The following is a 56,946-nucleotide window of genomic DNA, read 5'->3' as shown; positions in this document are numbered from 1 at the left end:
ATCGGCATCGGATTTGGCGTCGGCGCTGGCGTCGCTCTTGGCGTCGGCGCTGGCGTCGCTCTTGGCGTCGCCATCTCCGATATCGATTATGGTGTCGTCATCGGAGACATCGCCGATGAACTGCCAACCGGTGTTGGAGTTATTGCTGTTGCGAGTAGTCATTGTCGTTCCCTCGGTCAGGGGCCGCGACAACCGAACCACATTCATTCTGACGTGGTCTTGGGCTGCTCGCGGCCGTTAAGTTTTCATGTGGTTGGTTTTGGATCGCCTGCGCCTAGGGGACTAAGGCCGGAGATCCGGTCATCGTCTGTTTGTACGGCGTCACCTCCCTTTGACGGGGAGCGAGGCAGCCAGATTGCGCACGAGCTACCGCCTGCGCCGCCCAACGGTGCGGTCGCTCGCTGCTCTCGTGAATCTCTGGATGTTCCCCAAACTCCCAATACGGAACATTGGAAGTCTGTGGCCGTCAGCCGTAAATTGTAAGCTGATAGTTGGAGCTAGCCCGTTTGGGACGATCTGCTCGCCATGAAAGGTTAAATCCTGGGCGGAAGACCAGGTCGGTAGCAATCGTGAATGGCGGAGTTGCGCGCCGCGCCGCTGCCAGCACAGGGTTGCCCTAGCAATTGCCTAGCTCGTCAGGACTATATTTTTTCGCCTATTTTTGAGTTAGGAAGTCGTTAACGTGTGTCGTCCGGGTTGAGGGTTCCCGGCCTTTAGTGAGTGTTAGTAGATCAGGTGGGCCATGAATGGGGTGGATGGGGTGGAGGCGAGCGGACGAGGTCGAGCTGATACAGCCGATAGAGAATCCTGGGCACGACGAACCTTGCTGTTCATCGCCCCTGACGACACGATCTCCGATAGCCTGGTGCATGCCGTCGAAAGGGAATTCCCGTGGATCGGGGCTGAGCGGGTTCGCGACCTGTCCGCCACCTGGACTGCGTTCGATCCTTCGGTTTCCCTCATTCTGATCGATGCCGTGTTTCTAAGCGAAATCGATTCCTGTTCGGCCCAGCTGGCCCGCTTCCACCCCGCGGCCATGACCGCTGTGATGCAGGACGATGGCAGGAGGCCGCTTTTCCCCGACGAGGTCTTTGCGTCGCGAGTGGTGCGCGGCGTGCTTCCCATGAACCTGAAGCTGGATGTGTGGCTTTCCGTGATCAGGCTCATGCTGCGCGGAGGCGAATATTTCCCCTTGGCCATGTTTCAGTCCTACCTGAACAACGGCATGCCCCATAGCGACGCGAAGGAGTCGAAGCCCGCCATCAAACGGCAAGCTGCACTTGAGGAGTCAGGCCAACTGACATGTCGGGAGAGTCAAATCCTGGAGATGGCGTCGCAGGGACTGCAGAACAAAACCATAGCCGCCGCACTTCGCCTTTCCGAACACACCGTCAAAATTCACATGCACAACATCATCAACAAGTTGGGCGCCCACAACCGGACTGAAGCCGCAGCCCTTTTTCATGCCCGACGGGTTGCGGCCGCTAGAATGGTTCCCGGTGCGGATCGCCCGGTGATCTCAACTCTCACGTGAGCAGGTCGATGCCACGCTTCCAGGAGATCTTACTGCTTGTTGGTCAATTGAACTACACATGGACCAACACAGAAAGCTTGCTAATTTACCTGATTGCCGGTCTGGCGAAAGTAGACAAGGAGACTGCGATCGTCATTTTCCTGACGCTGAACACCACGCGTGCACGGATCGAGTTGGTCGAGCGGTTGGCGAAGATGGCGGGAACACCGGTTGAATGCCGACGCCAGGTTCTGGAGATTGCCAGTCAGCTTACCCGGCAGGGAAAGCTACGCAACAAATACAGCCACTGCATCTATTCGTTCGACGAAACGGGAACGCACGCGAGCACGCAACTCATGCGCATCTTCGACAGCAAGGATGCAATCAAATATGGGAAGATTGAGGAGCTCGACGATTCCGAGATGAAGAGGATCAGCGCCTCCATCCAAGCGATCCACGCAATCAACAAGGATATTTGGCGAGTCGTCGAAAGCAACTCCTTCCCGCATTGAACGCTTGTCCTGTGACGCCACGCATCGAGGTCGACGTAGGCCGTGATCGGGTCCGGGCCGCTGTGACGTCTGCCTGCACGCAGTATCGCGCGGAGCTGGTGATGGTGACGGTCGCGGCCAACCGTCGGGCTGAAGACGCCAGATCGAAGATAGATCCGGTTTGCGCCGCCGCGAAATCGGCGCGGGGCGATCAAGGCACGGCTGTCAGGTTCTTATCCGCGTCCACTTGCCGTTTTCGGACTGGGACTGCCGAGCAAAATAACGGTAAGACGTCCGTGACCAATTCCTGATCGCGCCCGTCCTGTTGTCCAGCACCAGGTCGCCCTTGCTGGTCCGCACCGTCAGGACCGTATGACCTGCGCCGCCAAGCGTCGCAACGGTCAGCAACAGGGCGGATGCGGGCCAACCGCGTTTCAACAACTCGGCTTTCTTGAGGATGGCGAAATCCTCGCAATCGCCTTCGGCGGTCGGCAAGCCCCAAACGTCGGCTCGGCCTGCGGAGTCTCTGTCGCCTCTCTCCCTGATGCGGCGATTAACCGACTGGTTCACGCTCGCAAGTTCCGCTTCCAGGCTCGGCGTGAGTTCGACCGCTTTGACCTTGCCGCGGGTGCTGCAGAGCGCCGGATCGCTGGCGCAGAATTTGTAGAAGGCGGCCGGCGCAAAGGCGTAGCCTTGCGTGGCCATCATCGTTGCTGTTCCGGTGGTTTGGTTGCTGCAGCCAGCCAGCAAAATGGCCGCCGCGAGAAGCGCCGCTGAACGAGTCACTTAGTGTCCCCTTTTGGTGGGTGGTCATAATGTTGAAGGGGCTTGGTAAATCAACCCTGACAATCGCGATTGCACAGGAACAAATTGTTTGTCATACTTAATAAAGTGTTACCGATGGTCGGTAACATTGACCCTTCGCGCAACCAAAGGGGACGGGAGCGCCTTTTTTCCCTCAAAAGGAGGAAGAAATGCACCTGTACCCTCACGTCTCGAACACGATTCGAAATATACTGCTCCTTTCATCCGCTGCCTTCACGGTGGCAATGATCACACCGGCAACCGCACAGCAGAGTCAACGTCCGCGGCTTGCGGCTGCACAGTGCCAACCTCTCACTGAAGCCAATTTCGCGCTTTGCTGTATTGCAGCCAACCGCACCAGCATTCTTTCCGCCGAGCAACTCGACATGTGCCCGCCGGTTACCACGGCCCTTATTGCCGCCGCCTTGAACGATGGCGGTGACGGCGATGGTGACGGCGACGGCGATGGTGACGGCGATGGTGACGGCGATGGTGACGGCGACGGCGATGGTGACGGCGATGGTGACGGCGACGGCGACGGCGACGGCGATGGCGATGGCGACGGCGGCAATGGCGGCGGCGGCGGCGGCGGCAATGGCGGCGGCGGCGGCGGCAATGGCGGCGGCGGCGGCACCGGCGGCAGTGGCGGCGGCGGCGGCACCGGCGGCAGTGGTGGCAGCGGCGGCAGTGGTGGCACCGGCGGCAGTGGCGGCGGCGGCGGCAGTGGCGGCAGCGGCGGCGGCGGCAGTGGCGGCGGCGGTGGCAGTGGCGGCAGCGGCGGTGGTGGCGGCAGCGGCGGCTAACGACCCAGCAGATATTCGCTCGATAATCTCGAAGGGTGAGCGTCTAAAGACGCTCACCTTCCGTTTGGGATACTGAACAGGAGGGCCGGCGCGAGGGTGACTATCGGCCGCGAAGCTATCGTCTTCACGGCGCCGGGGCTTTCGTCGCAGACCGGCCCTTCAATTGCACCGACAAGCCGGGATCTTCATCGGCTCTTGTACGCTCATTTGGAGCCCGGCCCTACAGCCGAGGCCGTTGCCACCGCATAGACCGTGCCGTTACAGTCGACAGTTGAAGAGCAGCCAAGAACTCGATCACTCTCGGCGAAACCATGTCCGCCCACCGAATGCAAACCTCCAAACGCCTCATGCCGAAGACGAACTTTCATCGGGCCGAACGGTCTCCCGAGCGACGGACAATCGTGTCGCTGCCGGAGGAGGTGGTAAGGATCCAAGACTTGGCGGAAGCTTGGATGATCCGCAATATTGGAAAAAGATGCCTGTTTATCTACAGTATTAATCCGTACACGGGCGAGAAATCTGAAAAAAATAATGAACTAAGACAGCTTATGTCGTCGCGCACATTAGCGGAAATGAGTGTAAGAAACCTCTCGCTTCGCCCTGTTCACCGCCGGAATTTGTCGTTCATCATGAATACGTGGTATAGGGAGGGGGGTGGTATTGGTTATATTGAATATGATGGCAAGTCAAAGCTCGGGGCGAATGCGATGCTGCTTCGCACATTCGCGGCAAGCCCTCACTTTGAACAGTTCCAGTTAAAGGCGAGTGCAGCCGCGGATGGTATCCTTGCGCTCCAGAATGCAGACGGGTCCTTTCGCCCTTGGCTAAAAGAGCCGAATTATTCCTTCGACGCAAAATACCTCTTAACATTTTACTCAGGGGAAGCATTAGTAGCTTTGCTTGAATATTATTTCCGGACTGGATTAACCCGTTATTTCGACGAAGCGGCGCGCAGTGCAGAATTCTATTTAGAGGAATATGTCCGCAATATCGCAAATAACTTTTACCCGGCATACGTCCCTTGGCACACCATCGCTTATCGGCATCTATATGAGCTAACGAAAGCCGGTAAATTCGCCGAGGCGGTGTTTACTCTGAACGACAAATTGCTTGAACTTCAGGACCGGTCGCACAGGATTGGGCGATTCTTCAATCCAGCAACCCCTCAATACGGCCTGCCGCACGCTTCCTCGGACGGTGTTTATACCGAGGGGCTGGCTTATGCATTCGAGATGGCGCTGCGGACCGGGGACGAGGTGAGAGCAGGGCGATACCTCGACGCTATTATGATCTCGTTGAAAAACATCGCATCCTTGCAATATAGAGAAAAACTGGATGAGTCTTCTCTTCCTGTTTATGCGTACCGAGGAGCGATCAGGACAAATGCAGAGAAAAATAGGTGGGCTCGCATAGACAATGCCCAGCATACGATAGACGCTATCCGAGCCTTGGGGAACTTTCTCGGAAGCAAGCAGGCTTCTACATTAGAGCCGGGGCTTTGACTCCCGTCAAAGGACAGCCGTGGGCCCCGAACTGCTCCTGCGTTTCTTTGCCTGGCAGTGCGACCAGCATTCCAGTCTGGATCTGTACCATTTCGACCTTCAACGCCACCCAGGATATTGCTCGTGGTTCTGCTTGACCGGCTCGAGCCATGATGCAAGCATGGGAGACCGTTCTGAACACATCAGGCTCATAAATGCCGACGTTGGAATATTTGTTGACCCCATCGCCGGAAGAGCTGGCGCAAACCCATGTGCTGTTTTTGGCGCGTCATGCCCTCGACTCCAGCCCGGAGCGTAGGGCCAAGTACGGCTACCACGTAGTCTACCATGCCATCATGCTCGAAACGCTGCGGGGGCTGGGTTTCAGGGTCACGCCGGCAAGCGAGCACGAGGTGCTGTTCGGGCCTCTCGACTTCGATTTTCTCTATGCCATTCACTCGCATGCGATATTCGATGGTCACGAGCTCCTGGCGCCGGCAATCGCGGCCTATCGTGGCGTCCCGTGTCTCGGCGCATCGGCGTCAAGTCGGGCGGTCTCGGAAGACAAGGTGTTGGCCAAGCAGTTGGCTGCTTCCTTGGGACTCGATGTCGCGAAGCACAGGATCATGCAGCCCGGTGAGGTCAACAATGATCGGTTCAGCCTGCCCGGTTCGTGGATTGTCAAGCCGCGAGGGGGTATCGCTTCCGACGCAATTGTAAAGGTGGAGAATGAAGCGGATTGGCGGGATGCGCTGGCAACCATCTCGGATCCGCGTCACGGCGGCCGTGAATTCATTGCAGAAGAGTTTGTGCCGGGCCTCAATCTGACGGTTCCAATTGTCGAGGGCTTCCCCCCAGGTTCACTGGCGGTCTTCGAGGAGCGCGGCCGCCCTGGCGACAATGTTCTGACTAATGAAGCAAAGCGAGGGCTCAACAGTTCCTACAAGTCCGCTCCTTACGACGGACCGGGAGCCGAGGAGGTTTCGGAGGCAACCGCGCGAATGGTGGCCGAGATGTCGCCATTCGACTATGCCCGCTTCGACTTCCGTTATGATCCCGACACTCGCCGGACCGTTTTCATCGAAGTGAACATCGCCTGCAACATGGCGCCGGCCTCGGCGGTCTATCGTTCGGCCGCCCTGCATGGGATCAAGTATGAAGAACTGGTGGGACATGTTTTGACGCACAGTCTCAGGCGGCAGAGAAAGCGGCAAAAATAACCGCAAAACGCTCGGTAAGGCACTTCAGTGATGGTCAGCGCATGCAAATTGATATGGTTGACAAATTCGAAGCGTTGGAGCCGCTGAGAGAGAATTGGGACCGGATATATGACTCCGATCCGGAGGCGAACTTTTTCCTGTCGTGGCCATGGATGTCGAATTGGCTGCGACGCCCAGGTTGGATGATCTTGGCTGCGCGGCCGTCTCCCGCAACAAACGAGTATGTCGCCTTCTTCCCTTTGCAACTCGTCACCGGGCTTGATGAGCAGACGGGATTTTATAGCAGCATAAGGATGGCCGGCTCGTATTTTGCTACCTATACGGGCTTCATCTGCGTTCCCGAATTCGAAGAGCAAGTCATTTCGTCGTTCGCCGATCGCCTGCAGGCGCGGAATTGGAGAGCACTGCACTTCGACGACATTTCGATATCGGCCAAGCGCCGTCAAATGCTGCTTGGAAGCTTTTCTGACAACGATTTTGTGAAAGAAAAAATTGAACGACGTCGCCATACAACCCGAACAGGCGAAAATATAAATCATGACATCTATATGTATGTCGATCTGCCAGCCGATTGGGACGAATTCCTGGATGGCAACCTTGGCCCGAAAACCCGCCGTGATGTCCGTCATTTTCTTCGCCAGGTCGAGAATAGCGGAGAATACAGGATAACTGTCGCGGATTTCGAGACAATCCAAAATGACCTCGAGGTTTTCTTTCAACTTTGGCTTACGCAGTGGGAGGCCAAAAGCCGTGTCTATGCTCAGGGTATTATTGCCAACTGCCGCTATATGTTACTTGAATGCCACAAGGCGGGTGTACTGTTCGCGCCCGTATTGTGGAAAGGCGATACTCCATTAGGAGTACACATTGCGTTTATCGACAAGTCAAAGCGTTCACTCGTCTGTTTCCTCGTCAGCCGCAATCTCGCAATTCGGAAGCCTTCACCGGGCTTGGTGCTTCACGCCTACAGCATCCGTTGGGCAATTCAAAACGGCCTCAGGACTTACGACCTTGGCACTGGAGATTTTTCGTACAAGTACAGTTTCGGATCGAAGGAGCGGCTTGTAGAGGGTGTCCGGATCGACTCCACCAACATTCGCGCAAACAAGCTGGATCGAAGAAGCCTTGCCTCGGTGATTTCGTCGGTGCGAAAGCTGCGTCAGGAGGGGAAGTTCCATCTGGTGGAGCGCGGTTGCAGGCAGGTGCTCGAAACCGAACCGAGCAATCTGGAGGCGCGCCGGCTTCTGAACGAGGTGTTGGCGGCTAGGCGTATTGAGGAGCAATTTTCGAGTGCGTTGCAACGCCATCGGAGCAGGCGATTTTTGGATGCCCGGAGGATCTATCTCGAGGTGCTGGCTGAAAATCCCCGGCATTACGGCGCTAATTATCTGTTGGGCGTTCTTTGTCTTCAGGCCGGTCAGTATCAGGCAGCGGACACCTACCTGGCTCGCGCCACCGAGATCAATCCGAAAGCCGCAGCTGCTTACAACAACAGGGGGCATGCCTTGCGCGGCCTGAAACGGTATGATGAGGCTCTCGCGTGCTACGAGAAAGCCATCGCGGTGAAACCCGATTTTGTGCAAGCTATGAACAATCGGGGGGTTACGCTGCGGGCGTTGGGGCGCATTGATGAAGCACTCGCCAGCTTTGACGAGGCGCTCACGCTCAAACCGGACTTTGCCAAGGCCTTATCCAATCGCAACCAGTTGCGTGCGCCTCTGCCGCGCTAGCCTTTCCACTCCATCGATAGCCCATGCGGATCGCAGACCGCGAGCGTTTTGACCCTGCGCTCGCCATTGAAGTATCTGCTGACCTTGAGAGGATTGAACGTCTCAGTGGGATTCGGGTGTGCGACCTCGCCTTCCACGGTGACGCGCCAGACCGGCGCCGTCTTGCTCGCCTCCAACAGGATATCGTTTATGCGTCGGTGTTGATCGCCAGAAAGCTGATAGCCCATTATCGTGTGATACACGCACCGGGCTTGATAAGGCCGAATCTCGGCCAGCGCAGAGCTCAGATTCAACACGGCGTCGCCGCCTCTGATCCGGGGCGGATGCGCGGCGGCGACCTTCAAGGCGCCATCCAGTTTTGTAAGCCGGTCGATGCGCTCGGGCCAGACAAGCGCCTTGAGCCACCGGCGTTCATTTTCATCCCGAACATCGGTCGGATAAAGTTCGAGGCCGATCCTCGATGAAACGGGGGGCGGGAACGTCCCCAATACAGGCACGCCGGGCCCTTCAAGGATGCAGGAAAGGACGAAATCCGCATCGGTCCACCGCTCCAGCTTCGGAGCGCCTTTCCCGTCCGTATACCGATATCCATACATGTCGAAGTTCAGGTTCAGGCCGGCGCTGGATCCGATCTCGACGAGGCCAAGCGGAGCGGCGGCTTCGCGCGCAACCAGATCGAATGCGGGCAGCAGCAGCGCGCTGCGGCCGGCCTCGTTGGTGTTGGTGGCGCGCTTCGCGATGATGTCGACGAGTTCAGCTTCGTGGGCACCGCAAAAAGCGGCGAAAAGTTCGAATGCGCGATCGTCGGCCGGCCGCGTTCCGCCCAGACTCGGATAATAATCCTTGAGAGGGTGGTCGACGCCCCCAAGCAGGAGATACTGTACCGCGCCGAAGACAAGGTTCGCCGCCGGCTGACCCTTCCTGCGCCCTGCCGCCAGGCGCTGCAGCGCGACATTGTCCGCAATCCCGAGCGACAGCTTTTCATAGAGGGGAGAGCCGCCACGACGAGACTCGTTGGCAAAGAAGCGGTAATAGTGAGCGCTTGTTTCAAACACCACCATAGCACGAACCTAGCGGGCAATAGATGTCTTTGGATGTGGCTTCTACCTGTAATTGCCTTAATGCTTTCGGCCCAGTGGGTCAAGGAACAGGGCGAACAATAGATGCTTTCGAGCATACATTCCTGAGGGGCTGGCGGATGAACGAAACCGTGGACGATTCACCTTCGGGATATACTGTCATTGATGGCGCCTTTCGCGATGAATCGCGCAGCCGTTCGGTGCCGTACCGGCTTTATGCCCCCGCTCCCCTCTCTGGCGCTTACCCGGTGATCCTTGTGTCGCATGGCATTGGCGGATCGCGCGAGGCGATGCCTTACCTCGGGCGGCGCCTGGCGGAAAGCGGTTACGTGGCGGTGCACCTGCAGCATAGCGGGACGGACAGTTCGATCTGGCAACACGCAAACTCTCTTGGGGAAGTCTACCGCATTCTTCGTGAAGCCATGTGGGACGCCAATGCTGCGCGCGCGCGATTTCAGGACGTGCCGTTTGCCCTGCGCGAGCTTGCGCGCTTGAACGGCGAGGGGCGGCTCGCCGGCCGCCTGGATTTGACACGCATCGGCATGGCCGGACACTCTTATGGAGGCGTCTCAACGATGGTTGCCGCAGCGCAGAGAATGGGTCCGGGCGGGCAGTGGTCCTTCAAGGACCCAAGAATTCGCGCTGGCTTGGTCATGAGCCCCAACATTCCCATCCAGGGCGGCGAGTTGGCCGCCCTTTACCGCGATATCAGTATCCCGCTCTTTCACATCACGGGCACGAAGGACGGCAATGCGGTGCCCGGCAACAAGGAATTCGATCCGATACAGCGGACCCTCCCTTACGAAGCGCTGACGATCCCTCATCAATATCTGCTCGTTCTCGACGGTGCTGGCCACAATGCGTTTTCCGGCCTGAAGCACGGACCACACGCCCACGGCCCCGAGGAGGAGACCCGCTACACTCGGGTTGTACAAGACGGAGCAGTGTCGTTCTTCGATGCCTACCTGAATGGGAAAACGGCGGCTCTGGCGGCCCTTCGCCAGGAGTTTCAATCCAGCCTTGAGCCGACCGATAGGTTCGAATGGAAATAGCTGGAAGTCCGCCAGCGTTCACCGACAGTTATTCGACCTGGATTCGACGTGGCAGGTAGGGGAAGTCGCTAAGCGCTTGAATTTGCTGGTACGCCCAAGGGGAATCGAACCCCTGTTACCGCCGTGAAAGGGCGGTGTCCTGACCGCTAGACGATGGGCGCGCTCAGATGTGAGCGCTTATAGTTGCGTTGCACCAAACCGGCAACCCGTCTGCCGCTCCCTGCGACAACTTTTTTCAGTGACCGCAAAACCGCCCATTTTCAGCGCTTTCCCCGGTTCGACGCGGCATCGCATGCCGACCTGCACACTGCGGGCGTTGCATAGACGAGAGGGAGAACCAGCCGTTACCGCCGCCGACGGCAGCGCCAGTTCCAGTCGCGCTCGGGACCGACGTCGATGTGCACGGATTCGGTATGGCAGTAGGTGCCGACGCCGCCGCGCCCGGGCATGCTGCGGATGTAGCTTGCCAGTTGCGCTTTCGAGACGCCTGGAACCTGGATGTCGGCGGCGGCGCAATACATGTGCAGCGAATTCTTGGCGCCGTTGGCGCGACGGTTGCGGGCCGGATCACGATAGCCGGAGGTGACGATCATCTTCTTGCCGTAGTGGCCTTCGATCGTCTTCAGCACGCGGACCAGCGAAGGTTTTAGGCAGGCAACGTCGACATTCTCGGTCTGCTTCAAAAGACCGTTGGGCGCCAGCCTGGCAAGCCCGGGAGCGTATGCCACCTGATAGGCGCCGCCTTCATCCTCGTTCAGATCGACGTCGCTATCGTCGTCGAGGCCGGATTTGCGCTTGATCTCGAAAAGCGCGGTCTTGCGCACGCCGGGCAGCGCGTCATCGGTGAAATGGCTGGTATCGCCGAGCGAAGCCAGTTGCACCGGCTTTTCAGCCGATTTAGCCGAGGCCAAGGTGATGGCGGGTTTTGCCACCAGCTTGGGCTGCGCCGCCGGCGGTTGCTCGCCCGACCTGTTGTTGGCCTGCGGGGCAGGTGCTGCCGAGGCGGGCGTGGCGCTGAACAAGGAGGCGAGGAACCCCTTCTTCTTTGGCGCATAGGCCTGCGGCTCCGCGGCGGTCACATAGACCGGATTGTTCGTCGCCGGCGCGGCGGCCTCGGCCTTTGACTTCTGCGCGGCCGTGCCGGCATCGGCGGTTTCAGTCTTCTGCGTAGCAGCGTCGGCCTGTTCAACCGTCTGCGCCGCCTGTGGCTGCGGCGTCTGGCCCGCAGCCATCTCTGCGCCCGCTTTGGCCGGGACGGGGAAGCCGGCATCCGACTTGGCGCCTCCTTGGGGAGCCTGCGCTCCTGGCTTGGCCACTGGGACGTAAGCGACCTGCTCGGGAAGGCTTGTGTCGCCCTTGGCGGTCATCGTCATTTGTGAAGTCGTCATCTGCGACGACGAGTCAGTGGTGACCTGTTGGGTGCCGGAGGCGGTGCTGATGTCCGTAGCCGAGGCATTGTAGCCAGGCATGCCGACGGACAGGGACGGGTCGCCGGCCGAGGTGCAGGACGCCAGGAGCACGGAGAAAAGCGCGGCCGCAATGGCGCGGCTTTCTCCCTTCGCGAGGCGCGATCCTGCTGATTTCAAAACCAAATTCCCCCTCGATGCCCGGTCGGTACGTCATTGGCGGCGTCGAAACGTCTCGCCGCAATAAAACCTTGTCCCCGAACGGAAACGAGACCTGTGTCAAATCCGCAAGCCCCAGAGTAATTCGACGGTTAGAAAAGAATCGGGAGTGCTTAAGGGTTGACGACACCATTTCGCCCTCTTTTACCGGCGCGTCAACTCACCACACATTACAGAAGGTTACACACGCACCTTGACATAGGTGCCTGGCGCATCGCCCAGGGTTTTCATGTGCTTGCCGGGTTTGCGGGCCGGCACGCGGCTGTCGTCCTTGGCCTCGATCCAGCGTTGCCAGTGCGACCACCAGGAGCCGGGATGGTTCGTGGCCTTGGCGAGCCACTCGTCGAAGTCGCCCGTTGGCTTGCCGCCGGTCCAGTAGTGATATTTCTGCGCCGCCGGCGGATTGACGACGCCGGCGATGTGGCCGGAGCCGGCCAGGACGTAGTCGACCTCGCCTCCGAAATATTTCGAACCGAGGAACACCGAAAGCGCCGGCGCGATGTGGTCTTCCTTGGAGGCGAGGTTGTAGACCGGGATGGTGACATCCTTCAGCGATACCACGCGGCCCGCGAGTTCCATCTCGCCTTGCGAAAGTCTGTTCTCGAGATAGCAATTGCGCAGGTAGAAGGAATGGTTGGCTGCGGCCATGCGGGTCGAATCGGCGTTCCAGTAGAGCAGGTCGAAGGGCAGGGGATCCTTGCCGCGCATGTAGTTGTTGACGACATAGGGCCAGATCAGGTCGCCCGAGCGCAGCATGTTGAAGGCGGTCGCCATCTTGGTGCCGTCGAGATAGCCTTTCTCGTTCATCGCCTTTTCGACGGCCGCGACCTGCTCCTCGTCGACGAACACTTTCAGGTCGCCGGCATGGGTGAAATCGACCTGCGTGGTGAAGAAGGTGGCCGATTTGATGCGGTGGTCGCCTTCCTGCGCCAAAAGCGCCAGGGCGGCCGCCAGAAGCGTGCCGCCGACGCAATAGCCGACGGCGTTGACGTCCTGTTCGCCGGTGGCCTTTTCGATCGTGTCCAGGCCGTATTGCAGGCCCTCTCTGATATAGGCCTCCCAGCTCTTGGTGCCGTGCCGCTCGTCTGGGTTGATCCAGGAAATGACGAAGACGGTGTGGCCCTGCTCGACGGCCCAGCGGATGAAGGATTTTTGCGGGTTGAGATCGAGAATGTAGAATTTGTTGATCCATGGCGGGCAGATCAGCAGCGGCCGCTTGAGCACGGTCTCGGTCGCCGGATCATATTGCAATATCTCGGCGACGTCGCTGCGGCCCACCACCTTGCCGGGTGTCGTGGCCAGGTTCTTGCCGATCTCGAAGGACGAATAATCGGCCTGCCTCAGTTTCAGGTCGCCCTTGCCGGCGGCGATGTCCTCGGCCAGCATCTTCATGCCGCGCACCAGGTTTTCGCCATTCGAAGCGATGGTCTCGCGAAACAGTTCCGGGTTGGTCAGGATGAAATTCGACGGCGAGATGGCGTTGGACACCTGCTTGACGTAAAAACCGGCCTTGTGGCGGGTGTGCTCGTCCAGGCCGTCGGCGTGCTCGACCAGTTCGTTCGCCCAGCGCGAGGTGACGAGATAGGCCTGCTTGAGGAAATCGAAGAAAGCGTTGCGGCCCCATTCCGGGTCCTGGAAACGCTTGTCGCCTGGCTCGGGCTTGACCGCGTCTTCGGCGTCTTCGCCGCCGTCGCTGAGGCGCTGGATGGAGTTGGCCCAGACGGTCATGTAGCCGGAAAACAGCCGCGTCTGCGCCTCCAGCGCGCGCTGCGGATCGGAAAGCCAGTATTCGCTCAGCTTGGAGAAGGTTTTCACCATGTCGACGACCGGCTCGGCGACATGATCGCGCACGTCGCCTTTTTCGCGCGGCTCGGCCCATGCGGAAGCCGCCTTGCCGGCCTGCTCGATCATGCGCGCCATGTTCAAGGCGAAGCGTTCCGGGTCTTTAACCAGATATTGCTCGACGGTCGAAGGCCGGTCATCTTCCGATTTGCCCGAATCGGGTGTTTTGGACATGGTTCGCGGGGTTCCTCCCGAAGCGTTTTCTTGACATATTATCATGACACATCAGACCGGGTCCAACGCGCTCTACCTCGGCTGCCAGGGAAACATTATGACGATTGATATTGGCGAAGCTGTTTTTTCTGGCACGGGTCGTTTTTGCCGCATGGGCGCGGCGGTCGTCTTGCTGGCGATATCAGGCTGTTCGAGCACCAACATCGAGGGCGCCACGCCTGTCGCTTCTACCGATGGGCCGAAGAACACCGGCACCTATCCGAACCTGAATGTCCCGCCGCAGGCGGCGGCGGAGCAATTCACCGAGACGGAAAGAAACGCCAAGCTCGCCCAGTTGAAGGCGGAGGCTCAGGCGCAGGGCTCAAAGGGCGGCGCGGTCAAGGTCGCGAACCCGGCGGCGCTGAACACATTGGCGAAGCAGCACGGCACCGATGCGCTGAAGCAGATCGAAGCCAAATGCGATCCCGCCCTCGACCCTACCTGCAAATAGGGTTATATCGCGCGACCGACAACCACCTTTGCAAAAAGCCACTTTGTCCGTCTGGAATTGACCAACCACTGGAACTGATATGGAAGAATTTCACAAGGTCCGCCGGCTTCCGCCTTACGTCTTCGAGCAGGTCAACCGGCTGAAGGCCAGCGCCCGCTCGCGCGGCGCCGACATCATCGACCTTGGCATGGGCAATCCGGACCTGCCGACGCCCAAGGCCATCGTCGACAAATTGTGCGAGGTGGTGCGCGACCCGCGCACGCATCGCTATTCATCGTCGCGCGGCATTCCGGGCCTGCGCCGCGCCCAGGCCAATTACTATGCCCGCCGTTTCGGCGTGAAACTCGACCCGGACACGCAAGTGGTGGCGACGCTGGGCTCGAAGGAGGGTTTTGCCAATATGGCGCAGGCCATCACCGCGCCCGGCGACGTGATCCTGTGCCCAAACCCGACCTATCCGATCCACGCTTTCGGCTTCATCATGTCGGGCGGCGTCATCCGCTCGTTGCAGGTGGAGCCGGACGACGGCTTCATTCCGGCGCTGGAGCGCGGCATCCGCCATTCGATCCCGAAGCCGCTGGCGTTGATCCTCAATTATCCGTCGAACCCGACGGCGCAGGTCGCCTCGCTCGATTTCTACAAGGAGGTGGTGGCCTTCGCCAAGAAGAACGACATCATCATCCTGTCGGACCTTGCCTATTCGGAAATCTATTTCGACGGAAATCCGCCGCCTTCGGTGCTGCAGGTGCCGGGCGCGATCGACGTGGCGGTCGAGTTCACCTCGATGTCGAAGACCTTTTCGATGCCCGGCTGGCGCATGGGTTTTGCCGTTGGCAACGAGCGGCTGATCTCGGCGCTGACGCGGGTGAAATCCTATCTGGACTACGGCGCCTTCACGCCGATCCAGGTGGCGGCCGCGCATGCGCTCAACGGCGACGGCGCCGATATCGCCGAAGTGCGCGACATCTACCACAAGCGCCGCGACGTCATGGTCGACGCCTTCAGCCGCGCCGGCTGGGTCGTCCCGGCGCCGGCGGCGTCGATGTTCGCCTGGGCGCCCATCCCGGAGCCGTTCAAACATCTCGGCTCGCTCGAATTCTCCAAGCTTCTGATCGAGCATGCCGACGTGGCAGTGGCGCCGGGCGTCGGCTTCGGCGAGCATGGCGACGACCATGTGCGCATCGCGCTGGTCGAGAACGAGCACCGGATCCGGCAGGCGGCGCGCAACATCAAGCGCTTCCTGGCGTCCAGCGCCAAACAGCCCAACAATGTGGTGCCGCTCGCCGCCCATCGTTGAGTTGCCTGATACCATATCGACCAAATTCTTGAGGGGCGTCGCCGGACATGGCTGAAGCGTTGCGTGTTGGAATCGCCGGTCTTGGCACCGTCGGCGCGTCGGTGGCGCGCGTGCTGCGCGACAAGGCGGCTGAACTGACGCGGCAATGCGGCCGCGAGGTCGTCGTGTCGGCCGTTTCGGCCCGCGATCCCAAACGCGACCGCGGCGTCGATCTCGGCGCGGCCAAGTGGTTCGACGATCCGGTGGCAATGGCGCAGACCGCCGAGATCGATGTCTTCGTCGAGCTGATCGGCGGCGACGAAGGGCCGTCGCATTCATCCGTGAAAGCGGCGCTTGAAGCCGGCCGCCACGTCGTCACCGCCAACAAGGCGCTGCTTGCCAAGCACGGCGTGGCGCTGGCCGAGACCGCCGAGAAGAAGGGCGTTCTGCTCAATTACGAGGCGGCGGTGGCGGGCGGCATTCCGGTCATCAAGACGATGCGCGAGGCGATGGCCGGCAATTCGGTGACCCGCGTCTTCGGCATCCTCAACGGCACCTGCAACTACATCCTGACCCGCATGGAAGCCGAGGGCCTTTCGTTCGACGACTGCCTGAAGGATGCGCAGCGGCTGGGCTATGCCGAGGCCGACCCGACCTTCGACATCGAGGGCCATGACACCGCGCACAAGCTGTCGATCCTGACCAGCCTTGCCTTCGGCACGAGGATTGCCGCCAATGACATCTATATGGAAGGCATTTCCAACATCAGTCAGGCCGACATCCGCGCGGCCGGCGATCTCGGCTACCGGATAAAGCTGCTCGGCGTCGCCCAGCGCACGGAAAGCGGTATCGAACAGCGCGTGCACCCGACCATGGTGCCGACGGCCTCGGTCATCGCGCAGGTGCACGGCGTCACCAATGCGGTGGCCATCGAAACCGATATCCTTGGCGAGCTTTTGCTCTCCGGTCCCGGTGCCGGCGGCAACGCCACCGCATCGGCGGTGGTCGGCGACATTGCCGACATTGCCAAGAGCCGGCCCGGCTTCCAGCACGCCCCAGTCTTCGGCCTGCCGGCGAAGGAATTGCGGCCGTACAAGAAGGCGCAGATGCGCAGCCATGCGGGCGGCTATTTCATTCGGCTGACCGTGCATGACCGCATCGGCGTCTTTGCCGCCATCGCCAAGCGCATGGCCGACAACGACATTTCGCTGGAATCGATCGTGCAGCACGCCGCCGGGCCGGATACCGCGTTGCAGAAGACTGTGATCCTCGTTACTCACGAGACGACGGAAGCGGCGGTCCGCAAGGCCGTCGACGGCATCACCAAGGACGATCATCTGACCGACAAGCCGCAGGTCATCCGCATCGAGCGGGCGGAATAGGCATATCTCTTTTCTCCATCAATCGATTGATATCCTTGTGTTTTCAAAAAGGACCCGCAGAGGTCTTGCTGTTGTCATGGAGCTTTGAGACAACCGGCGCGCCTCTGGCGGGAGGCAATGTGCCAACGAGGAATGTCCACCGATGAACGTTGCCCAGAACATCGTCGCCGGCCTTGACCGGATACTCACCATGGAACTGGTGCGTGTGACCGAACGCGCCGCCGTTGCGGCAGCCAGATTGCGCGGGCGCGGCGACGAAAAGGCCGCCGACCAGGCCGCGGTCGACGCGATGCGCGAAGAACTCAACCGCCTCGCCATCAATGGCACGGTGGTGATCGGCGAAGGCGAGCGCGACGAGGCGCCGATGCTCTATATCGGCGAAGAGGTCGGTTCCGGCAAAGGCCCCGCGGTCGATATTGCGCTCGATCCGCTCGAAGGCACGACGATCTGCGCCAAGAACCTGCCTAATGCACTGGCGGTCATCGCCATCGCGGAAAAGGGCAGCCTTCTGTTCGCGCCCGACGTCTATATGGACAAGATCGCCATTGGCCCGGGTTATGCGGACGGCGTCATCGACATCGATGCTTCGCCGGCCGAAAACATCGCCAGCCTGGCCAGGGCCAAGGACGTGGCGGTGTCGGAGATCACCGCCTGCATCCTCGACCGGCCGCGCCATGGCGCGCTGATCGAGGCGGTGCGCGCCACGGGCGCTGCGATCCGGCTGATCGGCGATGGTGACGTCGCCGGCGTCATCCACACCACCGATCCGGACGAAACCGGCATCGACATCTATCTCGGCACCGGCGGCGCGCCGGATGGTGTGCTGGCGGCGGCAGCGTTGCGCTGCACCGGCGGCCAGATGCAGGGGAGGCTGATCCTCGACACGCCGCAAAAGCTGGCGCGCGCGGCGAAGATGGGCATCCTTGATCCGAGGCGGGTCTACCGCGCGCAAGACATGACGCGCGGCGACGTGCTGTTCGCAGCAACCGGCGTGACCGACGGCAACATGCTGGCCGGCGTCAAGTTCGGCCGCAATTCCATCACCACGCATACGATCGTGTTGCGCTCGTCGTCGCGCACCGTGCGCGAGATCAGGGCCAAGCACCAGGATCTGGAAAAGTTTTGATTCCCGACTCGGGCTTGCCGTCGCATATTGTGAGAAATGACAATCCGCAGACGGCGCGTCGCATGACGGGCGAAAACCGTATCTTCCTCGATGTCAGGCAGTCGGCATCAGGTGTTTCCTGGGAACACCGGTTGACCGAGCGGCAGGACATGACCGCGCTTGCCATAGCGCAAGGCTATGGCGTGCCGGACATCGTCGCGCGTGTGCTTGCCGGGCGCGGCGTGACCGCCGAGCAGACCGAGCGGTTCCTTGATCCGACCATCCGCGACCTTTTGCCGGACCCGGCGTCGCTGACCGACATGGACAAGGCCGCCGCTCGCATCGCCGGGGCAGTCGTTGCCAGGGAAAAGGTGGCGATCTTCGGCGACTACGATGTCGACGGCGCGGCCTCGTCGGCGCTGCTCAAGCGGTTCCTCACGCATTTCTCGGTGCCTGCAGAGGTCTACATACCGGACCGTATCTTCGAAGGGTACGGCCCCAATCCGGAAGCGATGCGCGAACTCGTCTCGCGCGGCGCGACGCTGATCGTCACCGTCGATTGCGGCACCAACAGCGCCGTCTCCGTCGACGCGGCGAAGGTTGCCGGCGCCGATGTCGTGGTGCTCGATCATCACCAGCTCGGCGGTCCGTTGCCGGCAGCGGTTGCGGTCGTCAATCCCAATCGCGAGGACGACCTTTCGGGGCAGGGCCATCTTTGTGCCGCCGGCGTCGTCTTCCTGGCGCTGGTGCAGACGGCGAAGATCCTGCGCGGCCGGTTGCCGGATGCCGCACCGCCGGACCTGCTCGGCTTGCTCGACCTCGTCGCCCTGGCGACTGTTTGCGACGTGGTGCCGCTGACCGGCGTCAACCGCGCCTTCGTGGTCAAGGGACTGCAGATCGCACGCCAGCAGAGGAACGAAGGATTGGCGGCATTGGCGCGGGTCTCGCGCATCGGCGAGCCGGTCAGCACCTTTCATCTGGCCTATCTGATCGGCCCGCGCATCAATGCCGGTGGGCGCATTGGCGACGCAGCACTCGGCAGCCGCCTGCTTGCCAGCGACGATCCCGTCGAGGCCCGCACCATCGCCGAGACGCTGGACCGGCTCAATCAGGAGCGGCAGCAGATGGAACTGGAGATGCTGGCCGCCGCACGCGTCGAGGCCGATGCCGAACTTGCCGGCGGCAATGGGCCAGCCATCGTCGTCACCGCCAGCTCCAACTGGCATCCGGGCATCGTCGGCCTGCTGGCCTCGCGGCTCAAGGACCATGCGCGCCGGCCGGCTTTCGCCATTGCCTTCAACGCCAACGGCGTCGGCACCGGGTCGGGCCGTTCGGTGTCGGGCTTCGATCTTGGCCGGCTGGTGCGCGAGGCGTCCATTGCCGGGCTGATCGTCAAGGGTGGCGGCCATGGCATGGCGGCCGGCATCACGGTGGAGTGGGCGAAACTTGGCGCGCTCAGGGCTTTCTTCGAGGAACGAGCGGCGGCCGAGGTGTTCCGGCTGCAAGGCGAGGAAAGCCTGGCGATCGACGGTGCGCTGGCCGCCGAGGGCGCGACGCTTGGCCTGCTCGATGCACTGGAGAAAGCCGGCCCGTTCGGCGCCGGGCATGTCGCGCCGGTCTTTGCGCTGCCGCGCCATCGCCTTGCCGATGCGAGGCCGGTCGGCACCAATCACATCCGCGCCGAGTTGCAGTCGGAAAGCGGTGGCCGCATCCAGGCGATCGCGTTTCGCGCTGTCGATACGGTGCTCGGCGAATTCCTGTTCAAGAACAGGGGCAAGCGGGTGCATGTCGCCGGTTCGCTGTCGGGCAATCACTGGAACGGCAACCGCACGGTGCAGTTCCGCATCGTCGATGCCGCACGCGCATGAGGATAGCTTCCGTTTTCTGCGCGGACCTTCAGTTCGGGTCGCGCTTCAGGCAAGAACCGTCTGCAGGCGGGCCAACTCGTCGATCTGGGCCATTGTCACCTGATAGCCGGTGCGGATCGCCTCGTCGGCGCGGTGGAATTCGGTCAGGCCGATATGGCTGAGCTTTGGCTGCAGCGATATATCGGGCGGGTCGCCGGCAAGTCGCGCCCGCGAAATGCGATCCTGGATGATGTTGAAGGCTTCGACCATAACGCCGGTAATGCCGAGCCGTGTCTGGTATTGGTGCCCTGTGTCGATCAGACCGGGCCTTGGCGCGTTCTTCTCGACAACCAGTTCGCCGGCGCTGTGCTTGATGACGGCGGCACGGCCGAACAGATCGTAGTGAAGGTTCACCGCCACCACGAGCGGCTGCTCGTAGGCGCGGCAGACCGAGACCGGGACCGGATTGACCAGCGCACCGTCGACCAGCACGCGCCCGTTGCAACTGACCGGTTCGAACACGCCGGGCAGGGCGTAGGAGGCGCGCATGGCGGTGATCAGCGAGCCGCCCGACAGCCAGATTTCATGGCCGGTGCGGATCTCCGTGGTGACGCAGACGAAAGGCTTGGGCAGATCCTCGAAACGGATGCCGGCCATGTGCTCGCGCAGCCGTGCATCGAGCTTCATGCCGCCGAACAGTCCGCTGCCGCGCAAATTGAGGTCGAGAAGACCAAAAATGCGCCGCTTGGTCAGGCTTCTGGCGAATTCTTCCAGCTCATCCAGCTTGCCGGCAAGGTAGCAGCCGCCGACCAGCGCGCCGATCGAGGTGCCGGCGATCATCGACACTTCGATGCCGGCTTCGTCGAGCGCCCGCAGCACGCCGATATGGGCCCAGCCACGCGCGCAGCCGCCGCCCAATGCCAGCGAAATGCCTGTTTTCCTGGCGGGGCTCGTTTCGGATGCACCGGCGGACGATGAAAGGCCATTGGCCTCCCGAACGTCAGGTCTGCTATGCAATGACGCCCAGTCGAGCATCACAATCTCCCTTGTCCCGCGGATAAATTATCGGCAGGCCGTATCGAAATCATGAATATACGTGATTGCAGTTCGGCGAATGGTTCAAATGGATGGTTCATGGGGCTTTCGATACGTTTCTTGCGCATCGAACAGCGGCTTGCTGCCATCGCTGGCAAGCGTCCCTTTGCCGTCGATCAGTCCCACCGTCCGATAAAAGCAGGAACGCCGGCCGGTGTGGCAGGTTGCGTCGTGCCCCATCACTTTGACGCGCAGCCATATTGCGTCCTGGTCACAATCCGTGAGCATCTCGACGATTTTCTGGACATTCCCGGACGTTTCGCCCTTCTTCCAAAGAGCGCTGCGCGAGCGCGACCAGTAGTGGGCGATACCGGTTTCCAGCGTCAGCGCCAGCGCCTCGGCGTTCATATGCGCGACCATCAGCAGTATGCCGTCTTCGGCATCGGTCACGACGACGGTGACGAGGCCGCCGGCATCGAAGCGCGGCGAAAAGACCGTGCTTTCTTCCAGTGTTTTCTTGTCTGATGGAGCTTTCGGAAATTCCACTGCCGACATCGCCGGTCCTTGTTCAGAGCCTCGCCCAGTCCGACAGGATCGGAATGGGCGAGGCTCTGTCTTGTTGTTTGGCCATGATCTGATCCGAGAACCGGTTCTCATTTCTCGCGATCATGGCTGGCGGCCGGCGACGATCGTTCAGCCCCTGCCGCCGCGCACCATGGTGACGAAACGGACCTGTTCCTCGGGCGTGTCCTTGAAGACGCCGGTGAAGGTCGAGGTCAGCGTCGTCGAGCCTTCCTTGCGGATGCCGCGCATGGCCATGCACATATGCTCGGCTTCGAGCATGACGGCGACGCCGCGCGGATTGAGCACATCCTGGATGACGCCGGCGATCTGTGCGGTCATCGCTTCCTGGGTCTGCAGGCGCTGGGCAAAGATATCGACGACGCGGGCGATCTTGGACAGGCCGACGACCTTGCCGTCCGGCAGATAGCCGACATGCGCTTTGCCGATGATCGGCACCATGTGGTGCTCGCAATGCGAATGGAACGTTATATCCTTGACGAGGACAAGGTCGTCATAGCCGGCGACTTCCTCGAAGGTGCGGCCGAGTTCTTCGGCCGGGCACTTGTCGTAGCCGCCGAACATTTCGCGATAGGCCTTTACCACACGCTTTGGCGTATCGACCAGGCCCTCCCGGTCCGGATTGTCGCCGGTCCAGCGCAACAGCGTGCGAACCGCGGCCTCGGCTTCGGCTTCGCTCGGCCGGTCGGTGACCGGCTTTTCCATATAGGCGGACGAGGGCATGAGTTTCTTGATGACGGCATCCATAAAGGCGTCTCCCGTAGTTCCCCTCTCAGGAGGAACGAGTTGAACGGACCACGACCTTTCGGGTGTTAGAAACGTGCCCTGTTTCCAGCCCGTAAGCGGCGTGAAGTGATTTGAGCAGGGGCGAGGTTGTTGGTTGCCTTGCCCATACCCGAGTACCAGCATTATATATGATCGTTGCGAGCGAAAGGAAGACCGTCTGCGGCAATCGCTGTTCGCTCGGCGGCGACGGATTGGAAAAATATGATCGACGAAGTCTACAATGCGAAAATTCTGGGATTTGCCGGGAATATCGCGCGGATCGGCCGGCTCGACCATCCCGATGCAACCGCGCGCGCGCATTCCAAGCTGTGCGGCTCGACCGTGACCATCGATCTGAAGATGGATGACGGCATCGTCACCGATTTCGCCCATGACGTCAAAGCCTGCGCGCTTGGCCAGGCGTCGTCCTCGATCATGGCGCAGCATGTCGTCGGCGCCAGCGCGGACGAATTGCGCAGCGTTCGCGAGACGATGTTGAAGATGCTGAAGGAAAATGGCGCGCCGCCGCAAGGCCGCTTCGCCGACCTCAGATATCTCCAACCGGTGCGCGACTACAAGGCGCGCCATGCCTCGACCATGCTGACCTTCGATGCCGTGGTCGACGCGATCGGCCAGATCGAGAAGAAGCGCGCCGAACAGGCAGCTTAGCCGTCAAATGGCGACGGATCACACGCATCAGCGGCCGCGATACACACGCAACTGGCCGGGCCCCTGGCGCAAGACGCCAGGCCGAATTTTGGGCACGTCGCTCGTGCGCTTCTACCAACTGACGCTGTCCGGCTTTGTCGGCAATTCCTGCCGGCATTTGCCGACCTGTTCCGAGTACGCGCACGAAGCGATCGCCCGCCATGGGCTATGGGCCGGCGGCTGGGTGGGTTTTTTCCGCGTGCTGCGTTGCGGGCCGGGCGGGACGCATGGCATCGACCGCGTGCCGGAGGTGCTGACTGAGCGCTATGTATGGTTCACGCCCTGGCGGTACTGGCGGCTCGGAAAAAAGCGCAGTGATTCGGATACTGCCGGTGGGGCGTAAGCTCTGCAGCCGAGCAGGATCTTTCCGATTTGCAAACCTTAACCGCACGTTTCGCATTTAAGACAAAATCGAGACAAGACGCCTCGCTAAGCCGCTCCTGATAGCCATCAGGAGAGATTGCCAATGCGCCAGATAGACCGCCGTCCATTCGTTTTCGCCTTGGTTATCTACCTTCTGGCCTGGCTTTTTGGTTTTCCGATCGGCGCTCAATCGGCGCCGCTGAAGGACGTCGAATGCACGCTGATCCTGGATGCTGCAAGCGGTGAAACGCTGTATCGGGACGGGGTCTGCGACCAGCGCTTCAGTCCCGCCTCGACGTTCAAGGTCCCCTTGGCCCTGATCGGCTATGACGCGGGAATCCTGAGCGACGAGCACACGCCGGCCTGGAACTACAAGCCCGAGTTCAAGGCGGTCAAGCGCGACCAGAAAACCGTCGACCCGACGATCTGGGAAAAGGACTCGGTGCTGTGGTTTTCGCAGGAAATCACCCGCCGGCTCGGCAGCGAGCGGTTTGCCGGCTACGTCTCGAAATTCGGCTACGGCAACACCGATGTTGCCGGCACTGCCGGCAAGAATGATGGCCTCACCCGGTCCTGGGTGAATTCTTCCCTTGAGATATCGCCGGTCGAACAGGTGAATTTCCTCCGCCGGCTGCTTGCCGGCGAACTGCCGGTTTCGGACAAGTCCCACGCGATGACCAAGGCGATCTTGCCGAGCTTCCGGTCAGGTGGCTGGACGGTCCAGGGCAAGACCGGGACCACCAGGCTTGGCGACAGCGCCGACAAGCGCTCGCTTGGCTGGCGCTCGCTTGGCTGGTTTGTCGGCTGGGCCAACAAGGATGCTCGCAGCATCGTCTTTGCCCGCCTGGTAATCGATACGACACGTTCCGATACGCCCAAGGGTCCTCAGTCGCGGGCGATGTTCCTGAAAGAGCTGCCGAATCTCATCAACTAGAGCAAGTGATCGGCCATCCGCCTTTACGGGACGGGAATCTGCCCATAAAAGACTGCCGCCGGACGCTTCCGGCATTTTACTTTATGCATGTCGTCGACCCAAAATCGCTGCACACTTTTGGGCGACATGCATTTCACCACCCGCGCTCGTTTGCGGGACTGGATAGGAGAATTTTATGCTGAATTCCGTTTCCCTGACATTTCCCGATGGCTCGGTCCGCGACTACAATGCGGCGATGACCGGCGCCGGCCTGGCGGAATCGATCTCGAAGTCGCTGGCCAAGAAGGCGGTCGCCTACTCGATCGATGGCGTGGTGCGCGATCTTTCCGACCCGCTCGGCAAGTCCGGCAAGGTCGAGATCATCACCCGCGAGGATCCGCGCGCGCTGGAGCTCATCCGCCATGACGCAGCGCACGTTCTGGCCGAAGCCGTGCAGGAATTGTGGCCGGGTACGCAGGTGACCATCGGCCCGGTGATCGAGAACGGATTCTACTATGATTTTGCCCGCAACGAGCCGTTCACGCCCGATGATTTCCCGGTGATCGAGAAGAAGATGCGCGAGATCATCGCGCGCAACAAGTCGTTCACCAAAGAGGTCTGGTCGCGCGACAAGGCGAAGAAAATCTTTGCCGACAAGGGCGAGCGCTACAAGCTGGAACTGATCGACGCCATTCCCGAAGATCAGGACCTCAAGATCTATGCGCAAGGCGATTGGTTCGACCTCTGCCGCGGCCCGCATATGGTCTCGACCGGACAGATCGGCAGCGCCTTCAAGCTGATGAAGGTGGCCGGCGCCTATTGGCGCGGCGATTCGAACAACCCGATGCTGACCCGCATCTATGGCACTGCCTGGGCCGATCAGGCGCAGCTCGATGCCTATCAGACCATGCTGGAGGAAGCCGAAAAGCGCGACCACAGGAAGCTCGGCCGCGAAATGGATCTGTTCCATTTCCAGGAAGAGGGGCCGGGCGTCGTCTTTTGGCATGCCAAGGGCTGGAGACTGTTCCAGAACCTGGTCAACTACATGCGCCGCCGGCTCGACGAGCAGGGCTATCAGGAAGTCAACGCGCCGCAAGTGCTCGACAAGAGCCTGTGGGAGACGTCAGGTCACTGGGGCTGGTACCGGGACAATATGTTCAAGGTGACGGTTGCCGGCGACGACACCGACGACGACCGGGTGTTTGCGCTGAAGCCGATGAACTGCCCCGGCCACGTCCAGATATTCAAGCACGGGCTGAAGTCCTACCGCGATCTGCCAGTAAAACTTGCGGAATTCGGCAATGTGCATCGCTATGAGCCGTCCGGCGCGCTGCATGGGCTGATGCGCGTGCGCGGCTTTACCCAGGACGATGCCCACATCTTCTGCACCGAGGAACAGCTCGCCGACGAGTGCATCAGGATCAACGACCTGATCCTGTCGACCTATGCCGATTTCGGCTTCGACGAAATCACCGTCAAGCTAGCGACCCGCCCCGAAAAACGGGTTGGCACCGACGCGATGTGGGATCATGCCGAGGGCGTGCTGCAGGACGTGCTCGACAAGATCGCGGCGCGGTCGGGCAACCGGATCAAGACGGGCGTCAATCCGGGCGAGGGCACGTTCTACGGGCCGAAGTTCGAATATGTGCTGAAGGACGCCATCGGCCGCGACTGGCAATGCGGCACCACGCAGGTTGATTTCAACCTGCCGGAACGGTTCGGCGCCTTCTACATCGGTTCCGATTCGGAAAAAAAGCAACCGGTGATGGTGCATCGCGCCATCTGCGGTTCGATGGAGCGTTTCCTGGGCATCCTGATCGAGAACTATTCCGGCCATTTCCCGCTGTGGTTCGCACCGCTGCAAGTGGTGGTTGCAACGATCACCTCCGACGCCGACGATTATGCGCAAAAGGTCGTCGCGCAGCTGAAGGCGGCCGGATTGTTGGCGGAAGCCGATCTTCGCAACGAGAAGATCAACTACAAGGTCCGCGAGCACAGCCTGGCCAAGGTTCCGGTCATCCTCGTCTGCGGCAAGCGCGAGGCGGAGGAAGAGACGGTCAACATCCGCCGGCTCGGCTCGCGCGACCAGGAATCGCTCGGCCTTGGCCAGGCGGTGGCGATGCTTGTCGAAGAAGCGGTGACGCCCGACCGTAAGCGCAAACGAGCGGCCTGAGTTCAGCCGGATTGTCGATGGAATGGCGGCGGTGCAGCGATCCGCCGCCTTTCACCTGCACCCCATTTCATACGCTTGTCACGCCAGCCTTGTAACGAGCCTCATGCTCAAGCTGAAGATGCGCGAAAGACCGTTTCCCGAGCTTTCCTATGCCAGCCCGCATCAGCCGGCATTGACGCGCTGGTTCATCCACTCCATCGAAGGCCTGTCCGGTCGCGATCGCTTCGCGGCGCTCTATGACTTTTGGCGGCGCCACGTGGCGCCGACCGGTGAGCGCGTGTTCAGCCGCATGCTGGAGTTGATCGATGTCGAGGTGCAGACCACCGGCCAATGGCCGCCGGAGAAATTGCCTGACACGCCGCTGGTGATCGTCGCCAACCATCCGTTCGGCATCGGCGACGGCATTGCGGTGCTGTCGCTGGCCGAGCAGCTTCGGCGCCCGTTCCGCGTCATGATCCACAAGGATCTGCTCAAGATCCGCGAGATGGAGCCTTATTCGCTGCCGATCGACTTTTCCGAGACCAAGGACGCGCTCAGGAACAACATGGCGGTGCGCCATGTGGCGGTGCGGCTGCTGAAAGACGGCGTCATCATCGTCGTCTTCCCCGCGGGCGGCGTCGCCACTGCGCCGAAAGGTTTTGGCCGGGCGCGCGACCTGCCGTGGAAGATGTTTCCGGCTCGTCTCGTTCAGGATGCCAAGGCATCGGTTGTCCCAATGCACTTTACCGGTCAGAACGGTCGGCTGTTCCATCTGGTCAGCGGCCCAATGAACCTGGCCGAGCGTGACGGGCGCGTGGCGAAGTTCGTCGGCAGGGCTTCACTGACGCTGCGCATTTCCCTGCTCATCCACGAATTCGCCCGACTGTCCGGCAAATCGATCGACGTGCGCGTCGGCGATGTGCTGGGATGGGACGAACTGGAGCCGCTGCGCGACCGCAAGGCTTTGCTCGAGCGGCTTTACCGGGCTGTCTTCGATCTGGCCCCGGCCGAACCGCGCGGCCGCGGCCAGTTTCTGCCGCGACGCATGCGCAAGGCGGCCTGATCGCGGAAACCTGTAAGGCAGTGCCCCGACGATTTAGTCGGCGCCTTCCTGGGGATCGATCGCCGAGGCCTCTGTGGCCAGAACCTGGATTTCCTTGTTCTGCCCGGCCACGACGGTAAAATCCTTCTGGTAGATGCGGTCGCGGTTCTTGGCGATGATGGTGTAGTCGCCCTCGGCAAGCACCATCGAAGCAAAGGCGCCGACGGTCTCCTGGATGGGATCGCCGGATTCGTTGAGCAACGACCAGGAGGTGTCGGCGATCGCCTCTCCGCCCGGCTCGCGCACCAGCTTCATGGTCATCTCCGCCGCACGATGCTCGACGGCCGCTTCGGTCAGCTTGCCGGCCTCGACGCGGATGTCGGAGCGGATGACCGCGTTCACCGAGCCATAGGTCGAAACGACGTGGTAGACGCCCGCGTTCAGCCGCACGACGCTGTTCGGCTCGACGTCGGGTATGATCAGGGCGCGATCGTGATTGGCTTCGGCTTGGCCTTCATAGATCGAAAACCGCAGTTTCTTCGGCGGTATGCGCACCCCGCCCGACAGCACGGCATCGAGCTTGAGTCCGCCGGCATCGAGCACGAGGCTTTCGCGCTTGGCGTCCTTGCCGACGGTGATGCGCTTGGTGGCGCCGGCCCGGCCGTAAGAGGCATGGACAAGATAGCTGCCGGGCTCGAGCTGGAACACCGCGCTGCCGCCATGGGCGGAAGCGACCATCGGCAGCTTGCCGTCGCCGGTGGGGTCAGGCTTGAAGACGCGCCAGACGATGCCGCGCGTGATGTCGGCGCCCTTGTCGGTCAATTGCGCCGACAGCGTGATCGCGCCGCTGCTCCCCGATGCCAGCGGTGTCTCGCTTTTGGGGGGCGCATAGTTCGAAATTCCGGGAAGTTTGAGATCACCGAGGCCGTCCGCATCCTGAGCTACGGCAAGCGAAACCGGCACCATCAACAGTGCGGCAGCGAGCCAGATCAGAATAAGACGCAATGTCCCCTCAAACATGGCTTGCGTTGAAGCCCAAGGCGGTGGCAATTTCAAGGCTTAAGAGTCCGATCAGCTTCTGCTAGAGGCTCTTTGTCGGCGCGCCGCGCCAATGCCCGAGCCGCCCGATGCCCGGATGGTGCGCTTCAGCTCAAATTCCAAGGAGACTTGCGCCCATGGCGTCGTCGATCATCGACTTTCTGCTGACCCGAAATTCCGCCCCGATCCCTGAGTTGAAGGAACCGGCACCCAGCGACGCGGACATCGCGACGATGATTGCCGCCGCCTCGCGGGTGCCGGACCACGGCCGGCTCGAGCCCTGGCGCTTCATCCTCTACCGGGGCGAGGCGCGCGTCGAGATCGGCAAGAAGCTGGCCGCACTTGCCGCACAGCGCGAAGGTCCGCTGCCGGAAGGCCGCCACAACCAGGAACTGGCGCGTTTTTCGCGCGCGCCGCTGGTGATCGGCGTGGTTTCGAGCCCGAAGGAAAACCCAAAAATCCCGCAATGGGAAATGTTCCTGTCCGGCGGCATGGCGGCGATGAACCTGATACTATCAGCCAATGCGCTGGGCTATGGCACCAACATGATCAGCAACTGGTATTCCGATGTGCCGGAGGGCAGGGCGATCCTCGGGCTGGCGCCGCATGAGCGGGTCGTCGGCTTCATCCATATCGGCACCTACCAAGGGCCGGCGCCGGAGCGGCCGCGGCCTGATCCGGCAAAGCTCTATGCCGATTATGCAGGTCCATGGGTGGGCTGAATGTTCTACGAGCCGGCAAAGGGGCATGGGCTGCCGCATGATCCATCCAAGGCGATCGTGGCGCCACGGCCGATCGGCTGGATCTCGACGGTGAACAGTGCCGGCGAGGTCAACCTCGCTCCCTATTCGTTCTTCAATGCTTTTTCGACGCGGCCCTTCATCGTCTGGTTTTCGTCCGAAGGCGAGAAGGACAGCGCCACATTCGCCGAAGAAACGGGCGAGTTCGTCGCCAATCTCGTCAGTCGCGATCTCGCTGAAAAAATGGTCCGCACCGCGGTCGATGCGCCGCGCGGCGTCACCGAATTCGACTATGCCGATCTCGCTATGGCCCCGTCGCGGCTGGTTGCGCCGCCCCGCGTCGCGGCGGCGCCGGCGGCGCTTGAATGCCGTGTGACGGAGATCCTGCGGCCAAAGGCGCTGGACGGGACACCGACCAGCGCTGTCGTCGTTGCCGGCGAAGTCGTCGGCGTGCACATCGACGATGCATTCCTGAAGGACGGCATCTTCGACATCGTCATGGCGGGCAATGTCGGCCGTCTCGGCTATATGGATTATGCCAGCGTCAGCGAGATCTTCTCGATGCGCCGGCCTCATTGGGGAAAGGGTTAGGCTGGGGAAGACTAGGCCGAAATCCCCGCCGCCCTGGCGCGTGCCAGAAGCCGCTCGGCCAGTTTGAGATGCGGCCGGTCGTACATCTTGCCGCCGATGCCGACGACGCCGGGATTTCCAGCCGCCTCGAATGCCTCGACGATCGCCAGGGAGTGTTTCACCGCCTCGGTCGACGGCGTGAAGGCAGCGTTGATGACCGGCACTTGCGCCGGATGGATCGCCATCTTGCCGGTGAAGCCGTCGCGCTCGGCTTCTGCGCATTCCGCCGCGAAGCCGGCCATGTCGCGAAAGTGCGGAAAAACCGTGTCGATCGCCGCGACTTCCGCGGCACCGGCGGCGAGGATGGTCATGGTGCGGGCGAAGCGGAACACATCGGTGTAGCGGCCATTCTCGTCACGGGCCGTGCGCGCACCGATTGCTGCCGAGAGATCTTCCGCACCCCAGGTTACACCGACAAGCCGAGCACTTGCCTTGGCGTAGGTCGCAGCCGCCAGCACGCCGGCAGCTGTTTCAGTGATGATCGGCAGGATTTTTAGCGCACCGTCCGGCAGCCCGCTTTCGGCCTCGTGCACCCTGAGCTTGGCCGAGAGCTGCTGGACATCCTGTCCGCTGTTCGACTTCGGCAGCATGATGCCGTCGGGTTTCACGGGCACGAGTGCCGCCAGATCCTCGTCGGGCAGGTCGGTCGAAAGATCGTTGATGCGGACATAGATCGCGGATCTGGTCTGATGCCTGTGTCCGGTGATGAAGCGTGCGGCGATATCGCGGGCCAAGGTTTTGTTTTGTGGCGCGACCGAATCCTCGAGATCGACGATGACCACGTCGGCGCCGGCGCCAATCGCCTTTTCCAGCTTCTTTTCCGAATCGCCGGGAACGAACAGCAGCGAGCGCATCGGTCAGGCCGCCTTCTTCATCATCATTGCCTGCCTCGTGCATTTGGCGACGAGCACGTCGTTCTGGTTGTAGGCGCGGTGCTCGAATTCGACGATGCCGCGGTCCGGCTTCGACCTGGAGTCGCGCACCGACACCACCGTCGTCTCGACGCGGATGGTGTCGCCGTGGAAGACCGGATGCGGAAACACCGTCTCCTTCATGCCGAGATTGGCGATGGTAGTGCCGACGGTGATGTCGTTCACCGAAATACCGATCATCAGGCCCAGCGTGAACAGCGAATTGACCAGCGGCTTGCCCCATTCGCTTCTGGCGGCGAAGTCGAAATCGATGTGCAGCGGCTGCGGGTTCAGCGTCATTACCGAAAACAGCATGTTGTCGCTTTCAGTGACGGTTTTCCGCAGCGCGTGGCGGAAGACATGGCCGACGACGAACTCTTCCAGATAAAGCCCCGCCATGGTCGATCTCCTCCGCTGCCGCATCGCCTCGAAAATCGGAATCGATTTCGGAAAGCGCGATGCGAAGATTCAAAGTGTTAGCGTGCTTTCCGAAAGCGCGCACGTCGCTCCAAGGGTTGATAGGCGCTGCATACCGCGCTCGCAAGCAAGTTAACAAACAGGCGCAGTTAACAAACATGGTGAACCGTTCGTAAACCATTTCTGCCTACGGTCTTCTCTGGGGCGGGAACGGACTCGGGCTAGGGGCGTACCGGACGGCATGGTTGTTTCGCATTTCCTGAAATGGATCCACACGGCAAGGGTCTCTGAGCGCGCCGCGGCAGCAAGCGCATTGGCTCGCGCCTATATCAATGCCGAGCTGCCTTTCGAGGATCGCTGCGCGGCGGAGGCCGCACTGACGCTGCTGCTCGACGATGCTTCGTCGAAAGTGCGGCTGGCGATTGCAGAGGCGCTGTCGATGAGCCATCACGCGCCGCTGCAGATCATCAGCGCGCTGGCGTCGGATCAGCCGGAAGTGGCCAGCCTGGTGCTGGCCCGCTCGCCGATGCTCACCGATGCCGATCTGATCGACCGGGTTGCCGGCGGCCAGAAGGCGATCCAGAAATTGATCGCCGATCGTCCGCGCGTCTCCATGGCGGTCGCCGCCGCGATCGCCGAAATCGGCGAGCCGGAAGCCTGCGCCACGCTTCTCGCCAACAGCGCCGCCGACATCGCTTCGCTCAGCTTCCGCCGTATCGCCGAACGCCATGGCCATCTGCCCTCGGTGCGCGAAGCGCTGATATCGGATGCGCGCCTGCCCGCCGACTGCCGGCATATGCTGCTGATAAAACTTGGTGAAACGCTCAAAGGTTCGCCGCTGGTGCTGGCGCTGATGGGCCGTGCCAGAACCGAGCGCGTCATGCGCGACGCCTGCGTCAAGGCTTCCATGACGCTGATCGAAGGCACGCGCCAGGAAGAACATGCAGCGCTCATCGAGCATCTGCGCCTGCGCGGCGACCTGACCGCAAGCTTCATCATTCGCACCATCGCGCACGGCAAAGTCGATTTCTTCGGCTCGGCGCTGGTCGCGCTCAGCCAGCAATCCGAACAACGGGTGAGGGCGCTGCTGGCCGGCGGGCACGACGTGGCGCTGCAGGCGCTGCTCCGCAGCGCCGGCCTGGCCGCGGCCACGCACGCGATCATCCTGCGCGCGCTAAAGATCTGGCGCGAGGTCGCCAATGGTAAGCGCCTCGCCGGCGTCCAGGAAGTCAGCTGGCTGATGCTGAAGGAATTGGGCGGGCAGTCCGCCGAAGGCGATCTCGCCGGATTGATCAAATCGATCCACCTCGATGCGCTGCGCGAAAACGCGCGCGGCCACGCGCTGGCGATCGCTGCGGCTTAGGCCTTATCCGGGAACTCCGCATTCGACGCTAGCTGGTTAGCTCAGATATCCAGCACTTCCGTCTCGGCAAACTCCGCGCGTTCCTGGATGAAGCGGAAGCGGGCTTCCGGCTTGGTGCCCATCAGCGCGTCGACCGCGTCCTTGGTCGCCGCCTCGGCGTCGATCACGTCGACCCTGAGCAGTGTGCGCTTTCTCGGGTCCATGGTGGTTTCCTTGAGCTGGGCGGCCATCATTTCGCCCAGCCCCTTGAAGCGGCCGATTTCGACCTTGCCGCGCCCGGTGAACTCGGTGCGCAGAAGTTCGTCCTTGTGCGCATCGTCGCGGGCATAGGCGACCTTGCCGCCTTGCCGGATCGAGTAAAGCGGCGGCACCGCCAGGTAGAGATGGCCTTCGCGGACCAGGCTCGGCATCTCCTGATAGAAGAAGGTGATCAGCAGCGAAGCAATATGGGCGCCGTCGACGTCGGCGTCGGTCATGATGATGACCCGGTCGTAGCGCAGATCCTGATCGCGGTATTTTGACCGCGTGCCACAGCCCAGCGCCTGGATCAGGTCGGAAATTTGCTGGTTGCCAGCCAGCTTGTCGTTGCCGGCGCTGGCGACGTTGAGAATCTTGCCGCGCAGCGGCAGCACTGCCTGGCTGGCGCGGTCGCGCGCCTGTTTTGCCGAGCCGCCGGCCGAATCGCCCTCGACGATGAAGAGCTCGGCGCCGGCCGCGGCATTCTGCGTGCAGTCGGCGAGCTTGCCGGGCAGCCGCAGCTTGCGCACCGCGCTCTTGCGCGAGACTTCCTTTTCCTGGCGGCGGCGCACCCGCTCGTCAGCACGCGCGATCACCCATTCGAGCAGCTTCGAAGCTTCCTGCGGGTTGTCGGCCAGCCAGTGATCGAAGGGGTCGCGGATCGCGGCCTCGACGATCCTGATAGCCTCGATCGTCGCCAGCCGGTCCTTGGTCTGGCCGACGAATTCCGGCTCGCGGATGAACACCGACAGCATTCCCGCCGCCGAGATCATGACGTCTTCCGAGGTGACGATCGAAGCACGCTTGTTGCCGACCAGCTCGGCATAGGCGCGCAGGCCGCGCGTCAAGACGTTGCGGAAGCCGGCCTCATGGGTGCCGCCTTCGCCGGTCGGAATGGTGTTGCAGTAGGAATTGAGAAATCCGTCGCCGCCGAACCAGGTCACCGCCCATTCGAGCGAGCCGTGGCCGCCTTGCCTGTCGCTCTTGCCGGCAAAGATTTCGCGGGTGACCTGGAATTCGTCACCGAGCGAGGCTTTCAGATAATCCTTGAGGCCACCGGGGAAATGGAACTCGGCCTTGGCCGGCGTCGTGTCCTTCTCCTTGATCAGCGAGGGGTCGCAGGTCCAGCGGATCTCGACGCCACCAAACAGATAGGCTTTCGAGCGGGTCATGCGGTAGAGCCGCGCCGGCTCGAATGCCGCGCCCTTGCCGAAGATCTGCTCGTCGGGATGGAAGCGTATCCTGGTGCCGCGCCGGTTATGCACCTCGCCGAGCTGCTCCAGGCCGGTCACCGGAACACCGCGCGAAAAGCGCTGGCGATAGAGCTGGCGGCCGCGCGCGACCTCGACCTCGAGATGGTCCGACAGCGCGTTGACGACGGAGACGCCGACGCCGTGCAGGCCGCCCGAGGTCTCGTAGACCTTGCTGTCGAATTTGCCGCCCGAATGCAGCGTCGTCATGATGACTTCGAGCGCCGGCTTCTTGAATTTCGGATGCGGATCGACCGGAATGCCGCGGCCATTGTCGGTCACCGCCAGATATCCGTCGGCCGAAAGCTCGACATCGATGAAAGTCGCGTGGCCGGCGACCGCCTCGTCCATCGAGTTGTCGATGACCTCGGCGAACAAATGGTGCATCGCCTTGTCGTCGGTACCGCCGATATACATGCCGGGCCGCCGCCGCACCGGCTCCAGCCCTTCCAGAACCTCGATGTCGGCGGCACTGTAGCTCTCGCTGCCGTCGCGGGATGGCGGGCGCTTCGCCGCCTGCACCAGCGGGTCGGCCGGGCGCGCGGTGGCGCGAACCGGTTGCGGCCGCTTGTCCAAATTGCCGAAAAGATCGTTGCTGTCGTCCATGCCGGTCCTGGATTGCGATGCTGCGAATCACCACCCGATACTGCCACGCTTTTTGCGGGCAGGCGACGGAGGTTCCTGTTCCGTTCGAGGATGGTGCCTCTTACCGCAAAACCATTCGACAACCAAGCGGCGGAAATGCGTCGTAACTCCGGCCATCAGGGTTTGCCGCGTCAGCCACCCTCACTGCGTGTGCGCGGGAAATGAGGGGGCAGTTTGCGTCGCAGTCGGCTGTTTCTATTCCGCCGCCCCCAGATATTCCGACAGCGGCGGGCAGGAGCAGACGAGGTTGCGGTCGCCGGCGACATTGTCGATGCGCGACACCGGCGGCCAGTATTTGGCCGATGTGTCGGCATCACCGGCGGGGTAGGCCGCCTCCAGCCGCGAATAGGGATGGGTCCACTGTCCGGCCAGCGCCTCGGCGGCGGTATGCGGCGCATTGACCAGCGGATTGTCGGCCAGGGGCCATTCGCCTTTCGCCACCTTGGCTGCCTCGCCCGATATCGCGATCATCGCCTCGCAGAAGCGATCGAGCTCGCTTTTGGGCTCGGACTCGGTCGGCTCGACCATCAGCGTGCCGGCGACCGGAAACGACATGGTCGGCGCATGGAAACCATAATCGATCAGCCGCTTGGCGATATCGTCGACGCTGATGCCGGCACTGTCCTTGAGCACGCGGGTGTCGAGGATGCACTCATGGGCGATGCGATCGTGCCTGCCCTTGTAGAGGAGCGGGAAGTGCGGTGCGAGCCGCGTCGCCACATAGTTGGCGGAAACGATCGCGGTCTCGGTCGCCTGCTTCAGGCCGGAAGCGCCCATCATGCGGATATACATCCAGGTGATCGGCAGGATCGAAGCGCTGCCGAACGGTGCGGCCGATACGGCATGGCCCGAGCCTTCGCTGACGTGGCCGGGCAGATACGGTCTCAGATGTGCCTTGACGCCGATCGGGCCGACGCCGGGACCGCCGCCGCCATGCGGGATGCAGAAGGTCTTGTGCAGGTTCATGTGGCAGACATCGGCGCCGATGTCGCCGGGGCGGGCGAGGCCGACCAGGGCGTTGAGGTTGGCGCCGTCGAAATAGACCTGGCCGCCATGCTCGTGAATGAGGGCGCAGAGGTGGCGCGCGCCTTCCTCGTATACGCCATGCGTCGAGGGATAGGTGAACATAAGCGCGGCGAGATTCTTGGAATGCTCATTGGCTTTGGCACTCATATCGTCCATATCGATATTACCATCCTCGGTGCAGCGCACGACGACTACGCTCATGCCGGCCATCGCCGCACTCGCCGGATTGGTGCCATGCGCCGATGACGGAATCAGGCAGACGGTGCGGTGAGCTTCGCCGCGTGAGCGGTGGTAGCTGCGAACGGCGAGCAGCCCGGCATATTCGCCCTGGCTGCCGGCATTGGGCTGCAGGCTGACCGCGTCGAAGCCGGTGATCTCCGCCAGCCAGGCTTCCAGTTCGCCGACCATGGCGCGATAGCCTGCCGAATGCCCGGCCGGCGCGAATGGATGCAAATTGGCGACACTTGGCCAGCTCACCGGCATCATCTCGGCGGCGGCGTTGAGCTTCATCGTGCAGGAGCCGAGCGGGATCATGGCGCGGTCGAGCGCCAGGTCCTTGTCGGCTAGCCGGCGCAGGAAGCGCATCATCTCGGTTTCCGAATGGTTTTCGTGGAAGACAGGCTGGCTGAGAAACGCCTTGCCGCGCGGCTTTCCGGGCACGGTGCTGCCGGCGACGGAGCCTGCCTTGGCGCCGAACAGTGCTGCTATGGCGTCCAGATCGGCATCGGTCGAGGTTTCGTCGAAGCTGATGCCAATGTGGTCGGCGTCGATGACGCGCAGCAAGCGGCCGGACTTTTCAGCAGCGGCGGCGATTGCACCGGCTCTGCCTTTTACTTCCACCGTCACTGTGTCGAAGCGGCTTGCGCCAAGCACCGAAATTCCTGCTGCGTTGAGACCGGCAGCCAGCCGGTTGGCCAATGCATGGATTCGACCGGCAATCGCCTGCAGCCCAGCAGGGCCGTGCCAGATCGCATAGGCCGTCGCCATATTTGCGAGCAGCGCCTGCGCGGTGCAGATGTTGGAGGTCGCCTTGTCGCGGCGGATATGCTGTTCGCGCGTCTGCAAGGCGAGGCGATAGCCGGGCCGGCCCTTGCTGTCGGTGGATTGGCCGACAAGGCGGCCGGGCATCAGCCGTGTCAGCCTGTCGGAAACGGCGCAATAGGCGGCATGCGGCCCGCCAAAGCCCATCGGCACGCCGAAGCGCTGCATCGGGCCGACGGCGATGTCGGCGCCAAGCGCAGCCGGCGCGTCGGTCAGCGTCAGGGCGAGCGGATCGGCAATGAAGACGACCAGCGCGCCGGTGGTGCGGGCCTGCTCGATTGCCGCCCTATGGTCGCCATAGACGCCAAACGTGTCGGGCCAGGAGACCAGCAGAGCGGCTGTGTTGTCGTCGATCGTGTCGCCGTCGACCTCGATGCCGACCGGCTCGGCGCGGGTGCGCACGACGTCGAGCGTCTGCGGATGCGGCGTGCCGGCCAGCGCCACCTTGGTCCGCTTGTCGCGGTGATGGCGTAACGCAATGCCGACCGCTTCGGCCACCGCCGTCGCCTCGTCGAGCAGCGAGGCCGATGCCACCGGCAGCCCGGTCAGTTCAGCGACCAAAGTCTGGAAATTGAACAGCATCTCGAGCCGGCCCTGGCTGATCTCTGCCTGGTAGGGCGTGTAAGCCGTGTACCAGGCCGGGTTCTCGAACAGGTTGCGCTGAATGACCGGCGGCACGTGGACGCCGTGGTAGCCTGCGCCGATGAAACTTTTCAGAACAGTATTTTTGGCCATTGTCGCTGAAAGCTCGGCCAGCGCCTCGGCTTCGCTCGCCGGGGCCGGCAGGGCCAGCGGCCGGTCGAGCCGGATCGATTTCGGCACAGCCTGGCTGATCAGCGTCTCGACCGAGGGAACGCCGATCGTCGCCAGCATGGCTCTGACATCATTGAGGCCTGGGCCAATATGGCGGGCCGAGAAGGAGTAGGGTGCTGCAGTCATCTTTCCTGGTCCTTCTATCAACCAATATGGGCTTTGTAGGCGGCCTCATCCAGGAGACCTTCGAGTTGGCTTTCATCGGCCAGCTTCATCTTCCACAGCCAGCCGTCGCTGGTCGCCGCCGAATTGACCAGGGACGGGTCCGACGAGAGCGCGGTGTTGGCCTCGGTGACCTCGCCGTCGACCGGCGCATAGACGTCGGATGCCGCCTTGACGGATTCGACCACGACCGCCGTATCGCCCTTGGCCAGCTTTTTCCCAAGCTCCGGCAAATCGACGAAGACGAGATCACCGAGCTGTTCCTGCGCGTAGTCGGTGATGCCGACGGTGGCGACACCGCCTTCGACGCGGAGCCATTCGTGATCTTCGGTGAAATAGGTCTTTGCCATTAAATTCATCCTTTGCGGTAGCGATGCGGCGTGAAGGGCAGGGGATTGATATCGACCGGGATTTTGGTCGCGCGAACCTCGGCGAAGAGTTTTGTGCCAGGTTTGGCCAGCGCTGTCAGGACGTAGCCCATGGCGACCGGATGGCCGGCCGAGGGGCCGAAACCGCCGGAGGTGACGTGGCCGGCGGGATTGCCGTCAGCATCGAAAAGCGCTGCACCCGCGCGCACCGGCTGGCGGCCTTCCGGCTTCAGGCCGACGCGCTTCTGCGCCGGGCCGCGCTCCAGGATTGCACGCAATGCGTCGGCGCCGATGAAAGCGCCGGAGGCGCGAACCTCCTTCGGGATCGCCCACATCAGCCCGGCGCTGGCCGGGTCGATCTCGGGCGTGATGTCCAGTCCGTGCAGGCACAGCCCTGCTTCGAGCCGCAGGCTGTCACGGGCGGCCAGCCCAACCCACATCACGCGTTCGTCCTCGAGCAGTTTGGCGACGAGATTTCGCGCCTCCGCTTCCAGCAGGCCGATCTCGAAACCGTCCTCGCCGGTGTAGCCCGAGCGGCTCATGAACCAGTTCTCGCGGGGCTCGAAGCCGTGCATGAACAGCAGCGATCCGGTTTCGATGCCGGCGCGCGACAGGGCGGCCCAGGCTTCGGCGCCCTGGATCGCCAGGAAGACGCGGTCGAGTGCGTCCACCTTGGCATCAAACTCCCCCTTTGCCTCAAAATCCCCCTTTGTCCCAAAATCCAAGGCAAGCTGACGAAGGTGTTTTTCGTCGGCATCGGCATTGCCGGCATTGGCGACGACCATGAAGCGTTGCCGGCCGAGCCTGGTGACGATCAGATCATCGATGATGCCGGCCGCTTCATTGAGAAAGAACGTGTATTTGGACTGGGAAATCTCAAGCGCGCCGGCGTCGAACGGGCAGGCACGATTGAGCAGTGCTTCAGCGCCGGGGCCACTGATCTCGAACAGCCTCATGTGCGAGATGTCGAACAGCCCTGCATGTTCGCGGGTGTGAAGGTGCTCCTTCATCACGCCGGCCGGATAGGTCAGCGGCATCGACCAGCCGGCGAACGCGCCAAAGCGGGCACCGGCGGCCAGGTGCAGGTCTTCGAGGGGAAGGTGTTTGCTGTCGTCGCCCGTCATGTCGTCTCCAGAGTCGCACGCAATCGGCCGCGAATGGCGACCAGTCCGTGCCCCTCTGTCTGAAGCCTGAGAGACTCGCGCCCCGTAACTCTGTCGGCAGCGCTTACACCTTCGGCGCGGGGCGAAAAAAACCCCGACTTTCCAGAGTGTCTTTCCCGTCTACGGTTCTTTTGCCTGAGAGATTTCGGGCGATTTCCCCTTCGGCGGCAGCTCTCGCTGCTCTCTCCCGCAAACAGGTAGGACTCGATTCGAGCCCTCGACTCGTCATCCATAGCCTGTGGGCGACACCTTGTCACCTGCCAGCGACAGCTTACCGACAAGTCTTCGCTAACCACGCGGTTTGCCGGTTTCTCAAGGAACTGCCGATATATGGGTCCAAACGACATTTGGACGGGGAACGAAAATGGGCGAATTGACGATGAGCGCGCCGTTGGCCGAGCTGACCTCGAAAAATCGGATCACAGCGGAAGACGTGGTCATGCTGCGCAGCGAGGTGTTCGGCGACGGGGTGGTGACGTGCGGCGAGGCCGAGGCGCTGTTTGCGGTCGACGCAACGGCCAAGGACAAATGCGCGGAATGGCCGGACTTTTTCATCGAAGCCGTCACCGACTTCATCGTTCATCAGGAAAAGCCGGCGGGCTATATCTCGCAGGACAATGCCGACTGGCTGGTCCGAGCGATTTCGCGCGACGGCATGGTCGACAGCCGGACCGAACTCGAACTGCTGGTGCATGTTTTGGAGAGAGCGAAGTCGTCGCCGAACGGGCTTTGCGTGTATGCGCTGAAGCAGGTCGCCGATGCCGTCATCGACGGCAAAGGGCCGCTGATGCATGGCGGCAAGCTGGTTCCCGGGCTGATCGCCAAGGCTGAAGTCGAGCTTCTGCGCCGCATCCTCTATGCCCATGGCGGCGACGGCAACATTGCCATCACCCGCGCCGAGGCAGAGGTGCTGTTCAAGATCAACGAGCGGAACGCGGCAGCCAACAACGATCCGTCGTGGAATAATCTGTTCGTCAAGGCAATCGCCAACTTCGTCATGTGCTCGGTCGGCTACGAAGCTCCCGCGCGCGACGTGGCGTTGCGCCAAGATGCTTTCCTGGAGCAGGCCGATCCAAAGATCGGCGGTTTCTTCGGCCGCATGGTATCGGGCGGTCTCGCCGGCATCATGGAAGCCTATCGCGCGCCGGGCGATATCGAATCCGAATGGGAATCGAAGAACAAGGCAGCCGAGGCGCTGGCCCGCCGCGCCGAAACCACCGACGCCAGCGAGGCGAAATGGCTGGCCGAGCGCATCGGCAGCGGCCGGCCGCTGCATGAGAACGAGCGCGCGCTGCTGACGCTGATCAAGCACGCCTCGCCGGAAATCCATCCGGTGCTCAAGCCGCTGATCGACAAGGTCGCTTGAGCAAAAGCACTAAACATCGGAAATGGCCGAGCTATGGCGTCAAATGCCGCCATACCAGTCGTAGCCATTGTCCTCCCAGTAGCCGCCCCTGCCGCCGCCGATAGCGGCGAAACTGTCGACCAGTTCGATCTTGCGGAGATACTTTGGCATCTTGTAGCCGATCTGGCGCTCAACTCGGACACGCAGCGGCGCGCCGTTCTCGACCGGCAGCGGCTTGCCGTTCAGGCCATAGGCAAGGATCGTCTGCGGGTGACGGGCATCGATCAGGTCGATCGAGCCGTAGTATTTGATGTCGCCGGACAGGCTGCGGTCGATCGTGTCGAGGCAACGGAACATGACGTAGCGCGCCTGCGGCTTGACCACCGCCTGATCCAGCACCAGCGACAGCGGCGTGCCGGTCCATTTGGCGATGCAACTCCAGCCTTCGACGCAGTCGTGGCGGGTGATCTGGGTGCGGCTTGGCATGTTCATCAGCTGCTCGCGGGTCAGCGTCAGCGGCTTTTCGACAAGGCCGGAAACCTCGAGCCGCCAGTCGGCGAAATTGTTGGCGAGCAGACCCTTGTAGACATCGTCGTCCGGCGCGGTGACGCCGTTCGGCCGCTGCGGCTGGCGAATGTCGGCTTCGGTGAATTCCGGCGCCAGCGAATCGCCGGCAAGCAGGCGTTGCGCGCGCCAGGTCAGGCCGTTGGCGCCTTCAAGGAAACTGCGCAGGCCATCGCCGACGCCAAGCTGGCTGTCGAAGGCATCGCAACCTGACAGCATGATGCCGGAGACGCCGAGGCTGGCCGAGGTCAGGAATTTTCTGCGGCTGATCACAAACTTCGGCATCTCACGCACTCCTCTGCGGCGTCTTGCCGCCATGCGCCGGCGGATCGGTCCGGTACCAGCCGGTGATGATGGAACGCAGCTCGTTGATCGGCCCGGCGGCGAAGATCATCAGCATATGGATGATGAAGAAGGCGACGAGCAGCAGCATCACGATGAAATGGATTGTCCGCGCCGTCTGCCGGCCGCCAAGCAGATCGTTGAGGAACGGCAGCGCCGCATTCATGCTCGGCGACATGGCAAGGCCGGTGATGATCATCAGCGGCAGCAGCACGAACATCACGCCGCCATAGGCCATCTTCTGCAGCTTGTTGTATTCGCGCGTGTGATGAAATTTGAGCCTGGCATGATCGACGATGTCTCGCGGCAAGCGCCGGAGATCGTCGATGCGCGGGACAAGATCGCGGCGCAGATGGCCGTTGATCAGGCTGGCGACCAGCCAGACGACCAGGGTCGTGGTCAGTATCCAGGCGAAGAAGAAATGGACGACGCGGGCGGTGCCGAGGTCGTAATAGGAGGGGATCGTCGCCCAGGATGGGAAGGCGCGGGAAGTCTCCCGACCCGCCGCCCCCGACCAGCCGAGCACACCGGTTGTGTCGAAGCGCTTGCCGAAGATTTCGGTGTAGCCGCGCGGGCCGTTTGCGGTGTTCTCGGCGCCGATGGCGAAGATGGTGTTGTTATATGCGAATCCCGATTCCTTGCCGATATAGAGCTGGGGGCGGGCGTTGAAGATCTGCAGGCCGGAAAGCAGCATGAAGAACAGCGAGATGGCCCAGAGCCAGTGCGTCAACCGCGTCCAGCGCGACTGCCGGTAGATCAGCGTCGCATCCTTCGGCGCGGCAGTATCTGGCCCGACGGTTGATTGGCTCCTGGCAACCGATTGCATTTTTTCGCGTCCTCCCGGCCGTTCAGTCGGCCTTTCCGATCGTTCTCCTCCCAATACGTCGCCAGCCAAAGCGATGTTTCATCCGATCACGGAATTATTACGGCCTGCCCGATACTACTGGCTCCCGAAACTAACGGCGAGGTTGACCGCCGCGGCGACGATCACTGTATTGAAAAAGAACGACACGATCGAATGCAAAAGCACGATGCGACGCATTTGCGTGGTTGAGACCGCCGTATCGGAGGTCTGTGAGGTCATGCCGACGGTGGCCGAGAAGTAGAGGAAATCCCAGCCGTCCGGCTGCTCCTTACCGGGAAACAAGAGGCCGCCGACGGGCTTTTTCTGCTTCGCTTTGCTGCCGGGATCGGTCTCTTCGTCGTTCAGCCAGTAAACATGTGCGTAGTGCAGCGCTGTCATGGAGTGGATGGTGAACCAGCCGAGCGGGATCGACAGCAGCGCAAAGGTAAGTTCGACACGATGCGCGCTGCCCTCGCGATTGATCAATTGGAACAACGAGATGATCGCGACGGCGACGACAATCAGCGTCACCGCAAAGATGACCACCACCGGCTGGTCGGTGGCCCGCGCGTTCTTGCTCAGATAGCGGCCGGTGAGCAGCGGCATCTGGGCGACGACGATGACGGTGTAGGCGGCGAAAAACGCATTGGCGCCGATCGAAAAGGCGAGCGGAGTGCGCAACACCAGCGCGATCGCCAGCGCCACTACACCGATGCAGGCCGACACCGCGAACTGCATGTGGCGGTGCAGTGGTTTCTTCAGGGGCAGTTCGGTCGTCATGGCCTGATGCGGTCCGTCTTCTACACCGCCGCTCGTCCTTTAAGACTCGGACATTGTATCACTTTTGATTGTGCAGATGATATTCCGGCTTTGCTGCGCTGGCCTCGGTCCGAGGTGAAAGCGCTAGCCCGGCGCGGCGGATTTCAGTGCACGCCGCAGGATGCGGTCGAGCTCGCCGAGAAACCGCGAGCGGTCCTGCGGCGCGAAACTGGCATTGTAGCCCTTGCTTTCGCCGGTCTCGCGCAGGTGCTGCTTGAGGTCGCGCATCGCCACCGCCATGCCGATCGTTTCCGGCGTGAACGGGCGTCCGGTCGGCCCTAGCACATGGGCGCCGAGCGCCACTGTGCGGGCGGCAAGCGGGATGTCTGATGTCACAACGATGTCGTTGGGCCTGGCATTGTCGACGATCCAGTCGTCCGCCGCGTCGGCGCCTTTGGACACGACGACGTTGCGGATCATCGGATCGCGCGACGGGCGCAGGCCACCATTGGAGACAAAGGTAACGACGACGCCATGGCGCTCGGCGACCTTCTCGACCTCGGCCTTCACCGGACAGGCATCGGCATCGACGTAAATGGCGGGTGCGGGCATGCTTGGTTCCAATGCGTATGAAGCCGGGCGATTTCGCCTGGCTCTGTCGATGATATTCGAGCGGTCAAAAGTCGGCGCTGCCCCTCATCCGCCTGCCGGCACCTTCTCCCCGTATAGTGACGGGGCGAAGGGGCTGCTGCAACCTCGGCTCACTTTCTGCAACGCTGGAGATTGGCGAAATCCCATTGCGAAGGCGTCTTTCTCCCCGTCACTATACGGGGAGAAATGCCCGGCCATCTAATCACCTGGACACGGCAATGAGGGGCAGCGCAAACTTGAAGCGATTGCCTTGCTCTTCGCGGGTGGTTGTCAATAAACCACGACGCTCCTGATGCTCTTGCCCTCATGCATCAGGTCAAAACCCTTGTTGATATCCTCCAGCTTCAGCGTGTGGGTGATCATCGGGTCGATCTCGATCTTTCCGTCCATGTACCCGTCGACGATCTTCGGCACGTCGGTGCGGCCGCGCGCGCCGCCGAAGGCGGTGCCCATCCAGGTGCGCCCGGTGACCAGCTGGAACGGCCGCGTCGAGATCTCCTGGCCGGCGCCGGCAACGCCGATGACCACCGACTTGCCCCAGCCGCGGTGCGATGCCTCAAGGGCCTGGCGCATCACCTTGGTGCTGCCGGTGCAATCGAACGTATAGTCGGCGCCGCCGATCTGGTCGGCGCCGCGCTTGGTCATGTTGACGAGATGGGGCACGATGTCGCCGTCGATCTCCTTCGGATTGACGAAATGCGTCATGCCGAATTTCTCGCCCCATTCCTTCTTGTCGTTGTTCAGGTCGACGCCGATGATCATGTCGGCGCCGGCAAGGCGCAGTCCCTGGATGACGTTGAGGCCGATGCCGCCGAGGCCGAAGACGGCGGCCGTGGCGCCGATCTCGACCTTGGCCGTGTTGATCACCGCGCCGATGCCGGTGGTGACGCCGCAGCCGATGTAGCAGATCTTGTCGAAGGGCGCGTCGGGATTGACCTTGGCCACCGCGATCTCGGGCAGCACGGTGAAGTTGGAGAAGGTCGAGCAGCCCATATAGTGGAAGATCTTGTCCTTGCCGATCGAGAAGCGCGACGAGCCGTCCGGCATCAGCCCTTGCCCCTGCGTGGCGCGGATCGCGGTGCACAGATTGGTCTTTCTGGACAGGCAGGACGGGCATTGCCGGCATTCGGGCGTATAGAGCGGGATGACGTGGTCACCCTTCTTGACCGAGGTGACGCCCTTGCCGACATCGACGACGATTCCCGCACCCTCATGGCCGAGGATCGCCGGAAAAATGCCTTCGGGATCGGCGCCCGACAGCGTGAACTCGTCGGTATGGCAGATGCCGGTCGCCTTGATCTCGACCAGCACCTCGCCGGGCTGAGGGCCGTCGAGGTCGACCTCCAGGATTTCCAGCGGCTTTCCGGCGGCGACAGCGACAGCGGCACGGGTTTTCATCGGGGCTCTCCTCTCAAGCCAAATTGGCAATCGAGGCGAGCTTTAGCGTATCTGCAGGTTATGGACTATGGGACGAATTGACAGTTCATAGCCGGGTTTGGTCGTCACCTGGCGACTTGTGCCCGGATATGCGCCTACGTGCCTTGACCGGCCGGGCCAAGCTCATAAAAGAAAGGTAGCCGAGGGGAACAAAACCCGCATGTTCGCAAAAATCCTGATCGCAAATCGTGGCGAGATCGCCTGCCGCGTCATTAAGACGGCGCGCAAGATGAGCATCGCCACTGTCGCGGTCTATTCGGACGCCGATCGTGACGCCGTGCATGTCGAGATGGCCGACGAGGCTGTCCATATCGGGCCTTCGCCGGCCTCACAAAGTTATCTGGTGCCGGAGAAGATCATCGCCGCCTGCAAGGCGACGGATGCTGCAGCCGTGCATCCCGGCTATGGTTTTTTGTCCGAACGCGCATCCTTCTGCGAGGCGCTGGAACAAGAAGGCATCGTCTTCATCGGTCCGAAACCCGGAGCGATCAGGGCGATGGGCGACAAGATCGAGTCGAAGAAATTCGCCAATGCAGCCAAGGTCAGCACGGTGCCGGGCTGGCTCGGCGTCATCGAGAATGCCGGTCATGCCGAGAAAATCGCCGGCGAGATCGGCTATCCCGTGATGATCAAGGCCTCGGCCGGCGGCGGCGGCAAGGGCATGCGCATCGCCTGGAGCAAGGCCGAGGTGCGCGACGGGTTCGACCGGGCGCGGTCGGAGGCCAAAAGCTCGTTCGGCGACGACCGCGTCTTCATCGAAAAGTTCGTGGTTGATCCGCGCCACATCGAGATCCAGGTGCTGGCCGACGCGCATGGCAATGCGCTCTATCTCGGCGAGCGCGAATGCTCGATCCAGCGCCGCAACCAGAAGGTCGTCGAAGAGGCGCCTTCACCTTTCCTCGACGCCAAGACCCGGAAAGCCATGGGCGAGCAGGCGGTGGCGCTAGCCAGGGCTGTCGACTACCAGAGCGCCGGCACGGTCGAGTTCATCGTCGACAGCGAGAAGAACTTCTATTTCCTTGAAATGAATACGCGATTGCAGGTCGAGCACCCGGTGACAGAGCTCGTCACCGGCATCGACCTGGTCGAGCAGATGATCCGCATAGCGGCCGGCGAAAAGCTCGGTATCAAGCAAAGCGACGTCAAGCTGAACGGCTGGGCGGTGGAAAGCCGGCTCTACGCCGAGGACCCGTATCGCAATTTCCTGCCGTCGATCGGCCGGCTGACGAGATACCGGCCGCCGCAAGAGGGACAGTTCGGCGATATCGTCATCCGCAACGATACCGGGGTTGCCGAGGGTTCGGAAATCTCGATGTTCTATGACCCGATGGTCGCCAAGCTGTGCACCTGGGCGCCGACGCGGCTCGCGGCAATAGACGCCATGTCCGTGGCGCTCGACAGCTTCGTTGTCGACGGCATCGAGCACAACATGCCGTTCCTGGCAGCACTTATGCAGCATCCGCGCTGGCGGGAAGGGCTAATATCGACCGCCTTCATATCAGAGGAATATCCCGATGGCTTCGCGCCGATCGTGCCTGATAGCGAGGAGAAGGCGGTGCTCGCATCGATCGCCACCGCGGTCGAACTGCTGCGCCGCGACCGGCTCGACCGGCTGGGCGGGCGGCTGGCGCCGCATTCGGGTGTCCTGAAACGCGACTGGGTGGTCAAGATCGGCAAGGATTACCTTTCGGCCTCCGTTATCGAAGGCATGATCTCCATTCCGATGGCGATCGATCTGTCGATCGACGGCGGCAAGGCGCTGACGGTCACGTCCGACTGGCGGCCGGGCGATCTCGTCTGGCACGGCACGGTCGGCGACAGAAGAATCGCCGCGCAGGTCAGGCCGGTGCCGAACGGGCTTCGCATCGCCTGGAAGGGCATGTCGGTTACGGCACGCGCCATGCTGCCGCGCACTGCCGAACTCGAAAGGCTGATGCCGGAAAAAGTGGCGCCCGATACCTCCAAGATGCTGCTCTGCCCGATGCCGGGCCTTGTCGTGTCGATCGCCGTTGCCGAAGGTCAGGAGGTCAAGGCCGGCGAGACGCTGGCGGTCGTCGAGGCGATGAAGATGGAAAACGTGCTGCGTGCCGAGCGCGACCTCACCGTGTCGAAACTCAAGGCAAAACCGGGCGACAGTCTCGCCGTCGATGCGGTGATCATGGAATTCGCGTGAGGCTGAAACCCGCCTTGACACTCTTCCAAGGTTGGCAGGACAGAGGGGGGCGCGAAGGAACGCGACCTGACAATTGGTTGGGCACGAGCTCGGGTGGGCAGGAATTCGCTTTTTCTGTGGCACAGCACATATGTTCTTGCTTTGTGCCTCACTACCGCTGGACTCGCATCGTCCGGTGCCGGACAATACAACTTCATCGACTCAGTCCTTTCAAACGGCGCTAAAAAAACCATGGCGAACGAGACACTTCCCCGCGATCCGTTGCGGCGCGAGGCCTTTGTGAAGGCGTCGCGGCCGGAAGCGCCGGCGCGGCCGTTCATTCATCTGCGCGTGCATTCGGCCTATTCGCTGCTCGAGGGCGCTTTGCAACTCGGCACGGTCGTCGGTCATGCGGTGAGGGATGACGCGCCGGCCATCGCCGTCACCGACACCAACAATCTGTTCGGCGCGCTCGAATTCGCACAAAAAGCAGTGAAGGAGGGCATCCAGCCGATCATCGGCTGCCAGACCGCTCTCGCCTTTTCCGGTGAAGCCAGCGACAGCCAGCGCGACCGCAGGCGGCAAGGCCCGGAAATGCGGCCCGTGGTCCTGATCGCGGCAACCGAGGCCGGCTACAGCAATCTGGTAAAGCTGGTCAGCCGGGTCTATTTGGAAACGCCGCCCGGCGAGGCCGTGCATCTGACGACCGAGATGCTGCAAGGCCATTGCGATGGCCTGATCTGTCTCAGCGGAGGGCCGCGCGGCCCGATCGGCAACGCTCTGAAAGAGGACCGGCGCGACCTCGCCGAGACGCGGCTTCTGGCGCTCAAGGCGCTGTTCGGCGACCGGCTCTATGTCGAGCTGGAACGGGTTTCCGGTTATGACCGGGCCATCGAGAAATCGTCAGTCGATCTCGCCTATACCAATGACTTGCCGCTGGTCGCCACCAACGAGGCGTTTTTCTCCTCGCGCGACGACTATGAGGCGCATGATGCGCTGATCGCCATCGCCGAAGGGTCGGTCGTCGCCGTCGACAATCGCCGGCGGCTGTCTTCAGACAATTTTCTGAGAAGCCAGGCCGACATAGCGAGGCTGTTCGCCGATCTGCCGGAAGCGATCGACAACACCGTCGAGATCGCGCTGCGCTGCTCCTACTATCCCAAGACCCGCAACCCGATCCTGCCGCGCTTTGCCGGCGGCGATGTCGCCGACGCCGAAGCGGCAGTGAAGGCGGAGGCGCAGGAGCTTGCCAGACAGGCACATGAAGGACTGGAGGCGCGGCTCGCCGCGCACGGCCTGGCCCCTGGCTACACGGTCGAACAATATCGCGAACGGCTGGAATTCGAGCTCGGTGTCATCGAGAAGATGAAGTATCCCGGCTATTTCCTGATCGTCGCCGACTTCATCAAATGGGCGAAGGCGCAAGGCATCCCCGTCGGACCGGGGCGCGGTTCGGGCGCCGGCTCGCTGGTCGCGTATTCGACGACCATCACCGATATCGATCCGCTGCGTTTCTCGCTGCTGTTCGAGCGCTTCCTCAATCCCGACCGCGTGTCGATGCCCGACTTCGACATCGATTTCTGCCAGGACCGGCGCGAGGAGGTCATCCGCTACGTCCAGCAGAAATACGGCCGCGACCAGGTCGGCCAGATCATCACCTTCGGCACGCTGCAGGCCCGCGCGGTGCTGCGCGATGTCGGCCGCGTGCTGCAGATGCCCTATGGCCAGGTCGACAAGCTCAGCAAAATGGTGCCGTCGAACCCTGCCAATCCGGTCAAGCTCGCCGACGCCATCGCCAACGAGCCGCGTTTTGCCGAGGAGGCGGAGCGCGAGCCGATCGTGCAGACGCTGCTCGACATGGCGCAGAAGCTGGAAGGGCTCTACCGCCACGCCTCGACGCACGCCGCCGGCATCGTCATCGGCGACCGGCCGCTGTGGGAGCTGGTGCCGATGTACCGCGACCCGCGCTCCGACATGCCGGTGACCCAGTTCAACATGAAGTATGTCGAGCAGGCCGGGCTGGTGAAGTTCGACTTCCTCGGCCTGAAGACGCTGACGGTGCTGGAGACCGCGGTCAAGCTGATCCGCCGCCGCGGCATCGAGATCGATCTCGCCCATATTCCGCTCGACGACTCCGATACCTACGCCATGCTGTCGCGGGGCGAAGTGGTCGGCGTGTTCCAGGTGGAAAGTGCCGGCATGCGCAAGGCGCTGATCGGCATGCGACCCGACTGCATCGAGGACATCATCGCGCTGGTCGCGCTTTACCGGCCGGGGCCGATGGAGAACATCCCGACCTACAACGCCAGAAAGCACGGCGAGGAGGAGATGGCGTCGATCCATCCGAAGATCGACCATCTGGTCAAGGAGACGCAAGGCGTCATCGTCTACCAGGAGCAGGTGATGCAGATCGCGCAGGAGCTTGCCGGCTATTCGCTCGGCGAAGCCGACCTGCTGCGTCGCGCCATGGGCAAGAAGATCCGCGCCGAGATGGACAAGCAGCGCGAACGCTTCGTCTCGGGCGCGGTCGAGCGCGGCGTCGGCAAGCCGCAAGCCGACTTCATCTTCGACCTGCTGGCAAAGTTCGCCGACTACGGTTTCAACAAGTCGCATGCCGCCGCCTATGCGGTCGTCTCCTACCAGACGGCCTATCTGAAGGCGCACTACCCGGTCGAGTTCCTGGCCGCGTCGATGACGCTCGACATGGGCAACACCGACAAGCTCGCCGATTTCCGCCAGGATGCGCTGCGGCTCGGCATCGATGTCGTGGCGCCGTCGGTAATGACCAGCTTCCGCGCTTTCGAGGTCGGCGAGAACCGGATCTTCTATTCGCTGGCCGCGCTCAAGGGCGTCGGCGACGCGGCGGTCGAGCATATCGTCGCCATGCGCGGCGAAAAACCGTTCAAGAGCCTCGCCGATTTCTGCGAAAGGGTCGACCCGAAGATCGTCGGCAAACGCGTCTTCGAAAGCCTGATCATGGCCGGCGCGCTCGACTGCTTCGGTCACGACCGCGCCGCGATGATGGCGGGCGTCGAGCGGATGATGGGGCTGGCCTCGCTGGCGCAGCAGAATGCAACGTCGGGTCAGCACGACATTTTTGGCGCCTCGCTCGGCGCACAGTCGCAGGCGCTCAACCTGCCGGCGACCGACCCGTGGCTTGCCGCCGACCGCCTGCACCGTGAATTCCAGGTGGTCGGCTTCTATCTCTCGGCGCACCCGCTGGACGAATACAAGGCGGCGCTGCAGAAGATGCGGGTGCAGACCTGGGCCGAGTTCTCGGCCGCGGTCAAACGCGGCGCCGCTGCCGGGCGGCTTGCCGGCACCGTCACCACCAAGCAGGAGCGCAAGACACGCACCGGCAACAAGATGGGCGTCGTGCAGTTCTCCGACACGTCGGGCCAGTATGAGGCGGTGCTGTTTTCCGAAGGTCTGGCGCAGTATCGCGACCTGCTCGAGCCCGGCCGTTCGGTGGTCATCACCGTTTCGGCCGAGGACAGGCCCGAAGGCGTCAATCTGCGCATCCAGACCGTGCAGTCGCTGGAGGACGAGGCAAGTCGCATCCAGAAGGCCTTGCGCATCTTTGTCAGGGACGACCGGCCGGCGTCGGCGATTCAATCGCAGCTTAGCCAGCGCGGCGACAGCCAGGTGAGCATCATAGTCATCAAGGATGAGGCGCAGGGCGAGGTCGAGATCGAACTGCCCAATCGTTATCGCGTCTCGCCACAGATCGCGTCGGCCATGCGCGCTGTGCCGGGCGTGGTGGAAGTGGAGCTTGTCTAGGGCCAGAACCCGCGGCAGCCGCAACGCCCAAGCATGGCGCTGCACCACTGGACGGCCGCCGTGGCGAAGGCTATCGCAATGGTCATGAAGCCTGCAGACAAGGACGGGTCGGAGTTTTCAGCCCTGGCACGGCTGCGCGACCAATTGCGAAAGCTTTATCACGGGCGCACGCCCGCGGCTTTCCGGTTTCAGCTGGCGGCTGTTATCATAGACCTTGCCATCATTGCATTCTTCATCGCCACACCGGTGATCCAGGAATCGCCTTCGTTCCTCTGGCTCGATTATTCTGTCGCAGCCCTTGTCGCAGCCGACATGATTGCGCGGCTGCTTGCTTCCAACGACATGCTGCGGCTGATGAAACAGCCGGCATCGTGGGTCGACGCCTTCATCCTGCTGACGCTGCTGATGCCTTCAGCGCTGGCCAATCTGGGTTTTCTGCGCATATTGCGGCTGTGGTCGCTGTCGCGCAGCGGCGCGCTGTGGCGGTTTTTCGAGATGCGCGGCCTCAAAAAATGGCGCGAGGCCAGCCACGCAGTCATCAATCTCCTGACATTCCTGTTTGTCGTCACCGGTTTCGTCTACACCTTCTTCTTCCGCACCGGGGCCGGTCTCGAAGGCTATGTCGATGCGCTGTATTTCACCGTCGCCACGGTGACCACGACCGGCTTCGGCGACATCGTCCTGCCGGGGATCGCCGGCAAGCTCACCGCGATCGTCACCATGATCATCGGCATATCGCTGTTCGTCAGGCTGGCGCAGGCGCTCTTCCGTCCCAACAAGGTCTTCTTCCCGTGCCCGCAATGCGGGCTTCAGCGGCATGAAGCCGACGCCGTCCACTGCAAGGCCTGCGGGCATCTCCTCAACATTCCCGATGAAGGCAACTGAAATTGCCAGGCTAGAGCGCGGTTTGTAAAACCAAAACCCCGCTCTAGCTCTTTGCTTTAACGCATTTTGTCGGACGCCAAAGGAAGATTTTTGGCTGCAAAATGCTAAGACGCTGCCACTTCCGGAGGTTTGGTCGCTTTTTTCTGCAGATTGAGCAGATTGCCCAGCAGGATCAGCAAGGCGCCGCCGGCGGTGAAAGCGTCGATCTGCTCCTGATACAGCAGCCAGCCGATAAGCGCCGACAGCGGCACGCGCAAAAAGTCCATCGGCGAGATGACGGTGGCGTCGGCATAGGCGAGTGCGCGCGCCATGCAGAAATGCGACGACATTCCGGTGAAGGCGATCAGCAGGATCCACGGCCACAGTTCGAGCGGCGGGTTGCGCCATTCGTAGAGCGCCGGGATCAGCCCGAGCACCGACTGGATGACCAGCATCCAGAAGATGATGCACACGACGCTGTCCGTCCGAGTCAGCGATTTGACCAGGACCACGGATATACCAAAGCAGGCCGCGGCACCCAGCACGACAACATGTCCCGGATCGACGGAGCCGACGCCCGGACGGACGATGATCAGCACGCCGATCAGCCCGAGCACGATCGCCGCCAGTCTTGGCCAGCTTAGCCTTTCACCAAGAAAGCCGACCGCCAGAATGGCCGTCCAGATCGGCGTCGTGAATTCGATGGAGATCAGCACGGCCAGCGGGATCAATGTCAAGGCGTAGAGCCATGCCGCCTGGCCGACAAAATGGACGACGTTGCGGGCGATATGGGCCAAGGGGCGTTTGCTTCGCATAGCCGCAAAACCGCCTGACATCTTCACCAGCGGCAGGAGGATGAAGAGGCCGATCACCGAGCGCAGCTCCAGCACCTGGAATACGTGGAGCTCGGCGGTCGTGGCGCGGCCGGCGACCGACATCGTCAGAAACGATGCGATCGACAACGCCATCCAGAACGCGGCCTTGGGGATCGAGGGCGAGGGTGCCATGCGCGCTATGTCGCAAGCCAGGTCTTTCACCGCAACCGCTAGTCAAGGCATTCGGCTGGGCCAGAAGCGGCACGTCGCAAAACGATCATGCTGAGGGCGGAACCTGCCGTCACGGCGAGCGTTGGTCCAACAGCCAGTTCGTTGGAAATATCGTCGTTCCGATATCAACGAAGGAGAAATCTCATGAAATCATTCTTACGATTTGCACTTGCCGGCTGCCTGGCGGCGGCGGCCGGCGCGGCTCATGCCGACGAGGCCGAATTTCTCCGCTCGTTCGAGGGGAAATTTGCAGGCAAGGGCACCGTCAAGGTAACCACCGAGGCGCCGACGATGAACGTCTCCTGCCGCTTCAATTCCGACGCGACATCGAGCTCGCTTTCGCTGGACGGCACCTGCCGCGGTCTCGTCGTGGTGACGCGTGCCATCAGTGCTGATCTGAAGTCCAGCGGGACGAAGTACACCGGCACCTATGTCGGATCCCGCACCGGGCCGGCGCAGCTTAGCGGCAAGCGCTCGGGCAATGCGATCAATCTCGGCATCCGCTGGGCGAGGGAGGTCAACGGCGATCGCACCGCGCAAATGACCGTCGAGAAGAACGGCGAGGACGGCATGCGGCTGACCGTTATCGACGTCGACCCGAAAACCGGCGAGCGGGTGGTGACCAGCCGGATCGATTTGCGACGCACCTGAAGCGGCCCGCTTTACCTTCTTGTTTGAGCGTGATCTTTCCGAAAACTGGATCCGCTTTTTCGCCTGCGCGGACCGTCGGTTCGGGGACACTAGTCCTCGATCGGCTCGGGCGGATGGGCGTCGCGGCCCTTGCCGAAGGTGTAGCCGGTCTCCACCGCCTTGCGGCCGAACTTGTCGCGCAGAGTGTCGATGGCGCCTTCGGCCAGGGCGCGCTTGCGGGACTGGCTATCGACGAGGTCAGGCGGATCGGCCTTTTCGTCATCCGAAAGGTCGCTGACGCCGATGCCGAGCAGCCGGTATCTGGTGCCGTCCGCTTCCTTGCGCAGCAGCTCGAGCCCGGTCGAGAAAATGCGGTCGGCCAGCCGGGTCGGGTCGCCGAGTTGGCGGTTGCGCGTGCGGATCTTGAAATCCTGCGTCTTCAGCTTCAGCACGACGGTGCGCCCGGCAATGCCGGATTTCTTAAGCCGCCCCGAGACTTTTTCCGATAGCGCTCTCAGCACCGAAACCAGTTCATCGAGGGAGGCGATGTCGGTGTCGAAAGTGGTCTCTGCCGAGACGCTTTTCGCATCCTGGTCGGGGTGGACGCGGCGGTCGTCCTCGCCGCGTGAAAGATGGTAGAGCCGGTCGCCCATCACGCCGTAGCGGCGCATCAGGTCGCCACGCTCCATGCGCTGCAACTGGCCGATGGTGCGGATGCCGTCCCGCTCAAGCGTGGCGGCGAAGGCTTTTCCCACCCCCCAGATCAGCGTCACCGGTTGCTCGGCCAGAAAGCCGGTCGCCTCGGCCTCGCCAATCACCGAATAGCCGCGCGGCTTGCGAAAGTCCGACGCCACCTTGGCCAGGAACTTGCAGTAGGAAAGGCCTGATGAAACGGTGATGCCGATCTCTTTCTCCACACCCAACGCAAAGCGCGCCAGCACCACCGCCGGCGGCAAGCCATGCAGGCGCTCGGTGCCGGCAAGGTCCAGAAACGCTTCGTCGATGGAGATCGGCTCGACCAGCGGCGTCAGCGCCTGCATCATGGCCCGCACCTCGCGGCCGACGCGCGCATATTTTTCCATGTTAGGCGGGATAACGACCGCCTCCGGACAGGCTTCGAGCGCCTTGAACATCGGCATCGCCGAGCGCACCCCGTGGATGCGGGCGATGTAGCAAGCGGTGGAGACAACGCCGCGTTTGCCGCCGCCGATGATCAACGGCTGGTCTTTCAGCGTCGGGTTGTCGCGCTTTTCGACCGCCGCGTAAAACGCGTCGCAGTCGATATGGGCAAGATGCAGCCGGTAGAGCTCCGGATGGCGGGCAAGCCGTGGGCTGCCGCAGCGTTCGCAGCGCCGTGCCGTGACGCGCTGAAAGGTCAGGCAGTCGCGGCAAAAACCGTGATCGGGATTGTTGACAGGAACCGCCATCGCTGCGAACATAAAGAGAACAAAAGCAATGGTACGTCAGGACGGACGCCACGACAAGCGGCGGGCCGAGAGAGTTCATGAATAAGACCGTAGCGCCGGTGGTGCCCGAGCTTTGGGCGGATTTTGAAGATCTTTTCGGTAAACAGGGCGCCTGCTACGGCTGCTGGTGCACACATTTCCGGCTGTCGCCGGCAGCGCGCCGCGCCAGCAACCGGGAGCGCAACAAGGACCACATCAAGGCGCGGATCGAGGCCGGGCCGCCACCGGGCCTGCTGGCGTTCGAGGATGGCAAGGCGGTCGGCTGGATGCAGATCGGCCCGCGTGCCGACGTGCCCGAATGGAACAACAAGGGCAGGGGGTCGGCGCCAGTCGATCCCGCCGACGCCATCGATCCGTGCGTCTGGGCGATCTCCTGCTTCTTCATACGCGTCAAGGCGCGCGGCAGAGGGATAACGCACCGGCTGGTCGAAGGCGGCATCGAATTTGCTCGCCAGAATGGCGCGCGGCTGGTCGAGGCATGTCCGATCGACCTGTCGAAAGATTCGCGTTCGATCGGGCTGTTCGTCGGCTCGTCGCGGGTCTTCGAGAAAGCCGGCTTCGAGAGGCTGGTCGAGCGCAAGGCGGGCCGGCCGCTGATGCGATTGGTGCTTTAGCCAACGCTGCTGTGCGCGCCGCTGTCGCTCTGCGGCGGCCAAACTATCGTGGTCGGCCTGCATCATCAGACGGTCGACGTCCACCCGGGAATAAATCCGGCTGCGGCCCGTTCCTCCCTCGGATTTTTCCATGGAGGCCATCGATGTTTCATTTTTCCCAGACTTCTCAGAAGACCTCTCGCTCGATCCGGTTTGCCTGTCGGCCGGAAGATCATGGCGTCATCGCGCCGCCTGTGGCGGCCAAGACGGTACTGCCGGATTGGTTCCGCAAATTGCCGGCGGTCGATCAGCAGCAAGCGTCGGCCACCAACAATGGCCTGACCGTCAAGCGCTGCATGCCGTTTCTCGACGCGATGACAACCGGCTGGATCCTGCCGCTCGCGGCGACCGTCCGCCTCGAGATCAAGGATGGCGGCAGCGCCGTCGATGCCGGCTGGGAGTTCGACAGGGTTATGGTCAGCAATCATGGCGCCCACCAGGTCGCCGGCAATCCAAAGGAACCGGCACCGCCATGCAAGTTTCACAATTACTGGTCGATTCGTACCCCGCCGGGCTGGAGTTGTTTGTTCCTGCCGCCGCTCAATCGGCCGGCTCAGCCTTTCGAATGCGTCGCCGGCATCGTTGATACCGACACCTATGCAGCCCACATCCATTTTCCGTTCTTTGCGACGGCGCCGGATGGCCTCTACGTCATCGAAAAGGGAACGCCGCTCGTCCAGGTCATACCGTTTCGCCGCGAAGATGCGGCGCTCAAGGCCGAGATCCAGGCGGAAACCGGAGCCGAGGCGACGGAGCGCGAAACGGTCTACCGCAACACCATTGCCAGCGAAGGCTGGTATCGCAAATGGGCCCGCGCGGCCCGCTAGTTTTTTACCGTAGAAGAGTGCCAAACGGGGCCGCTAGGCCCCGTTTCGCATGGGTTGCCAAGGGCGCGAAGCGGCGCGGCGCAGAGCCTAATGCTGATCTGTAGTGATCCTTGGCGCCCCCCTCTGTCCTGCCGGACATCTCCCCCACTTGGGGGGAGATTGGCAGCTTCGCTGACGGCGCCTATTCACTAACGTTGGACATTGGCGAAAGCCGCAATGACGGCCTTTCTCCCCCCTTGTGAGGGCTTTGCACGGGAGCCGAAGTTTGGCGCAGATGGCGCATAGGGCGTTTTTTGAACCGCGATCAA

General features: G+C 62.1%; 49 protein-coding genes, 1 tRNA gene and 1 riboswitch (1 of these 51 only partly in view). Of the genes, 26 read left to right on the top strand and 24 right to left on the bottom strand.

What is annotated here, in order from left to right; translation table 11 throughout:
- Positions 1-162, bottom strand: partial view of a hypothetical protein gene (locus NMG80_RS02880; protein ID WP_254016744.1) — the beginning only. The gene continues 1,929 nt to the left of window position 1, outside the view; only the first 162 of its 2,091 coding nucleotides appear in the window; its start codon is at positions 160-162; its stop codon lies beyond the left edge, outside the window.
- Between the two features lie 661 nt (positions 163-823).
- Here NMG80_RS02880 and NMG80_RS02875 point away from each other — a divergent pair.
- Positions 824-1,534 (top strand): helix-turn-helix domain-containing protein, encoded by a 711-nt coding sequence (locus NMG80_RS02875; RefSeq protein ID WP_254016743.1) that lies wholly within the window; start codon positions 824-826, stop codon positions 1,532-1,534.
- 8 nt (positions 1,535-1,542) lie between these two features.
- Positions 1,543-2,025, top strand: coding sequence for a hypothetical protein (locus NMG80_RS02870; protein ID WP_254016742.1), 483 nt, complete (start codon positions 1,543-1,545; stop codon positions 2,023-2,025).
- Positions 2,026-2,229: 204 nt separating this feature from the next.
- Here the strand turns inward: NMG80_RS02870 and NMG80_RS02865 are convergent, their stop codons facing one another.
- Positions 2,230-2,709 carry a transglutaminase-like cysteine peptidase gene (locus NMG80_RS02865; protein ID WP_367185912.1) on the bottom strand — a complete coding sequence of 160 codons (480 nt, stop codon included), beginning with the start codon at positions 2,707-2,709 and terminating at the stop codon, positions 2,230-2,232.
- Between the two features lie 320 nt (positions 2,710-3,029).
- Positions 3,030-3,668 carry a hypothetical protein gene (locus NMG80_RS02860; protein WP_254016741.1) on the bottom strand — a complete coding sequence of 213 codons (639 nt, stop codon included), beginning with the start codon at positions 3,666-3,668 and terminating at the stop codon, positions 3,030-3,032.
- A gap of 395 nt (positions 3,669-4,063) precedes the next feature.
- Between NMG80_RS02860 and NMG80_RS02855 the strand changes: the two genes are divergently transcribed.
- The 3 genes from NMG80_RS02855 to NMG80_RS02845 all read left to right on the top strand — a co-directional run bounded on the left by NMG80_RS02855 (position 4,064) and on the right by NMG80_RS02845 (position 8,042).
- Positions 4,064-5,113 (top strand): glycoside hydrolase family 88 protein, encoded by a 1,050-nt coding sequence (locus NMG80_RS02855; protein ID WP_254016740.1) that lies wholly within the window; start codon positions 4,064-4,066, stop codon positions 5,111-5,113.
- Positions 5,114-5,307: 194 nt separating this feature from the next.
- A complete protein-coding gene (locus tag NMG80_RS02850; RefSeq protein ID WP_254016739.1) occupies positions 5,308-6,312 on the top strand; it encodes a D-alanine--D-alanine ligase family protein in 1,005 nt (334 codons plus the stop codon).
- Between the two features lie 53 nt (positions 6,313-6,365).
- Positions 6,366-8,042, top strand: coding sequence for a GNAT family N-acetyltransferase (locus tag NMG80_RS02845; RefSeq protein ID WP_254016738.1), 1,677 nt, complete (start codon positions 6,366-6,368; stop codon positions 8,040-8,042).
- On the opposite strand, the gene NMG80_RS02840 is transcribed toward NMG80_RS02845, so the two are convergent.
- The gene (locus NMG80_RS02840; protein WP_254016737.1) at positions 8,039-9,103 is read right to left on the bottom strand and encodes a DUF2332 domain-containing protein; all 1,065 of its coding nucleotides are present in this window, start codon (positions 9,101-9,103) and stop codon (positions 8,039-8,041) included. The two genes, NMG80_RS02845 and NMG80_RS02840, sit on opposite strands and share 4 nt — an antisense overlap.
- Before the next feature lie 137 nt (positions 9,104-9,240).
- Here NMG80_RS02840 and NMG80_RS02835 point away from each other — a divergent pair, with 137 nt between their 5' ends.
- A complete protein-coding gene (locus tag NMG80_RS02835; protein WP_254016736.1) occupies positions 9,241-10,173 on the top strand; it encodes an alpha/beta hydrolase family protein in 933 nt (310 codons plus the stop codon).
- A gap of 86 nt (positions 10,174-10,259) precedes the next feature.
- On the opposite strand, the gene NMG80_RS02830 is transcribed toward NMG80_RS02835, so the two are convergent.
- The 3 genes from NMG80_RS02830 to phaC all read right to left on the bottom strand — a co-directional run bounded on the left by NMG80_RS02830 (position 10,260) and on the right by phaC (position 13,814).
- Positions 10,260-10,334: transfer RNA gene (locus NMG80_RS02830), tRNA-Glu, on the bottom strand.
- Between the two features lie 183 nt (positions 10,335-10,517).
- Positions 10,518-11,765 (bottom strand): D-Ala-D-Ala carboxypeptidase family metallohydrolase, encoded by a 1,248-nt coding sequence (locus NMG80_RS02825; RefSeq protein ID WP_254016735.1) that lies wholly within the window; start codon positions 11,763-11,765, stop codon positions 10,518-10,520.
- A gap of 213 nt (positions 11,766-11,978) precedes the next feature.
- Positions 11,979-13,814, bottom strand: a complete 1,836-nt coding sequence (gene phaC, locus NMG80_RS02820; protein WP_254016734.1) for a class I poly(R)-hydroxyalkanoic acid synthase — start codon at positions 13,812-13,814, stop codon at positions 11,979-11,981.
- A gap of 97 nt (positions 13,815-13,911) precedes the next feature.
- On the opposite strand from phaC, the gene NMG80_RS02815 reads away from it, so the two are divergent.
- From NMG80_RS02815 to recJ, 5 genes are all read left to right on the top strand, one after another.
- Positions 13,912-14,304, top strand: a complete 393-nt coding sequence (locus tag NMG80_RS02815) for a hypothetical protein (RefSeq protein ID WP_254016733.1) — start codon at positions 13,912-13,914, stop codon at positions 14,302-14,304.
- 79 nt (positions 14,305-14,383) lie between these two features.
- Positions 14,384-15,601: an LL-diaminopimelate aminotransferase gene (locus tag NMG80_RS02810; protein WP_077383891.1), complete on the top strand. Its 1,218-nt coding sequence runs from the start codon at positions 14,384-14,386 to the stop codon at positions 15,599-15,601.
- A gap of 47 nt (positions 15,602-15,648) precedes the next feature.
- On the top strand, positions 15,649-16,962 hold the full coding sequence (locus tag NMG80_RS02805; RefSeq protein ID WP_254016732.1) for a homoserine dehydrogenase: 1,314 nt from the start codon (positions 15,649-15,651) through the stop codon (positions 16,960-16,962).
- A gap of 142 nt (positions 16,963-17,104) precedes the next feature.
- Complete coding sequence (glpX, locus tag NMG80_RS02800; RefSeq protein WP_254016731.1) at positions 17,105-18,088, top strand: class II fructose-bisphosphatase; 984 nt, start codon at positions 17,105-17,107, stop codon at positions 18,086-18,088.
- Between the two features lie 62 nt (positions 18,089-18,150).
- Positions 18,151-19,935: a single-stranded-DNA-specific exonuclease RecJ gene (gene recJ / locus NMG80_RS02795; RefSeq protein WP_254016730.1), complete on the top strand. Its 1,785-nt coding sequence runs from the start codon at positions 18,151-18,153 to the stop codon at positions 19,933-19,935.
- Positions 19,936-19,980: 45 nt separating this feature from the next.
- On the opposite strand, the gene NMG80_RS02790 is transcribed toward recJ, so the two are convergent.
- The 3 genes from NMG80_RS02790 to folE all read right to left on the bottom strand — a co-directional run bounded on the left by NMG80_RS02790 (position 19,981) and on the right by folE (position 22,278).
- Positions 19,981-20,949: a patatin family protein gene (locus tag NMG80_RS02790; protein ID WP_254016729.1), complete on the bottom strand. Its 969-nt coding sequence runs from the start codon at positions 20,947-20,949 to the stop codon at positions 19,981-19,983.
- 84 nt (positions 20,950-21,033) lie between these two features.
- Positions 21,034-21,504 (bottom strand): phosphoribosyl-AMP cyclohydrolase, encoded by a 471-nt coding sequence (gene hisI, locus NMG80_RS02785; RefSeq protein WP_254016728.1) that lies wholly within the window; start codon positions 21,502-21,504, stop codon positions 21,034-21,036.
- Between the two features lie 138 nt (positions 21,505-21,642).
- Positions 21,643-22,278: a GTP cyclohydrolase I FolE gene (folE, locus tag NMG80_RS02780; protein ID WP_254016727.1), complete on the bottom strand. Its 636-nt coding sequence runs from the start codon at positions 22,276-22,278 to the stop codon at positions 21,643-21,645.
- A gap of 240 nt (positions 22,279-22,518) precedes the next feature.
- Between folE and NMG80_RS02775 the strand changes: the two genes are divergently transcribed.
- From NMG80_RS02775 to NMG80_RS02755, 5 genes are all read left to right on the top strand, one after another.
- Positions 22,519-22,965, top strand: coding sequence for an iron-sulfur cluster assembly scaffold protein (locus NMG80_RS02775; RefSeq protein WP_254016726.1), 447 nt, complete (start codon positions 22,519-22,521; stop codon positions 22,963-22,965).
- Positions 22,966-22,972: 7 nt separating this feature from the next.
- Positions 22,973-23,347: a membrane protein insertion efficiency factor YidD gene (yidD, locus tag NMG80_RS02770; RefSeq protein ID WP_254016725.1), complete on the top strand. Its 375-nt coding sequence runs from the start codon at positions 22,973-22,975 to the stop codon at positions 23,345-23,347.
- A gap of 123 nt (positions 23,348-23,470) precedes the next feature.
- Entirely contained in the window at positions 23,471-24,301 is an 831-nt protein-coding gene (gene blaOXA, locus NMG80_RS02765; RefSeq protein WP_254016724.1) for a class D beta-lactamase, read from the top strand.
- Between the two features lie 175 nt (positions 24,302-24,476).
- The gene (gene thrS, locus NMG80_RS02760; protein ID WP_254016723.1) at positions 24,477-26,453 is read left to right on the top strand and encodes a threonine--tRNA ligase; all 1,977 of its coding nucleotides are present in this window, start codon (positions 24,477-24,479) and stop codon (positions 26,451-26,453) included.
- A gap of 103 nt (positions 26,454-26,556) precedes the next feature.
- Positions 26,557-27,495: a lysophospholipid acyltransferase family protein gene (locus NMG80_RS02755; protein WP_254016722.1), complete on the top strand. Its 939-nt coding sequence runs from the start codon at positions 26,557-26,559 to the stop codon at positions 27,493-27,495.
- Positions 27,496-27,528: 33 nt separating this feature from the next.
- Here the strand turns inward: NMG80_RS02755 and NMG80_RS02750 are convergent, their stop codons facing one another.
- Positions 27,529-28,494: an RgsD C-terminal domain-containing protein gene (locus NMG80_RS02750; protein WP_254016721.1), complete on the bottom strand. Its 966-nt coding sequence runs from the start codon at positions 28,492-28,494 to the stop codon at positions 27,529-27,531.
- A 155-nt stretch (positions 28,495-28,649) separates the two neighbouring features.
- On the opposite strand from NMG80_RS02750, the gene NMG80_RS02745 reads away from it, so the two are divergent.
- Both NMG80_RS02745 and NMG80_RS02740 read left to right on the top strand, forming a co-directional pair.
- Entirely contained in the window at positions 28,650-29,234 is a 585-nt protein-coding gene (locus NMG80_RS02745) for a nitroreductase family protein (RefSeq protein WP_254016720.1), read from the top strand.
- Complete coding sequence (locus NMG80_RS02740; protein ID WP_254016719.1) at positions 29,235-29,843, top strand: flavin reductase family protein; 609 nt, start codon at positions 29,235-29,237, stop codon at positions 29,841-29,843.
- A gap of 11 nt (positions 29,844-29,854) precedes the next feature.
- On the opposite strand, the gene NMG80_RS02735 is transcribed toward NMG80_RS02740, so the two are convergent.
- Entirely contained in the window at positions 29,855-30,736 is an 882-nt protein-coding gene (locus tag NMG80_RS02735; RefSeq protein ID WP_254016718.1) for an HpcH/HpaI aldolase/citrate lyase family protein, read from the bottom strand.
- Positions 30,737-30,739: 3 nt separating this feature from the next.
- Positions 30,740-31,216, bottom strand: a complete 477-nt coding sequence (locus NMG80_RS02730) for a MaoC family dehydratase (RefSeq protein WP_436798532.1) — start codon at positions 31,214-31,216, stop codon at positions 30,740-30,742.
- 235 nt (positions 31,217-31,451) lie between these two features.
- Here NMG80_RS02730 and NMG80_RS02725 point away from each other — a divergent pair, with 235 nt between their 5' ends.
- Positions 31,452-32,573 (top strand): DUF2336 domain-containing protein, encoded by a 1,122-nt coding sequence (locus NMG80_RS02725; protein ID WP_254016716.1) that lies wholly within the window; start codon positions 31,452-31,454, stop codon positions 32,571-32,573.
- Positions 32,574-32,614: 41 nt separating this feature from the next.
- Here the strand turns inward: NMG80_RS02725 and parE are convergent, their stop codons facing one another.
- The 4 genes from parE to gcvT all read right to left on the bottom strand — a co-directional run bounded on the left by parE (position 32,615) and on the right by gcvT (position 39,239).
- Entirely contained in the window at positions 32,615-34,666 is a 2,052-nt protein-coding gene (gene parE / locus NMG80_RS02720; protein ID WP_254016715.1) for a DNA topoisomerase IV subunit B, read from the bottom strand.
- Between the two features lie 234 nt (positions 34,667-34,900).
- Positions 34,901-37,711: an aminomethyl-transferring glycine dehydrogenase gene (gcvP, locus tag NMG80_RS02715; protein ID WP_254016714.1), complete on the bottom strand. Its 2,811-nt coding sequence runs from the start codon at positions 37,709-37,711 to the stop codon at positions 34,901-34,903.
- Positions 37,712-37,728: 17 nt separating this feature from the next.
- Positions 37,729-38,097: a glycine cleavage system protein GcvH gene (gcvH, locus tag NMG80_RS02710; RefSeq protein ID WP_254016713.1), complete on the bottom strand. Its 369-nt coding sequence runs from the start codon at positions 38,095-38,097 to the stop codon at positions 37,729-37,731.
- Positions 38,098-38,102: 5 nt separating this feature from the next.
- Positions 38,103-39,239 carry a glycine cleavage system aminomethyltransferase GcvT gene (gene gcvT, locus NMG80_RS02705; protein ID WP_254016712.1) on the bottom strand — a complete coding sequence of 379 codons (1,137 nt, stop codon included), beginning with the start codon at positions 39,237-39,239 and terminating at the stop codon, positions 38,103-38,105.
- A gap of 152 nt (positions 39,240-39,391) precedes the next feature.
- Positions 39,392-39,478: riboswitch (glycine riboswitch) on the bottom strand.
- A 164-nt stretch (positions 39,479-39,642) separates the two neighbouring features.
- On the opposite strand from gcvT, the gene NMG80_RS02700 reads away from it, so the two are divergent.
- Positions 39,643-40,644 carry a hypothetical protein gene (locus tag NMG80_RS02700; protein ID WP_254016711.1) on the top strand — a complete coding sequence of 334 codons (1,002 nt, stop codon included), beginning with the start codon at positions 39,643-39,645 and terminating at the stop codon, positions 40,642-40,644.
- A 39-nt stretch (positions 40,645-40,683) separates the two neighbouring features.
- On the opposite strand, the gene NMG80_RS02695 is transcribed toward NMG80_RS02700, so the two are convergent.
- From NMG80_RS02695 to NMG80_RS02675, 5 genes are all read right to left on the bottom strand, one after another.
- Positions 40,684-41,472 carry a molybdopterin-binding protein gene (locus NMG80_RS02695; protein WP_254016710.1) on the bottom strand — a complete coding sequence of 263 codons (789 nt, stop codon included), beginning with the start codon at positions 41,470-41,472 and terminating at the stop codon, positions 40,684-40,686.
- A 1-nt stretch (position 41,473) separates the two neighbouring features.
- Positions 41,474-42,355, bottom strand: coding sequence for a cytochrome b/b6 domain-containing protein (locus NMG80_RS02690; protein WP_254016709.1), 882 nt, complete (start codon positions 42,353-42,355; stop codon positions 41,474-41,476).
- A 114-nt stretch (positions 42,356-42,469) separates the two neighbouring features.
- Positions 42,470-43,153, bottom strand: coding sequence for a DUF1345 domain-containing protein (locus NMG80_RS02685; protein WP_254016708.1), 684 nt, complete (start codon positions 43,151-43,153; stop codon positions 42,470-42,472).
- A gap of 123 nt (positions 43,154-43,276) precedes the next feature.
- Positions 43,277-43,744 (bottom strand): YaiI/YqxD family protein, encoded by a 468-nt coding sequence (locus NMG80_RS02680; RefSeq protein ID WP_254016707.1) that lies wholly within the window; start codon positions 43,742-43,744, stop codon positions 43,277-43,279.
- Positions 43,745-44,053: 309 nt separating this feature from the next.
- Positions 44,054-45,181 (bottom strand): S-(hydroxymethyl)glutathione dehydrogenase/class III alcohol dehydrogenase, encoded by a 1,128-nt coding sequence (locus NMG80_RS02675; RefSeq protein ID WP_254016706.1) that lies wholly within the window; start codon positions 45,179-45,181, stop codon positions 44,054-44,056.
- A gap of 199 nt (positions 45,182-45,380) precedes the next feature.
- Between NMG80_RS02675 and NMG80_RS02670 the strand changes: the two genes are divergently transcribed.
- From NMG80_RS02670 to NMG80_RS02660, 3 genes are all read left to right on the top strand, one after another.
- Positions 45,381-47,393, top strand: coding sequence for an acetyl-CoA carboxylase biotin carboxylase subunit (locus NMG80_RS02670; RefSeq protein WP_254016705.1), 2,013 nt, complete (start codon positions 45,381-45,383; stop codon positions 47,391-47,393).
- Positions 47,394-47,624: 231 nt separating this feature from the next.
- Complete coding sequence (gene dnaE, locus NMG80_RS02665; protein WP_254016704.1) at positions 47,625-51,152, top strand: DNA polymerase III subunit alpha; 3,528 nt, start codon at positions 47,625-47,627, stop codon at positions 51,150-51,152.
- A gap of 84 nt (positions 51,153-51,236) precedes the next feature.
- Entirely contained in the window at positions 51,237-52,037 is an 801-nt protein-coding gene (locus NMG80_RS02660; protein WP_254016828.1) for a potassium channel family protein, read from the top strand.
- A 104-nt stretch (positions 52,038-52,141) separates the two neighbouring features.
- Here the strand turns inward: NMG80_RS02660 and NMG80_RS02655 are convergent, their stop codons facing one another.
- Positions 52,142-53,023, bottom strand: a complete 882-nt coding sequence (locus NMG80_RS02655; RefSeq protein ID WP_254016703.1) for a DMT family transporter — start codon at positions 53,021-53,023, stop codon at positions 52,142-52,144.
- A 183-nt stretch (positions 53,024-53,206) separates the two neighbouring features.
- Here NMG80_RS02655 and NMG80_RS02650 point away from each other — a divergent pair, with 183 nt between their 5' ends.
- Positions 53,207-53,713 carry a hypothetical protein gene (locus tag NMG80_RS02650; RefSeq protein ID WP_254016702.1) on the top strand — a complete coding sequence of 169 codons (507 nt, stop codon included), beginning with the start codon at positions 53,207-53,209 and terminating at the stop codon, positions 53,711-53,713.
- An 89-nt stretch (positions 53,714-53,802) separates the two neighbouring features.
- On the opposite strand, the gene NMG80_RS02645 is transcribed toward NMG80_RS02650, so the two are convergent.
- A complete protein-coding gene (locus NMG80_RS02645) occupies positions 53,803-55,131 on the bottom strand; it encodes a DNA polymerase IV (protein WP_254016701.1) in 1,329 nt (442 codons plus the stop codon).
- A 65-nt stretch (positions 55,132-55,196) separates the two neighbouring features.
- Here NMG80_RS02645 and NMG80_RS02640 point away from each other — a divergent pair, with 65 nt between their 5' ends.
- On the top strand, positions 55,197-55,772 hold the full coding sequence (locus NMG80_RS02640) for a GNAT family N-acetyltransferase (RefSeq protein WP_254016700.1): 576 nt from the start codon (positions 55,197-55,199) through the stop codon (positions 55,770-55,772).
- 143 nt (positions 55,773-55,915) lie between these two features.
- Positions 55,916-56,638: a DUF6065 family protein gene (locus NMG80_RS02635; RefSeq protein ID WP_254016699.1), complete on the top strand. Its 723-nt coding sequence runs from the start codon at positions 55,916-55,918 to the stop codon at positions 56,636-56,638.
- The last annotated feature ends 308 nt before the right edge of the window (positions 56,639-56,946 follow it).

Source organism: Mesorhizobium escarrei (genome assembly GCF_935825525.1).
GTDB lineage: Bacteria > Pseudomonadota > Alphaproteobacteria > Rhizobiales > Rhizobiaceae > Mesorhizobium > Mesorhizobium escarrei.
This window is presented reverse-complemented; position numbering and strand designations above follow the sequence as displayed.

Excerpts from the sequence above, each read along its gene's own strand:
- NMG80_RS02845 (WP_254016738.1), top strand. The coding sequence starts at position 6,366 with ATGGTTGACAAATTCGAAGCGTTGGAGCCGCTGAGAGAGAATTGGGAC.
- NMG80_RS02755 (WP_254016722.1), top strand. The coding sequence starts at position 26,557 with ATGCTCAAGCTGAAGATGCGCGAAAGACCGTTTCCCGAGCTTTCCTAT.
- NMG80_RS02740 (WP_254016719.1), top strand. The coding sequence starts at position 29,235 with ATGTTCTACGAGCCGGCAAAGGGGCATGGGCTGCCGCATGATCCATCC.
- NMG80_RS02725 (WP_254016716.1), top strand. The coding sequence starts at position 31,452 with ATGGTTGTTTCGCATTTCCTGAAATGGATCCACACGGCAAGGGTCTCT.
- NMG80_RS02660 (WP_254016828.1), top strand. The coding sequence starts at position 51,237 with ATGAAGCCTGCAGACAAGGACGGGTCGGAGTTTTCAGCCCTGGCACGG.
- NMG80_RS02670 (WP_254016705.1), top strand. The coding sequence starts at position 45,381 with ATGTTCGCAAAAATCCTGATCGCAAATCGTGGCGAGATCGCCTGCCGC.
- parE (WP_254016715.1), bottom strand. The coding sequence starts at position 34,666 with ATGGACGACAGCAACGATCTTTTCGGCAATTTGGACAAGCGGCCGCAA.
- gcvT (WP_254016712.1), bottom strand. The coding sequence starts at position 39,239 with ATGACGGGCGACGACAGCAAACACCTTCCCCTCGAAGACCTGCACCTG.
- NMG80_RS02730 (WP_436798532.1), bottom strand. The coding sequence starts at position 31,216 with ATGCGGCAGCGGAGGAGATCGACCATGGCGGGGCTTTATCTGGAAGAG.
- NMG80_RS02635 (WP_254016699.1), top strand. The coding sequence starts at position 55,916 with ATGTTTCATTTTTCCCAGACTTCTCAGAAGACCTCTCGCTCGATCCGG.
- NMG80_RS02680 (WP_254016707.1), bottom strand. The coding sequence starts at position 43,744 with ATGCCCGCACCCGCCATTTACGTCGATGCCGATGCCTGTCCGGTGAAG.
- NMG80_RS02655 (WP_254016703.1), bottom strand. The coding sequence starts at position 53,023 with ATGGCACCCTCGCCCTCGATCCCCAAGGCCGCGTTCTGGATGGCGTTG.
- NMG80_RS02840 (WP_254016737.1), bottom strand. The coding sequence starts at position 9,103 with ATGGTGGTGTTTGAAACAAGCGCTCACTATTACCGCTTCTTTGCCAAC.
- folE (WP_254016727.1), bottom strand. The coding sequence starts at position 22,278 with ATGGATGCCGTCATCAAGAAACTCATGCCCTCGTCCGCCTATATGGAA.
- thrS (WP_254016723.1), top strand. The coding sequence starts at position 24,477 with ATGCTGAATTCCGTTTCCCTGACATTTCCCGATGGCTCGGTCCGCGAC.
- glpX (WP_254016731.1), top strand. The coding sequence starts at position 17,105 with ATGAACGTTGCCCAGAACATCGTCGCCGGCCTTGACCGGATACTCACC.
- NMG80_RS02870 (WP_254016742.1), top strand. The coding sequence starts at position 1,543 with ATGCCACGCTTCCAGGAGATCTTACTGCTTGTTGGTCAATTGAACTAC.
- dnaE (WP_254016704.1), top strand. The coding sequence starts at position 47,625 with ATGGCGAACGAGACACTTCCCCGCGATCCGTTGCGGCGCGAGGCCTTT.
- NMG80_RS02650 (WP_254016702.1), top strand. The coding sequence starts at position 53,207 with ATGAAATCATTCTTACGATTTGCACTTGCCGGCTGCCTGGCGGCGGCG.
- NMG80_RS02810 (WP_077383891.1), top strand. The coding sequence starts at position 14,384 with ATGGAAGAATTTCACAAGGTCCGCCGGCTTCCGCCTTACGTCTTCGAG.
- NMG80_RS02745 (WP_254016720.1), top strand. The coding sequence starts at position 28,650 with ATGGCGTCGTCGATCATCGACTTTCTGCTGACCCGAAATTCCGCCCCG.
- phaC (WP_254016734.1), bottom strand. The coding sequence starts at position 13,814 with ATGTCCAAAACACCCGATTCGGGCAAATCGGAAGATGACCGGCCTTCG.
- hisI (WP_254016728.1), bottom strand. The coding sequence starts at position 21,504 with ATGTCGGCAGTGGAATTTCCGAAAGCTCCATCAGACAAGAAAACACTG.
- NMG80_RS02695 (WP_254016710.1), bottom strand. The coding sequence starts at position 41,472 with ATGCCGAAGTTTGTGATCAGCCGCAGAAAATTCCTGACCTCGGCCAGC.
- yidD (WP_254016725.1), top strand. The coding sequence starts at position 22,973 with ATGGCGACGGATCACACGCATCAGCGGCCGCGATACACACGCAACTGG.
- NMG80_RS02865 (WP_367185912.1), bottom strand. The coding sequence starts at position 2,709 with ATGGCCACGCAAGGCTACGCCTTTGCGCCGGCCGCCTTCTACAAATTC.
- NMG80_RS02690 (WP_254016709.1), bottom strand. The coding sequence starts at position 42,355 with ATGCAATCGGTTGCCAGGAGCCAATCAACCGTCGGGCCAGATACTGCC.
- gcvH (WP_254016713.1), bottom strand. The coding sequence starts at position 38,097 with ATGGCAAAGACCTATTTCACCGAAGATCACGAATGGCTCCGCGTCGAA.
- NMG80_RS02750 (WP_254016721.1), bottom strand. The coding sequence starts at position 28,494 with ATGTTTGAGGGGACATTGCGTCTTATTCTGATCTGGCTCGCTGCCGCA.
- NMG80_RS02790 (WP_254016729.1), bottom strand. The coding sequence starts at position 20,949 with ATGCTCGACTGGGCGTCATTGCATAGCAGACCTGACGTTCGGGAGGCC.
- NMG80_RS02700 (WP_254016711.1), top strand. The coding sequence starts at position 39,643 with ATGGGCGAATTGACGATGAGCGCGCCGTTGGCCGAGCTGACCTCGAAA.
- NMG80_RS02675 (WP_254016706.1), bottom strand. The coding sequence starts at position 45,181 with ATGAAAACCCGTGCCGCTGTCGCTGTCGCCGCCGGAAAGCCGCTGGAA.
- NMG80_RS02685 (WP_254016708.1), bottom strand. The coding sequence starts at position 43,153 with ATGACGACCGAACTGCCCCTGAAGAAACCACTGCACCGCCACATGCAG.
- NMG80_RS02805 (WP_254016732.1), top strand. The coding sequence starts at position 15,649 with ATGGCTGAAGCGTTGCGTGTTGGAATCGCCGGTCTTGGCACCGTCGGC.
- recJ (WP_254016730.1), top strand. The coding sequence starts at position 18,151 with ATGACGGGCGAAAACCGTATCTTCCTCGATGTCAGGCAGTCGGCATCA.
- NMG80_RS02850 (WP_254016739.1), top strand. The coding sequence starts at position 5,308 with ATGCCGACGTTGGAATATTTGTTGACCCCATCGCCGGAAGAGCTGGCG.
- NMG80_RS02735 (WP_254016718.1), bottom strand. The coding sequence starts at position 30,736 with ATGCGCTCGCTGCTGTTCGTTCCCGGCGATTCGGAAAAGAAGCTGGAA.
- NMG80_RS02835 (WP_254016736.1), top strand. The coding sequence starts at position 9,241 with ATGAACGAAACCGTGGACGATTCACCTTCGGGATATACTGTCATTGAT.
- NMG80_RS02815 (WP_254016733.1), top strand. The coding sequence starts at position 13,912 with ATGACGATTGATATTGGCGAAGCTGTTTTTTCTGGCACGGGTCGTTTT.
- NMG80_RS02775 (WP_254016726.1), top strand. The coding sequence starts at position 22,519 with ATGATCGACGAAGTCTACAATGCGAAAATTCTGGGATTTGCCGGGAAT.
- NMG80_RS02640 (WP_254016700.1), top strand. The coding sequence starts at position 55,197 with ATGAATAAGACCGTAGCGCCGGTGGTGCCCGAGCTTTGGGCGGATTTT.
- gcvP (WP_254016714.1), bottom strand. The coding sequence starts at position 37,711 with ATGACTGCAGCACCCTACTCCTTCTCGGCCCGCCATATTGGCCCAGGC.
- NMG80_RS02855 (WP_254016740.1), top strand. The coding sequence starts at position 4,064 with ATGATCCGCAATATTGGAAAAAGATGCCTGTTTATCTACAGTATTAAT.
- NMG80_RS02645 (WP_254016701.1), bottom strand. The coding sequence starts at position 55,131 with ATGTTCGCAGCGATGGCGGTTCCTGTCAACAATCCCGATCACGGTTTT.
- blaOXA (WP_254016724.1), top strand. The coding sequence starts at position 23,471 with ATGCGCCAGATAGACCGCCGTCCATTCGTTTTCGCCTTGGTTATCTAC.